The organism is Novosphingobium sp. ST904 (assembly GCF_001298105.1).
In the GTDB taxonomy this organism is placed as follows: domain Bacteria; phylum Pseudomonadota; class Alphaproteobacteria; order Sphingomonadales; family Sphingomonadaceae; genus Novosphingobium.
On record NZ_LGJH01000131.1, the window covers coordinates 1 to 57,671 of the forward strand.

At 60.9% G+C, this 57,671-nt stretch carries 52 protein-coding genes and 6 pseudogenes (1 of these 58 running past the window's edge); 30 read left to right on the plus strand and 28 right to left on the minus strand.

All coding sequences use genetic code 11. From position 1 onward, the window contains the following. The 3 genes from ADT71_RS08270 to ADT71_RS08280 form a co-directional block, all read left to right on the plus strand. On the plus strand, positions 1-2,669 hold a 2,669-nt coding region (locus ADT71_RS08270; protein WP_156336517.1), incomplete at its 5' end, for a TonB-dependent receptor. 116 nt (positions 2,670-2,785) lie between these two features. Continuing rightward, entirely contained in the window at positions 2,786-3,082 is a 297-nt protein-coding gene (locus tag ADT71_RS08275; protein WP_054436183.1) for a hypothetical protein, read from the plus strand. 197 nt (positions 3,083-3,279) lie between these two features. Then, complete coding sequence (locus ADT71_RS08280) at positions 3,280-4,038, plus strand: GntR family transcriptional regulator (protein WP_054436184.1); 759 nt, start codon at positions 3,280-3,282, stop codon at positions 4,036-4,038. Positions 4,039-4,139: 101 nt separating this feature from the next. Here ADT71_RS08280 and ADT71_RS08285 read toward each other — a convergent pair whose 3' ends face one another. Next, complete coding sequence (locus tag ADT71_RS08285) at positions 4,140-4,514, minus strand: VOC family protein (RefSeq protein WP_054436187.1); 375 nt, start codon at positions 4,512-4,514, stop codon at positions 4,140-4,142. Between the two features lie 304 nt (positions 4,515-4,818). Here ADT71_RS08285 and ADT71_RS08290 point away from each other — a divergent pair, with 304 nt between their 5' ends. The 4 genes from ADT71_RS08290 (at position 4,819) to ADT71_RS08300 (ending at position 8,665) form a co-directional block, all read left to right on the plus strand. Then, positions 4,819-5,934 (plus strand): MaoC family dehydratase N-terminal domain-containing protein, encoded by a 1,116-nt coding sequence (locus ADT71_RS08290; protein WP_231635728.1) that lies wholly within the window; start codon positions 4,819-4,821, stop codon positions 5,932-5,934. A gap of 83 nt (positions 5,935-6,017) precedes the next feature. Then, positions 6,018-6,653: an AMP-binding protein gene (locus ADT71_RS35520; protein ID WP_369818202.1), complete on the plus strand. Its 636-nt coding sequence runs from the start codon at positions 6,018-6,020 to the stop codon at positions 6,651-6,653. Between the two features lie 132 nt (positions 6,654-6,785). After that, positions 6,786-7,724, plus strand: a complete 939-nt coding sequence (locus tag ADT71_RS35525) for a class I adenylate-forming enzyme family protein (RefSeq protein WP_369818203.1) — start codon at positions 6,786-6,788, stop codon at positions 7,722-7,724. 104 nt (positions 7,725-7,828) lie between these two features. Continuing rightward, the gene (locus ADT71_RS08300) at positions 7,829-8,665 is read left to right on the plus strand and encodes an MBL fold metallo-hydrolase (RefSeq protein WP_231635738.1); all 837 of its coding nucleotides are present in this window, start codon (positions 7,829-7,831) and stop codon (positions 8,663-8,665) included. A gap of 68 nt (positions 8,666-8,733) precedes the next feature. On the opposite strand, the gene ADT71_RS08305 is transcribed toward ADT71_RS08300, so the two are convergent. Both ADT71_RS08305 and ADT71_RS08310 read right to left on the minus strand, forming a co-directional pair. Then, positions 8,734-9,483 (minus strand): SDR family NAD(P)-dependent oxidoreductase, encoded by a 750-nt coding sequence (locus tag ADT71_RS08305; RefSeq protein ID WP_054436190.1) that lies wholly within the window; start codon positions 9,481-9,483, stop codon positions 8,734-8,736. Positions 9,484-9,581: 98 nt separating this feature from the next. After that, positions 9,582-12,128, minus strand: coding sequence for a TonB-dependent receptor domain-containing protein (locus tag ADT71_RS08310; protein WP_054436192.1), 2,547 nt, complete (start codon positions 12,126-12,128; stop codon positions 9,582-9,584). Positions 12,129-12,800: 672 nt separating this feature from the next. On the opposite strand from ADT71_RS08310, the gene ADT71_RS31230 reads away from it, so the two are divergent. The 8 genes and pseudogenes from ADT71_RS31230 to ADT71_RS30195 all read left to right on the plus strand — a co-directional run bounded on the left by ADT71_RS31230 (position 12,801) and on the right by ADT71_RS30195 (position 20,664). After that, the gene (locus ADT71_RS31230; protein WP_156336519.1) at positions 12,801-13,751 is read left to right on the plus strand and encodes a TonB-dependent receptor; all 951 of its coding nucleotides are present in this window, start codon (positions 12,801-12,803) and stop codon (positions 13,749-13,751) included. Beyond that, on the plus strand, positions 13,685-15,139 hold the full coding sequence (locus tag ADT71_RS08315; protein WP_369818208.1) for a TonB-dependent receptor: 1,455 nt from the start codon (positions 13,685-13,687) through the stop codon (positions 15,137-15,139). The genes ADT71_RS31230 and ADT71_RS08315 overlap by 67 nt, the downstream gene beginning before the upstream one ends. Further along, positions 15,136-16,149 (plus strand): NAD(P)-dependent alcohol dehydrogenase, encoded by a 1,014-nt coding sequence (locus ADT71_RS08320; protein ID WP_054436194.1) that lies wholly within the window; start codon positions 15,136-15,138, stop codon positions 16,147-16,149. The genes ADT71_RS08315 and ADT71_RS08320 overlap by 4 nt, the downstream gene beginning before the upstream one ends. Before the next feature lie 12 nt (positions 16,150-16,161). After that, the gene (locus ADT71_RS08325) at positions 16,162-17,145 is read left to right on the plus strand and encodes a phosphotriesterase (protein ID WP_054436196.1); all 984 of its coding nucleotides are present in this window, start codon (positions 16,162-16,164) and stop codon (positions 17,143-17,145) included. Positions 17,146-17,268: 123 nt separating this feature from the next. Then, on the plus strand, positions 17,269-17,811 hold the full coding sequence (locus ADT71_RS08330; RefSeq protein ID WP_054436198.1) for a nuclear transport factor 2 family protein: 543 nt from the start codon (positions 17,269-17,271) through the stop codon (positions 17,809-17,811). Then, on the plus strand, positions 17,808-18,701 hold the full coding sequence (locus ADT71_RS08335; RefSeq protein ID WP_054436200.1) for an SDR family NAD(P)-dependent oxidoreductase: 894 nt from the start codon (positions 17,808-17,810) through the stop codon (positions 18,699-18,701). Before ADT71_RS08330 ends, ADT71_RS08335 begins: the two co-directional genes overlap by 4 nt. Before the next feature lie 25 nt (positions 18,702-18,726). Continuing rightward, a pseudogene (locus ADT71_RS35280) lies at positions 18,727-19,612 on the plus strand (SDR family NAD(P)-dependent oxidoreductase). Then, positions 19,609-20,664, plus strand: a complete 1,056-nt coding sequence (locus ADT71_RS30195) for an SDR family NAD(P)-dependent oxidoreductase (protein WP_156336523.1) — start codon at positions 19,609-19,611, stop codon at positions 20,662-20,664. Before ADT71_RS35280 ends, ADT71_RS30195 begins: the two are co-directional and overlap by 4 nt. A gap of 32 nt (positions 20,665-20,696) precedes the next feature. Here the strand turns inward: ADT71_RS30195 and ADT71_RS33305 are convergent. From ADT71_RS33305 to ADT71_RS35540, 10 genes and pseudogenes are all read right to left on the minus strand, one after another. Further along, positions 20,697-21,479: pseudogene (locus ADT71_RS33305) on the minus strand (alpha/beta hydrolase); the annotation flags it as partial. Positions 21,480-21,568: 89 nt separating this feature from the next. Next, positions 21,569-21,952: an NAD-binding protein gene (locus tag ADT71_RS35530; protein ID WP_369818209.1), complete on the minus strand. Its 384-nt coding sequence runs from the start codon at positions 21,950-21,952 to the stop codon at positions 21,569-21,571. Between the two features lie 24 nt (positions 21,953-21,976). Continuing rightward, a pseudogene (locus ADT71_RS35535) lies at positions 21,977-22,410 on the minus strand (NAD(P)-dependent oxidoreductase); the annotation flags it as partial. Continuing rightward, positions 22,403-23,188, minus strand: coding sequence for a carboxymuconolactone decarboxylase family protein (locus ADT71_RS08355; protein ID WP_054436202.1), 786 nt, complete (start codon positions 23,186-23,188; stop codon positions 22,403-22,405). The gene ADT71_RS08355 and the pseudogene ADT71_RS35535, both read right to left, overlap by 8 nt. Before the next feature lie 28 nt (positions 23,189-23,216). Next, a pseudogene (locus ADT71_RS08360) lies at positions 23,217-24,109 on the minus strand (SDR family NAD(P)-dependent oxidoreductase). A 59-nt stretch (positions 24,110-24,168) separates the two neighbouring features. Further along, positions 24,169-24,879 (minus strand): sugar phosphate isomerase/epimerase, encoded by a 711-nt coding sequence (locus ADT71_RS08370; protein WP_231635731.1) that lies wholly within the window; start codon positions 24,877-24,879, stop codon positions 24,169-24,171. Positions 24,880-24,959: 80 nt separating this feature from the next. After that, positions 24,960-26,210: an MBL fold metallo-hydrolase gene (locus tag ADT71_RS08375; protein WP_054436235.1), complete on the minus strand. Its 1,251-nt coding sequence runs from the start codon at positions 26,208-26,210 to the stop codon at positions 24,960-24,962. 92 nt (positions 26,211-26,302) lie between these two features. Then, positions 26,303-27,592 (minus strand): sulfotransferase, encoded by a 1,290-nt coding sequence (locus tag ADT71_RS08380; RefSeq protein ID WP_054436210.1) that lies wholly within the window; start codon positions 27,590-27,592, stop codon positions 26,303-26,305. Next, on the minus strand, positions 27,589-27,924 hold the full coding sequence (locus ADT71_RS33310) for an SDR family NAD(P)-dependent oxidoreductase (RefSeq protein ID WP_369818204.1): 336 nt from the start codon (positions 27,922-27,924) through the stop codon (positions 27,589-27,591). The genes ADT71_RS08380 and ADT71_RS33310 overlap by 4 nt, the downstream gene beginning before the upstream one ends. Before the next feature lie 125 nt (positions 27,925-28,049). Continuing rightward, a pseudogene (locus ADT71_RS35540) lies at positions 28,050-28,406 on the minus strand (SDR family NAD(P)-dependent oxidoreductase); the annotation flags it as partial. Between the two features lie 176 nt (positions 28,407-28,582). Between ADT71_RS35540 and ADT71_RS08390 the strand changes: the two are divergent. Then, positions 28,583-29,323, plus strand: a complete 741-nt coding sequence (locus ADT71_RS08390; protein WP_054436211.1) for a FadR/GntR family transcriptional regulator — start codon at positions 28,583-28,585, stop codon at positions 29,321-29,323. On the opposite strand, the gene ADT71_RS08395 is transcribed toward ADT71_RS08390, so the two are convergent. From ADT71_RS08395 to ADT71_RS31235, 4 genes are all read right to left on the minus strand, one after another. Further along, positions 29,324-30,163, minus strand: a complete 840-nt coding sequence (locus ADT71_RS08395) for an SDR family oxidoreductase (RefSeq protein ID WP_132470040.1) — start codon at positions 30,161-30,163, stop codon at positions 29,324-29,326. It abuts the gene before it with no gap. A 24-nt stretch (positions 30,164-30,187) separates the two neighbouring features. Continuing rightward, the gene (locus ADT71_RS08400) at positions 30,188-30,727 is read right to left on the minus strand and encodes an MFS transporter (protein ID WP_054436213.1); all 540 of its coding nucleotides are present in this window, start codon (positions 30,725-30,727) and stop codon (positions 30,188-30,190) included. After that, on the minus strand, positions 30,721-31,446 hold the full coding sequence (locus tag ADT71_RS08405; protein ID WP_197282955.1) for an MFS transporter: 726 nt from the start codon (positions 31,444-31,446) through the stop codon (positions 30,721-30,723). The genes ADT71_RS08400 and ADT71_RS08405 overlap by 7 nt, the downstream gene beginning before the upstream one ends. 270 nt (positions 31,447-31,716) lie before the next feature. After that, complete coding sequence (locus ADT71_RS31235) at positions 31,717-32,073, minus strand: hypothetical protein (protein WP_156336525.1); 357 nt, start codon at positions 32,071-32,073, stop codon at positions 31,717-31,719. A gap of 174 nt (positions 32,074-32,247) precedes the next feature. Here ADT71_RS31235 and ADT71_RS08415 point away from each other — a divergent pair, with 174 nt between their 5' ends. The 3 genes from ADT71_RS08415 (at position 32,248) to ADT71_RS08425 (ending at position 35,737) form a co-directional block, all read left to right on the plus strand. Next, the gene (locus ADT71_RS08415) at positions 32,248-33,933 is read left to right on the plus strand and encodes a TonB-dependent siderophore receptor (RefSeq protein WP_054436216.1); all 1,686 of its coding nucleotides are present in this window, start codon (positions 32,248-32,250) and stop codon (positions 33,931-33,933) included. Continuing rightward, on the plus strand, positions 33,845-34,492 hold the full coding sequence (locus ADT71_RS08420; RefSeq protein ID WP_054436217.1) for a TonB-dependent receptor domain-containing protein: 648 nt from the start codon (positions 33,845-33,847) through the stop codon (positions 34,490-34,492). Before ADT71_RS08415 ends, ADT71_RS08420 begins: the two co-directional genes overlap by 89 nt. A gap of 171 nt (positions 34,493-34,663) precedes the next feature. Then, positions 34,664-35,737 (plus strand): AraC family transcriptional regulator ligand-binding domain-containing protein, encoded by a 1,074-nt coding sequence (locus ADT71_RS08425; protein WP_054436218.1) that lies wholly within the window; start codon positions 34,664-34,666, stop codon positions 35,735-35,737. Between the two features lie 70 nt (positions 35,738-35,807). On the opposite strand, the gene ADT71_RS33320 is transcribed toward ADT71_RS08425, so the two are convergent. Both ADT71_RS33320 and ADT71_RS33325 read right to left on the minus strand, forming a co-directional pair. Next, entirely contained in the window at positions 35,808-36,161 is a 354-nt protein-coding gene (locus ADT71_RS33320; protein WP_231635734.1) for a hypothetical protein, read from the minus strand. Further along, on the minus strand, positions 36,158-36,619 hold the full coding sequence (locus ADT71_RS33325) for a helix-turn-helix domain-containing protein (RefSeq protein WP_231635735.1): 462 nt from the start codon (positions 36,617-36,619) through the stop codon (positions 36,158-36,160). Before ADT71_RS33325 ends, ADT71_RS33320 begins: the two co-directional genes overlap by 4 nt. Positions 36,620-36,948: 329 nt before the next feature. Between ADT71_RS33325 and ADT71_RS35545 the strand changes: the two are divergent. Both ADT71_RS35545 and ADT71_RS32005 read left to right on the plus strand, forming a co-directional pair. Next, positions 36,949-37,269 (plus strand): annotated as a pseudogene (locus ADT71_RS35545) (hypothetical protein); the annotation flags it as partial. Then, positions 37,269-38,303: a PHB depolymerase family esterase gene (locus ADT71_RS32005; protein ID WP_231635736.1), complete on the plus strand. Its 1,035-nt coding sequence runs from the start codon at positions 37,269-37,271 to the stop codon at positions 38,301-38,303. The pseudogene ADT71_RS35545 and the gene ADT71_RS32005, both read left to right, overlap by 1 nt. A 47-nt stretch (positions 38,304-38,350) precedes the next feature. Here the strand turns inward: ADT71_RS32005 and ADT71_RS08440 are convergent, their stop codons facing one another. Next, positions 38,351-39,340, minus strand: coding sequence for a helix-turn-helix domain-containing protein (locus ADT71_RS08440; protein ID WP_165913352.1), 990 nt, complete (start codon positions 39,338-39,340; stop codon positions 38,351-38,353). Positions 39,341-39,552: 212 nt separating this feature from the next. Here ADT71_RS08440 and ADT71_RS08445 point away from each other — a divergent pair, with 212 nt between their 5' ends. The 3 genes from ADT71_RS08445 (at position 39,553) to ADT71_RS08455 (ending at position 41,608) form a co-directional block, all read left to right on the plus strand. Beyond that, a complete protein-coding gene (locus tag ADT71_RS08445) occupies positions 39,553-39,888 on the plus strand; it encodes a nuclear transport factor 2 family protein (protein WP_054436220.1) in 336 nt (111 codons plus the stop codon). 8 nt (positions 39,889-39,896) lie between these two features. Then, the gene (locus ADT71_RS08450; protein ID WP_054436221.1) at positions 39,897-40,703 is read left to right on the plus strand and encodes an SDR family NAD(P)-dependent oxidoreductase; all 807 of its coding nucleotides are present in this window, start codon (positions 39,897-39,899) and stop codon (positions 40,701-40,703) included. A gap of 119 nt (positions 40,704-40,822) precedes the next feature. After that, on the plus strand, positions 40,823-41,608 hold the full coding sequence (locus ADT71_RS08455) for an enoyl-CoA hydratase/isomerase family protein (RefSeq protein ID WP_054436222.1): 786 nt from the start codon (positions 40,823-40,825) through the stop codon (positions 41,606-41,608). Positions 41,609-41,713: 105 nt separating this feature from the next. On the opposite strand, the gene ADT71_RS08460 is transcribed toward ADT71_RS08455, so the two are convergent. Both ADT71_RS08460 and ADT71_RS08465 read right to left on the minus strand, forming a co-directional pair. After that, positions 41,714-43,114, minus strand: coding sequence for an SRPBCC family protein (locus ADT71_RS08460; protein ID WP_054436223.1), 1,401 nt, complete (start codon positions 43,112-43,114; stop codon positions 41,714-41,716). A 20-nt stretch (positions 43,115-43,134) separates the two neighbouring features. Further along, entirely contained in the window at positions 43,135-45,585 is a 2,451-nt protein-coding gene (locus ADT71_RS08465) for a TonB-dependent receptor (protein ID WP_231635737.1), read from the minus strand. Between the two features lie 158 nt (positions 45,586-45,743). Here ADT71_RS08465 and ADT71_RS08470 point away from each other — a divergent pair, with 158 nt between their 5' ends. The 3 genes from ADT71_RS08470 to ADT71_RS08475 all read left to right on the plus strand — a co-directional run bounded on the left by ADT71_RS08470 (position 45,744) and on the right by ADT71_RS08475 (position 47,928). Continuing rightward, on the plus strand, positions 45,744-46,430 hold the full coding sequence (locus ADT71_RS08470) for a TetR/AcrR family transcriptional regulator (protein WP_132470050.1): 687 nt from the start codon (positions 45,744-45,746) through the stop codon (positions 46,428-46,430). Positions 46,431-46,702: 272 nt separating this feature from the next. Then, complete coding sequence (locus ADT71_RS35550) at positions 46,703-46,891, plus strand: CoA transferase (protein ID WP_369818205.1); 189 nt, start codon at positions 46,703-46,705, stop codon at positions 46,889-46,891. After that, a complete protein-coding gene (locus tag ADT71_RS08475; protein WP_369818206.1) occupies positions 46,891-47,928 on the plus strand; it encodes a CaiB/BaiF CoA transferase family protein in 1,038 nt (345 codons plus the stop codon). Before ADT71_RS35550 ends, ADT71_RS08475 begins: the two co-directional genes overlap by 1 nt. A 132-nt stretch (positions 47,929-48,060) precedes the next feature. Here the strand turns inward: ADT71_RS08475 and ADT71_RS08480 are convergent, their stop codons facing one another. The 3 genes from ADT71_RS08480 to ADT71_RS35555 form a co-directional block, all read right to left on the minus strand. Continuing rightward, a complete protein-coding gene (locus ADT71_RS08480; protein WP_054436226.1) occupies positions 48,061-49,461 on the minus strand; it encodes a nucleotidyltransferase domain-containing protein in 1,401 nt (466 codons plus the stop codon). Positions 49,462-49,581: 120 nt separating this feature from the next. After that, complete coding sequence (locus ADT71_RS08485; protein ID WP_054436227.1) at positions 49,582-52,947, minus strand: error-prone DNA polymerase; 3,366 nt, start codon at positions 52,945-52,947, stop codon at positions 49,582-49,584. Then, on the minus strand, positions 52,944-53,387 hold the full coding sequence (locus tag ADT71_RS35555; protein ID WP_054436228.1) for a DUF6504 family protein: 444 nt from the start codon (positions 53,385-53,387) through the stop codon (positions 52,944-52,946). The genes ADT71_RS08485 and ADT71_RS35555 overlap by 4 nt, the downstream gene beginning before the upstream one ends. On the opposite strand from ADT71_RS35555, the gene ADT71_RS33335 reads away from it, so the two are divergent. Together ADT71_RS33335 and ADT71_RS35560 are read left to right on the plus strand one after the other, a co-directional pair. After that, positions 53,373-53,537, plus strand: coding sequence for a DUF3363 domain-containing protein (locus tag ADT71_RS33335; protein ID WP_369818207.1), 165 nt, complete (start codon positions 53,373-53,375; stop codon positions 53,535-53,537). The genes ADT71_RS35555 and ADT71_RS33335 overlap by 15 nt on opposite strands. Positions 53,538-53,725: 188 nt before the next feature. After that, positions 53,726-53,806 carry a lipoprotein gene (locus ADT71_RS35560; RefSeq protein ID WP_369818210.1) on the plus strand — a complete coding sequence of 27 codons (81 nt, stop codon included), beginning with the start codon at positions 53,726-53,728 and terminating at the stop codon, positions 53,804-53,806. A gap of 255 nt (positions 53,807-54,061) precedes the next feature. Here ADT71_RS35560 and ADT71_RS30205 read toward each other — a convergent pair whose 3' ends face one another. From ADT71_RS30205 to ADT71_RS08500, 3 genes are read right to left on the minus strand one after another with little or no spacing between them, the layout of a single operon-like run. Beyond that, positions 54,062-55,138 carry an MBL fold metallo-hydrolase gene (locus ADT71_RS30205; RefSeq protein ID WP_165913353.1) on the minus strand — a complete coding sequence of 359 codons (1,077 nt, stop codon included), beginning with the start codon at positions 55,136-55,138 and terminating at the stop codon, positions 54,062-54,064. A gap of 7 nt (positions 55,139-55,145) precedes the next feature. Then, positions 55,146-55,733 carry a hypothetical protein gene (locus ADT71_RS31240; protein ID WP_132470054.1) on the minus strand — a complete coding sequence of 196 codons (588 nt, stop codon included), beginning with the start codon at positions 55,731-55,733 and terminating at the stop codon, positions 55,146-55,148. After that, on the minus strand, positions 55,730-56,506 hold the full coding sequence (locus ADT71_RS08500) for a hypothetical protein (RefSeq protein WP_054436230.1): 777 nt from the start codon (positions 56,504-56,506) through the stop codon (positions 55,730-55,732). The genes ADT71_RS31240 and ADT71_RS08500 overlap by 4 nt, the downstream gene beginning before the upstream one ends. 317 nt (positions 56,507-56,823) lie before the next feature. On the opposite strand from ADT71_RS08500, the gene ADT71_RS08505 reads away from it, so the two are divergent. Beyond that, positions 56,824-57,671, plus strand: the 5' portion of a protein-coding gene (locus tag ADT71_RS08505; RefSeq protein WP_054436231.1) for a HEPN domain-containing protein. 100 nt of this gene lie beyond the right edge of the window; only the first 848 of its 948 coding nucleotides appear in the window; the start codon lies at positions 56,824-56,826; its stop codon lies beyond the right edge, outside the window.

Sequence of the window (57,671 nt, forward strand, 5' to 3'; positions counted from 1 at the left end):
CCCGCTCGCGGACTTCAGGTGAAAATTTGTTGGTTGTCTTGCTCATAACGGATGCTCCTTCTCACAAGTTGGAGCCTCCTGGAAACCCGGGGCGCTTCAGAACCATGGTCGTGCCGGCTTATGCTCAGGCCCAGGATCAGGCGAGTACCAAGGGTCAACCTCAAAGCCAGGCTCAGGCCGCAAGGGCTGCGCGCGAGGGTGCGCGCGAAGAGGATATCAAGGAGAATATCCAGGAAATCATCGTTACGGCCCGGCGCAAGGAAGAGCTCATCCAGGACGTGCCGCAGGCAATCCAGGCCGTGACCGGGGCATCATTGGAGAAACTGAACCTCTTCAGTTTCGACGATCTCAGCAAAGTCGCGGCCGGCGTGAGCCTCAATCGAGCTGGCAACCTCACGACCATTCGCGGCGTAAGCTTCAACCCGACCGCGCAGACAAATCCGACCGTCGCGATGTATATCAACGATGCTCCGGTTCAACCGACCATCGTGTTCCAGTCGGTCTTCGACGTCGAGCAGTTCGAGATCCTGCGCGGTCCGCAGGGGACCATGCGCGGGCAATCCGCGCCGACGGGCGCGATCACGATCACGACCCGTAAGCCGAATCTCTATCGCCACGGTGCTACGGCCATGGCCACCTTCACCGATCGCGACGGCCGCACGCTTCAGGGCGCAGCAAATATCCCGATTGTCGAGGGCGTGCTGGGTATCCGCTTTGCCGGCATTCTCGATCATTCCAACAATGGCGGGATCAAGAGCGTCAACAATCCGGAGGATCCTTACGCCAATAACAATGCGTTCCGTGCAAGCGTCCGGTTCGAGCCGACCGACAACCTCAGCGTCAACTTCATGTACCAAAAGCGCTGGGTGAAGAGTCTGTCTTACGGCAGCGCCGTGTACGGCGACGGCGCACCGGGCGGAACGTTCAGGGCGTCAGGCTATGCGCTACCGTACGTTCAGCCGGTCGGCGTGAACGGCCCTGCTCTCGAAATCGGCGATCGCCGTGCAGTCGCCGAAAATGGTGATTTCGGGCGCAGCACTCAGGAGGTCGCAACTGGCCAGATCGAATATGTGCTGGCCGGCCAGAAGCTTTCCTATGTGGGTGCCTGGTCGAACAACGACACCCAGGTCAGCCGCAACTACGCCGACACCGCCAACCTCGTCGTCGGTGACTGGCCGGGACGCAGTCTCGATGCGACGCTGACCCGCTGGACCCACGAACTGCGCCTTTCCTCGGATGAGCGGTTGCTTGGCGGACACCTCGAATATGTGATCGGCGTGTTCCATGAGAACGAGAAGACGGTCAATGTCGGCAACAACGGCGTGACCTTCCAGTCCGGCGCCTTCGGTTCGCCCCTGGGGGCACCGATCGCCCAATCGCCCAATCTCGATTTCTCGACGACGAGCCTCTACAACTCCAACACGAAGCTGAAGGAATGGTCGTATTTCGGCACGTTGACGCTTCATATCGACGACAAGACCGAGCTTTCGGGCGGTATCCGCTTCATCAACGAGAGCAAGGACGGCTTGCGGACCAACTCCCAGAGCGCAGGGTATCGCGCTGAAGCTTCATGCGTCACTCCGGGAGGCATTCGCGGCCGGACGTACGCCAACGTCTGCGACGTTCCGGTCGCCTCCCGTGTAACCGGCACCATCCCCGACGTCTGGAAAAAGACGCCAACGGTCTACAGCGCCTCGCTCTCGCGTCACTGGACGAACGACGTCGTCACTTACTTCAACTATGGCAGTTCCTGGCGTCCGGGACCGACGCAAGGTAACCTGATCAATGGCGCGAATGATCCGACCCTCTCGGCATTGACGAACCTGAAAGACGAGAAGACCAATTCCTATGAATTGGGCCTGAAGACTTCCTGGCTCGATCGGCGCCTCAATCTCAATCTTGCCGTCTATCACCAGGATTACACGAACTACGTCTATTCGGTCCTCACCGGCATCCCGTATCTAGCGGATACCGGAGTTCCAGGCACGACACCCGCCGTCACGCTCGCCGTACCGATGAATTCTAACATCGATGCAAAAGTCGACGGCGTCGATTTCGATTTCAACTTCGCGGCTACCAAGAACTGGACGATCAGCGGCGGTGCCAGCTGGGCGAATGGCCGCTTCAAGAACCAGCTCATTCCCTGCTGGGACGGCAATTTCGATGGCGTGCCGGACAACGACACGAGCATGCTCTTGCCTGCATTCCTCTTGCCGCCCGGCGTCCAGACCGGTGTCCAACGCTTCCAGAGCCGCGGGATTTCGATCGCTGAGTGCAAGGTCAGCGGCAGGTCGGCGCTGCAGCCGAAGTGGAATGCGACGCTTCGTACCGAGTACTCGCACCCCATTTCGAACGGCACAGACGCGTTCATCAGCGGACTGCTGACCTACACACCCAAGAACCCCTACGCGAACGCGACTTACACGGTGCCTGACTATGCGCTCGCCAATCTCAACATCGGTGTTCGCAATTATGAGGCCGGCTGGGAACTCCAGGTCTTTGCCCGCAACCTCTTCGACACGCGCACCGTGACGGACAAGGGCGTATCGGCGGTGACCGACACGCCTGATGTAAGCAGCACGTTCGGCGTCTCCGGATATCGCAGCTACGCCGCTCTCGCGCCTCGGGAGCTGGGGATCACCTTCCGTTACTCGTTCGGCTCAAGGTGACGCGCGCCGATGATTAAGCAATTTCCAATCCAGTATCTGATCGGAGCACGGATCATGAAAAATCTCTAAATTCCCTCTCGTCCCTTGCTTTGCTGGCATGCGCCTGCGGAGCTGCGATGCCGGCCGTCGCATCGGCAGCCGAAACGCCCGCGCCGGCTCAGTCCACGCCCGTCAAGCCTGCCTATTCGACGGGCAAGACGCAGCTCGCAACGCTTCTGGCCGACCCGGCTGCCAAGGCGGTCCTTCAGAAACACATCCCCGAATTGCTGAATGGCCAGAACATGGACCAGGCGTCGGGCATGACGCTGCGGGAAATTCAGGACGCGGTAAAGGCTTACGCACCCGACGTGCTGTCGGACAAGGTCCTTGCCGAAATCGACAAGGATCTTGCCGCACTGCCGCCAAAGCAGTGAGCAGCCTTAACATGCTGACAAGCGCGACTGACCGGCATCGTTGAGATGTCGGTGCTTCGCCCCGAGGAAGATGCAATGCGGATCGCGGCCGAATTCGGCTGTGGTCCGCTTGCGGAAAGGATCGGGCTTTCGGAATTCGAAAGCTTTGATGCGCCTCACGATGACTTCCCGGGAAAGTCCGGCTTATTGCAGGAGCCATGAGCTCCAAACCGTCATCGTCCCAGATCGATATTGCTGCTGCCCGGCTCCGTTCGCTTGCGATGGCGACGCCAGACGGTGAACTTCTCGGCAGTGAGGACGATGTGATCGGATCTCTCGGGGTTTCGCGGATCACTGCTCGCCAGGCCGCCCGCCTACTCGAGCGTGAGGGTGTGCTCACGGTCAAGCGCGGAAAGCATGGCGGCTACTTTGCCGCACGACCTAGCGGCGACATGATCGAAACCGTCGTGTGCTCTTACATGAACACGCTCGGTCTCAGCACCAAGCATACCGGAATGGTTGCGACCTCGCTTTGGATCGAAGCCTTGCGGGAGGCTGCGGGCGCCGAGAGGGCGGCGGCTTTGGCCATGGTTGATGAGCTATCGCCGCTTTTTGAAGATCTCGATCCCGAGGCAACTCTGGAGGAGGTGTCAAAGCTTGAACAGCGGATGCGAGCTGCTGTTTTCAAGCTGATTGATGGTGCTTACATCGACCTCATCTTTCGCATCAACGCCGCCTTTGCGCGCCAGCGCTTGACGGGTTGGACCGAGCAGCTCGATGCCGATCTTCACAGGCGCTTCGTCCGCAAATGGAAAGCTGCAAAGCTGATGGAGCTTGAAGGCATCGCGGATGGCAATGTTCTTCAGGCAGTGACCGCAGCCATGCATGAGCGCAGTCTCTGGGTTGGCCGTGGCGGCGGGAAATGGAAAGACGAGCCAGCTGTTGAACGTGTAATAGCCGAAAACAGCCTGCGCTAAGCGGAGCAACTTCCATACGGGCGTGTCACCGCGCGTATGTCCAGGACATTGAGCATCTGGTCAGGCCGAGCAGGGGGAAGGGGGCAGGCGAGATCGTTGCTCTATTCGGGTTCGATGAAGGTCAATTCCAGCGGTACGCCGTGCGGATCGAGAAGAAATATCTGCGCTAAGCCTGGGGTGATATGGTCGGCCTCAGCATACTTGATACCGGCATTGTCCAAGCGGGTTTTCATTGCCGGCCGGTTGCTGCAACGCAGCGCCACATGATCGACACTGCCGGTCGTCGTGCCCTCAGGCTGCTTCAGTCTGAGATGGATGATGGGATTTCCTTCGTCATCGTACAGCCAATGAGCCTGATTTCCCATGACGACAGGCCCTGGCCGGTAGGTAAGGCCCAGCGCACGCTCATAGAACTGGGCAGTTCGCTCGGGATCCATTGTCCTGATATTCACGTGATCGATACCGGCAACGGCCATTGCTAATGCCCTTCTGAATGATTTTTTGATGTCTGATCCGTCGCGTCAGAGCACACAGCGCTCGGGCGCAAAAATGGCCTGGATCATCAGCGTTCCGACCAGACTGACGCTCTGAGATTGGCACTCGTAGGAAGATATGTCCTGCTGGATTGGGGTGCGGGATCTTCGATATCGCCAGAGCGCATTGCTGATCGTCGCGATCCGTCAAGTCAGAGCAGCGAATCCTCGCGATTGTGTCTCGAAAGGCAGATGACCTGCGGAGATCCGTGGGCGGCTCGCCAAGAGGACAATTGGGAGAAGTGGCGTGACGGATAGTGACACCCAGGTGAAGATGGATATCAGCGACGTCGAATGGCGTCTTGGCCACAAGGTGGGCGGCGGGGAGCTGTGGGAACCCTGCAACAAGACCGATATCCGCCGCTGGGTCATGGCCATGGACTATGTGAACCCGCTGCACTGGGACCAGCGTTTCGCGCAGGAAACCAAGTTCGGCGACATCATCGCGCCGCAGTCGATCTGCGTCGCGCTCGATTATGGGCATGGCAACAATCAGGCCTGCGTCGGCCGGATCGAGGGCCAGCACATGATCTTCGGGGGCGAGGAGTGGTGGTGGTACGGCACCCATGTCCGCCCCGGCGACCATCTCAGCCATGAGCGGATCTTCACCGGCTACAAGCTGACCGATACACGCTTCGCGGGCCCCACCCTGTTCCAGCGCGGCGATACGATTCACCGCAACCAGCGCGGCGATCTGATTGCCAAATCGTGCCCCACGGTGATCCGCTATCTGGCGAAGGAGGCGGAAAAGCGGGGAATGTACGCCTCCAGCGCCGGTGCACCGCGCAAGTGGACGTCGGCCGAACTGGCAGAAATCGATCAGGTGCGCCGCGACTGGTTTCTCTCCAACCGCGAAGGCAAGTCGCCGCATTTCGAGGAAGTCTCGGTGGGGCAAAAACTGCCGCGCCGGGTGATCGGGCCGCACTCGATCGCCAGCTTCACCACCGAATACCGGGCCTTCATCTTCAACATCTGGGGCAGCTTCTATTGGCAGGGGATCGAGGGCGTTCCCGATTGCTGGGTCAATCAGGACATGGGCTGGATCGAAGGCTTCTCCTTCGACGAAGTGGGCGCAATGACCGATCCGCGTCTGCGTGACGGGCTCTACCTCGGCCCCTCGCGCGGGCATATCGACGACGGCCGTGCCAGCGAGATCGGGATGCACCGTGCCTATGGCTATGGCGCCACGATGGCGGCGTGGAATACCGACTACCTTGCGTTCTGGGCCGGGCATGACGGCATGGTCCGCCACGCCAAGAGCGAGTTCCGCGGCCGGCCTTCGAAGGCGACGTCACCTATATCGAGGGAGAGGTCGTGGAGAAGATCGAAAAGTCCGAATGGGGCTTCCCCGTCGTGCGCGTAGAAGTGCGGATGACCGATCAGGACGGCAAGATCGTCGTCACTTCCGTCAACGAAGTCCAGTTGCCGTACTGAGGAGGGCGGACATTGTCTTCGCACGATTTCGTCGTCGATCGCTCCGTCTCCATCGCGCGCGGGCTTCCGCTCAGCGAGGAGGTGGGGTTAGGAGAACTGACACTTGCCGGCTTCCTGCGGGAGGTAACGTCCCGCTTCGGCGGCCGTGAAGCGCTGGTCCACCGTCTCGACGACGGGTCGCGCGAGCGATGGAGCTATTGCGACCTGTGGGACCGATCGCGGGAAGTCGCCAAGGCGCTGATTGCGACCGGGCTGGGCAAGGGGGAGCGTGTCGGCGTCCTCATGACCAACCGCGCCGAATTTCTCTCGGCCATGTTCGGGGCGGCGCTGGCGGGCGGTGTCGCCACACCGCTCAGCACGTTTTCGACCCCGGCCGAGCTTGAATATCTGATCGGGCACTCGGCGGTATCGTATCTTCTTTTTGAGGAGAGCGTGCTCAAGAAGGAATTCCTTGAGATCCTTTGCGATCTCGATCCGCAGATCGCGGTGAGCACGGCTGGCCATTATGCCTCCAGCCGCTTTCCGTTCCTGAGGGAACTGGCCGTGGTTGGCGGGGAAGGGAGGGGCGCTGCCCGTTCCTGGCGCGCCTTTCTGGATCTTGGGCAGGCGGTGCCGGATGACAGGCTGGACGCGCGCGCGAAAGCGTAGTTCCGGCCGATCCGGGTGCGCTGTTCTTTTCCTCCGGCTCGACCGCGCAGCCGAAGGGCATCCTCTCCGCCCATCAGGGCGTATCGCTGCAAATGTGGCGCATGGGGGCGCCAGCAGGGGCTGAGTGACGCCGTGCGCAGTTGGACGGCCAACGGCTTCTTCTGGTCGGGCAATTTCTCGATGATTATCGGCGGCACCCTGTCGATGGGCAGATCGCTGATCCTTCAGCGCACCTTCCACCCCGCAGAGGCGCTGGATCTGCTCCAGTCGGAGCGGGTGACCTTTCCCTTCGCATGGCCGCATCAGTGGGAGCAGCTCACGGCGGCTCCAAACTGGCAAGCGGTCGATCTTTCCTCGCTGACGTTCGTGGATACGGCATGCCCGATTGCCGCTCATCCAACGGTCACGACCGCATGGATCGAGCCCAAGCACTGCTACGGCAATACCGAGACTTTCACGCTGAGCGCAGCGTTTCCGGCGATGACCAACGCTGAAGACGCCGCCGAGAGCCACGGCGTGCCGTTGCCGGGAAATCTGATCAAGATCGTCGATCCGCTTACAGGCCACGCGGTCCCACTGGGCGAGAACGGAGAGATCGCAGTCAAGGGGCCGACGCTGATGCTGGGATATCTCGGCACACCGTTGTTCGAGACTTTGGACGAGGAAGGCTACTTCCGCACTGGAGATGGAGGACGGCTCGACGAGCAGGGCCGCCTGCACTGGCAGGGCAGACTGAACGACATCATCAAGACCGGCGGCGCGAATGTCTCCCCGCTCGAAATCGACGAGGCCATTCGCGCACTGCCCGGCATCAAGATGAGCCAGACCGTCGGCGTGCCGCATGAAACGCTCGGTGAAATCGTCGTCTCCTGCGTGGTGTTCCATGCCGACGGCGAAATGAGCGAGGATGCGGTTCGCGAACGGCTGCGTACGGTACTGGCCAGCTACAAGGTGCCGCGCCGGGTCATCGGCCTCGACGAGCAGCAGTTGGGATTGACCGGATCGGCAAAGATCAAGACATCCGAACTCCGCTCGCTTGCGGTGAAGTGGCTGGCGAGCGAAACGGCCTGAACAGAATGACCTACTGCCTTCCCCAGATCGACAGGCAGACAGGACAAGGGAGCGAAATGACGAACTTCCGGATAGGCAATGCTCAGGTGGGTTCCGTGTTGGAAATGGAGCTCACCGGCCGGCCGATTGCCTCTCTCGGGGCTTCGGACGAGCTCGTGGATCGCCATCGCTCATGGCTGGAGCCCCATTTTCTTCAGGCGGGAAACACCTGGAGCCTGAACTTTCGCAGCTGGGTGGTACGCGTCGATGATCTCGTCATCGTCATAGACCCGTGCAACGGCAACGGGCGGCCTAATATCATGCCGATGTTCGACATGCTCGACATTCCATATCTGGAGCGGTTCGAGGCGACGGGTATCCGCGTGGAGGACGTCGATTACGTCTTCTGCACCCATTTCCACCACGATCACTGCGGATGGAATACGCAGCTTCGCGGCGGCAAATGGGTGCCGACTTTCCCCAATGCGCGCTACCTTTTCGTGCAGCGGGAGTACGATCGCTGGCATCCCGACAACGCCGCCCGCTTCGCGTCCTTGCCCTACAACGACGGCGTGTACGAGCGGTCGATCGCCCCGGTCGTGGAAGCGGGCCTCGCCGATTTGGTCATGGAGCCGCACCGGGTTTCGCCCAGTCTCGCCATAGAGCCGGGGCACGGACACACGGCAGGCCATTGCATGATGCGCCTGTGCTCCAGCGACGAGGAGGCGGTCTTCGCGGGCGATGCGATCCATCACCCGCTTCAACTGATCGATCCGACCATAAAGTTCGGCGACCATGACGATTGGGGAGCGGTCATGGAGACGCGGCGCCGTTTGGCGGCCGACAGCCTTGAGCGTTCGACGCTGATTATTCCCGCCCATCTGCCATTCCCCCATGCCGGTTACGTGCGGACGGCGGATATGGGGATGTGGTTCGAGGCCTACGCGCCAATGCAGGCTTAGCACTTAACAGGAGGTCTCCCTATCGCCGCCAACCTCCATTTGGTGGCGATAGGGAGCACAGGGCCTGCTCAGGAGGGAATGCGACCGCCATTCACGCCGATTGTCTGGCCCGTGACATAGCCTGTCGCCTCAAGGCACAGCCAGGAACAGGCGTTGGCGATGTCGTCAGGCTCGCCCGTGCGGCGCACAGGGATCATGCTGCGGACGGTTTCCAGCGGGATCGGGAACTTTTCCTTGTTCGCCTCCGACATCACCGTGTTCATGACCACTCCGGGCGGAATGTTGTTCACGGTAATGCCGAGGGGCCCCAATTCAGCCGCGAGGGTGCGGGTCAAGGTGATGATCGCCCCTTTGGATGAAGAGTAAGGCGCCATGAGGGCCGATCCGGTCTGCGCGCTGGATGATGACATGTTGACGATGCGCCCCCAACCGGCAGCGATCATGTCGGGAAGGACCACCTGGGTCATGATGAAAGTGCCCTTGACGTTCACTTCGTAGATCCGCTCCCAAAGTTCGTCGGTGACGTCCAGGAACGGTGTCGTATCCGTGATGCCCGCATTGTTGACGAGGACAGTGATCGGCCCGAATTCTTTCCGGATCCTACTGACGGCCGCCGCCACCTGTCCGCGGTCGGCGATGCTGGCCTGAACGGCGATGGCGCGTCCGCCTTCGGCGTTGATCTCGTCTGCCGTTCTCTGGGCATCGTCGAGAAGAATATCCACGACGCCTACCGCCATGCCGTCTCGGGCGAGCCGCTTCGCGCAGGCCTTCCCGATCCCGGATGCAGCGCCAGTCACCAATGCCGTCTTGTTGGTCATCGCCTTCTTTCCTTTCCCATGGACAGTGCTCCCAGAGAAAAGACCCGGCCGGCGATAATCGCCGACCGGGCAAGGAGGGAGCGCAAATTGCGGTGAACTCAGAATTCTTTCTGGATGCCGATCTGGAAGATGCGGCCAAGGGTGAAAGCGACGCTGGGGTCGTATCCTGCCTGACCGACATTCTTGTAGACCGGAGGGTCCTGATCGAAGACGTTGTTGACGTTGAAAGTCACGGCCAGCCCATCGGTCAGGCCGCTTCCCTTGAACGCGTACTTGAAGAACAGATCGACCGTGTCGAAAGACTTGATCCGGGTCTGACCAAACGCCGATGGCTGTCCCGCATCGCCGCGCTTGTAGCCGGCCGAATGATACCATGTGGCCTGCGCGCGGAACCCGTGGATCGTGGTTCCAAGGGTGGACATGATCCGGGCCTTGGGGGTGCCGAATGCCAGTTCGTCGACGACAGCTGCCGTCGGGCTCATCTGGGAGTCCTGCGTGAGGCGAATGTTCCCGGCTACCCTTGCGTCGAACGATGCGAAACTCGTGTCGAGCACATAGCTGACATCGAAATCGATGCCGGTCAGCGTGGATGTGCCGAGATTGCGCACAAGGGTGTCGAGAACGACGCCGACCGGAATACCTGCCCCGCCGGCAGAACTCACAAGGGCCTGAGCCGCCGAAGTGGGATTGAGGATCGTGAAACCGGCATTGGCGGGGTTTTGCAGGCCGGCAACGATGGCCGCCAGTTGCTGTCCGCTTGGACGGAAGATCCAGAGATTGGGGAAGTTGTTGTAGAAATCGGTGAGACCGGTTCCGGTTACGGGTCGGCCGATCGTCCCTTTGAGGTCGATGTGATAATAGCTCGCATCGAGCGTAAGCCCGGGAATGAACGGAGGCTCGATCGTGGCCCCGACGGCCCAGCTCTTGGCGGTTTGCGGGGTCAGGCCGGTGACCGAGCCATTGCCCAGAAACACGCCGGTCTCTCCTGGGGCGAAGCTGTATCCGGGCGGCGGAGCAAGGAACTGGCCTGGCACGAGATTAGCCGAGGCAGTAAGCGGGCCTAGCTGATCGACGGGCGAGGGGGCCGTGAACGACTTGCCCCAGTTCGCGCGAATGGAAAGCCAGTCGATCGGCTTGTATGTCACGGCGAACTTCGGATTGAAGGTGTCGCCGAAGTCATTGTACTTGTCATATCGCGCCGAAGCGGAAAGCAGAAGGCTTTCAAGTCCAGGGCCGACATCGTTGAAGATTGGCGCCTGCACCTCTCCGAACAGCGATTTTACGGTCTGGGTGTACCTGACTATCGGCAGGAGCCTGAGGCTGGCGTCCGTCGTTTGCCGCGCGAAGTTGTCGCGCATGTATTCGCCGCCCAGCGCGACCCGGACGTCGCCTCCAGGAAGCTTGAACACCGGACCGTCCGCGATGAACCTGTAGTCGTAGAGTTCGTTGCGTCCAAATCCGCGCTCGTGCCCGTCTAGGATATTGGCAAGCACCGAGGGCGAGGTCGAGGCGATGTCGTAGGGATTGAGCGTCCCCGCGGCCAGCGCCGAGGCTTGGGCAAGCGGGTCGAGGACGTTGTTGTCGTAAGTGACCTTGCTGCGGCCATAGCTGAATAGCGCGCGGGCCTGCCAATCACTGCCTAGCTTTGCCGTAAGCGTCGGCGTGACGCTCCAGGACTGGAGTTCGGTGTCCTGACGGTTGGAACGCTCGCCGTCGACGGGGCCATAGTTGAAGCGGACCGTTTGGGTACGGCCGCTGTTGGCATCGCCCGTGTTGCGGTAGAACGGGTTTGCCGAGGTTACCGTGACGGTGCCGGTCGTGCTGCCCACAGCGCCCAGTGTGCCGCCGAAGCCCGTCGTCTTGCGATCGGCGTAGTTCGCGGAGACGTCAGCGCTCAACCAATCACCAAGGTCCTGCGTCAAACGGGCAAAAACGGTATTGAGTTCGTTGCGCGGATAGATCGCCTGGTCCTGAGATGGGTCGCAGGTGTTGGGTCCGCCGGCCACAAGGCCGCTTCCGGAATTTACGTAGGTGGTCGTTCCGATGGTAGTCGTGGGATCGGCGCAATTGCGGCCGACGGGCACGCCGGTGTTCCAGTCGATACGCTTCACGTAGTCACGATCCGATCCGAAAATCGCATCGTGCCGCGAGTAGTTGTAAGCCACATAGATTCCGCCGCCCGTCCATTTCTTGCCGACAAGCAGGCCTGCGTCCCATGAGGTGTAGTCATCGCCGATGCCGACGCGGCCTTCGACTTTGACGCCATCATAAGTCTTGCGGGTCATGAAGTTGAGCACGCCCCCGAGGGCATCCGAACCATAGACCGCCGAGCCTCCGTCGAGCATCGCCTCGACCCGCTCGATGGCGATGGGCGGGATGATATCCGGATCGACAGCGATCTGCTGGGTTCCTGCGCCCACAACGCGGTGGCCGTCGATCAGAACCAGTGTCTGCGCGCCGCCGCTGGTATTCGCAGCGGGCAATGCGCGCAGGTTGGGTCGGGAAATCGGGTTGCTGCCGTTCGAGCCGGACACGGACGATACACCGGCTGGAACCAGCCCGAAGAAGTTGCTGACCTGGGGAATGCTTGCAAGGATCTCGTTGGTGCTGGTGCCGCCCGTAGCTTCGGCCTGTTGCTCATTCATGCCGACGACGTTGGAGCCGGCCGGAGCGATCCCGCGGATTAGTGTGCCGGTGACAACGATTTCGGAATCCGCCGTCGCTTGAGCCTGGGATGTCCGTCCTGGATCGCTCTGAGCGTGCGCAGTTCCTGTAGCTATCGCGCAAATTGCAGCGCCGGTGGCAAGCCGGCACGAGTAAGCCTTTAAGCTCGAAAGCCTCATAGTCCTCACCCCATCATTGCTTTTTATAATTAGGACACTGTATTATCGATTCTCGAATGTTGCAATGACGATATCGGCTTCTGCAACATGGATGGGAATGGGTGGAAGTAAGGCGTGGATGGCCGAATATATCGCCTGCAAAATCAACTTGGGCCTTGCTGTTGAAGGATTCTAAGGCGCTTGGGCAGGGGAATGAGCGATCTTGGTTTCATGTCGCTCGTGTCATAGATGATACTAAATGATGAGTGCTCTGGCAGGGGGAGGCGAGTGCCTATCTGATTTCAGGGCCTGAAATCCGACCACCATCGCTGCGGCGAATTTCGTTCACCCAAGTGGAGTGTCGCGATCTGTCAAGTTCGAGAGGTGCGTTCCGTTTCATCTGTTTGGCGACGCCGAAGGCGCTTCGGCTGACAGGCGAACCGGCACACGAAGAGATGGCGAGCGGCAACCGCGACGCATCCAGGGGAGGATTTCATGATTGGCCTGAACACCGCGCGATCTGCGTCCATTTTCGCAATCGCCTGCGCGTCGGCGAGCTGGCCAGTAATGGCGCTGGCACAGCAGTCCGCGGGCGACAAAGACGCACCGACGCCGACAGAAATCGTCGTGACGGCCCAGCGCCGCTCGGAAGCGTCGCGCGATGTGCCGATCAGCGTGACCTCGCTCGGGCCCCAGCAGCTTACCACTGCCAATGTGGAGAGGCTGTCCGACACGGCCAGGATCACCCCCGGCCTGCGGTTCGATACGCAAGGCCCGGCCGTGCAGCCCACCATTCGCGGCGTCGGCACGGCCATCACGACATCTGGCGGCGGCCCCAACGTTGGCATCTACATTGATGGGTTCTTCCAGGCCAACACCTACATGTCGGACTTCAACCTGCTCAACGTGCGCAGCATCCAGGTTCTGAAGGGCCCACAAGGCACGCTGTTCGGTCGCAACACCACGGGCGGCGCGATCCTCGTCACCACCGCCGACCCCAGCACCGAGACGAGCGGCGAGGCAAAGGTCAGCTACGGCCGCTTCAACGCGGTGAACGCGCAGGCTTACGCCACCTTCGGCATCAGCGACCGGGTCGCGATCGATGTCGAGGGGCTCTATCGGCGCGGTGACGGCTACTTCACGGACCTTTCGAACGGCAACGACAACATCGGCAAGTACGAGGATTGGTCTCTTCGCGTCGGTATGAAGGCCGACTTGACCGACGATGTTTCGCTACTGTTGCGCTGGGTCCACGCGGAGACCAACGATCCCACCACCCAGTTGGTCAACGCCGATGTCGACAACACCGGCGGCGCGGCTTCTTCGACAAGGTTTCGGCGGCCGGTCAGGCGATCTATGGAACCTCCAGTTCCAAGGGACTGCCGCTCGTCTACTTCTACGCGCCGTCGGGCACGTATGCGACCAAGCCGGGCGATGTGCTGCTGAATACGCCGGTCAGCTTCCGCACGAATTCCGATGCGCTTCAGGCGACGCTGAAGGCAGATCTGGGCTTTGCGGACTTCACCTCGTACACGCAGTACCGCAAGGACCTGTCGCCCTATTACGGCGATCTCGATGCCACCGCGATCCCGATGTTCAACATCTACGTGGGCGTCAATGACGAGACCTGGAGCCAGGAGTTCCTGGTGAATTCCAAGCCGGGCTCGCGGCTGCAATGGACGGCGGGGCTCAACTACTTCCAGATCCGCGACACCTGGGATATCGGCGCCAGCTTCGGCGGATCACCCTATGGGCCATTCGGCGGCTCCAGCACCACAACGAAGTCCTACGCGGCGTTCCTCGATGCGACTTATGAGGTGAACGACAAGCTGTTCCTGACGCTGGGCGGCCGTTACAGCCACGATACGGTTGGGGATGCCTACTTCATCACCAATTTCACCACCACCGGCTACACCGGCCCCAATGGCGAGGTTGTGCCCTGGACAGGCGGCGCGGGCGTGCCAATCCCGGTCCAGACCCTGAAGAACGACAGCTTCACGCCCCGCGCGGTGATCCGCTTCAAGCCCAGCGAGGAATCGAGCGTCTATGCGTCCTATACCAAGGGCTACAAGGCGGGCATCCTCAACGTGGGCGGCTATTCGCAGCAGCCGGTGAAGCCCGAGAAGATCGATGCCTTCGAAGTGGGCTACAAGTACGATGACCGGGTGTTCTCCGCCGATCTCGCGGGTTTCTATTACAATTACAAGAACTTGCAGGTTTCCAGCTATCAGAACGGCACCGCGCAGATCCGCAATGCCGCATCCTCGGAAATCTACGGTCTTGAGGCACAGCTGCGCTACAAGGTGAGCAGCGCGTTCTCGGTGCAGGCTGGCGCGTCATGGACCCACGCCCGCTACAAGTCGTTCAGCAACGCGCCCTACTACAGCTATTGCGATCCGGCGGTTACCGACCTCAGAAACCCGATGGCCTGCATCCCGATTTCGCTCGGCGGTACCGGCCCCGGCGCGCTGACACAGACGTCGACCGATGCCTCGGGCTTCAAGATGCAGCGGGCACCCGAGTTCACCGGCAATATCGGGGCGAGCTATGGCCTTGATCTCGGCGGCGGCAAGCTCGCGCTGTCCGGCAACCTCTACTATACGTCCAGCTTCTACTTCGATCCCTCCGAGCAATTCCGCCAAAAGGGATACGAAGTCCTCGCATTGCGGGCAGAGTGGACCGATCCCTCTGATCGCTACACGGTCGCAGTGTTCGGGGACAATGTCACCAACCGGCGGTATCGCACGCAAGTGCTCTTCAACACGCTGGGCACGGGTGCCGTCTGGAATTCGCCGGTCACGTACGGCATCGAACTGGGCGCGAAGTTCCGATGAAGGCGCTGTGTCTCATCGCGCAATCGGGTGAGGGGGGCGATCGGCTCCAGCTTGACCAACGCCCCTCGCTTCCGGTCGGCCCCGGCGAAGTCCGGGTTCGCATGCGCGCAGCTTCGCTGAACTTCAGGGATGGCCTCGTTATTGGGGGCGTTTCCCCCGCGCCGGACGGCTTGATCCCATTGTCCGATGGCGCGGGGGAAGTCATCGAACTGGGAGAGGGCGTTACGCAGTTCGAGCAGGGCGACCGGGTGATCAGCCTGTTCCATCCCAACTGGATCGACGGTCATATCGATCGCGCTGAGCTGAACAATTCGCCCGGCGGACCGGCCGATGGCTTCGCGTGCGAGGAAGTCGTCCGGCCAGCCCGGCATTTCACGCGGGCACCCCGGAACCTCTCGTTCCTTGAAGCCGCGACGCTTCCCTGCGCCGGCGTGACGGCATGGCGTGCGGTCGTTGCAGACGGCGGCGTGAGGCCCGGTTCGCGTGTGCTTATCCTGGGAACCGGCGGAGTGTCGCTATTTGCGCTGCAATTCGCCAAGGCGGCGGGAGCAACCGTCATCGCCATCACGTCCTCGCGGGAAAAGGCGGATCGCTTGCGCCTCCTTGGCGCGGATCACGTGATCGACCGCACCGTCACGCCGGAATGGAGCGCAGCGGTGCTTGATCTGAGCGACGGCCTGGGCGTGGAGCATGTGATCGAGGTGGGAGGTCCCAACACGCTGGCGCAAAGCTTCCGGGCAGCGCGAACCGGGGCGCATATCGCCATCATCGGGGCTACGGCGGGCTTTGAAACAGACACCATGCCTTTCGCGATCGTGCAGGCAAAGCGGCTGCGCTTGCAGGCCGTGACCGTGGGCAGTCGACGCGATCAGCTCGACATGGTCCGCGCGATTGAGGCGCATGACATGCATCCCGTGATCGACCGGGCCTTTCCTCTCGAGGGATTTGCAGACGCGGTGGCGCATATGCGCTCGGGCAGTCAGTTCGGCAAAGTCTGCCTGGAAATCTGAAGGGATTGAGGCGTGCCCACAATTCAAACGGCAAACGGGACGATTTCCGAGAAGGACCTCGGCCGGGTCCTGATCCACGAACATATCTTCCTCATGGATATGGAATACACCTTCAATTATCGGCCCGATTTCCTGTCGCCCAAGACGATCGACGACGCGGTCTCGCGGCTTGATGACCTGAAGGCGGCCGGCTTCGATACGATCATCGACCTGACGGTTCTGGGCCTGGGGCGTCACATGCCCAGCATCGCCAAGGTTGCGGCCCGAACCGGCATAAACATCATCGTTTCGACGGGCGCTTATACGTTCGAGGCGGTTCCGGCTCCCTTTCAGTACTGGGGCCCCGGACTGCTCCACGATACCGGCGTGGAGCCGATGGTCGGGCACTTCGTGGCCGATATCGTCGAGGGTATAGCGGACACCGGCATCAGGGCCGGAATGCTGAAATGCGCGATCGATGCTCCGGGCCTGACGGGGGGCGTCGAACGCATCATGCGGGCCGTCGGGCGCGCCCACGTGCTGACCGGGGCACCGGTTACCGTTCACACTTCGGCGAGGCACGAAACCGGCCTCATCGCGCAGAAGGTCCTGTCCGAGGAAGGCGTCGACCTTGAGAACGTGGTGATTGGCCACTGCGGCGATACCACGGACCTCGATTACCTGATGCGGATTGCCGACCGGGGCTCGATGCTGGGAATGGACCGGTTCGGCGTGGAGTTCGAGATCTCGATGGAACAGCGCGTGGCCACGATCGCCGAGATGGTCAGTCGCGGTTACGCATCGCAGATGGTTCTGAGCCACGATTGCTGCTGCTGGTCGGACTTCTTTCCCGAAGTCGACGATTATAACCAGGCCATGCCGCGCCATCACTACCTGCATATTCACGACGACGTGCTTCCGGCGCTTCGCAATGCCGGTGTGTCTCAGTTCGACATCGAGCGCATGCTGATCGCCAACCCTCGCCGCGTACTCGTGAAGGAACGCGTGCCGCACTGACCGAAGGCCACGGGTGTCGATGGCTGAGAGGCCCAAGCTGTCGCAATCCGTCAAGAGTTCAGGGTCCGCCGCGCGCTAATCAAGAAACGGCCAGGCGCCGCAAGCCTGTCAAGGAGAGGAACAATGAGCCCTGATTTCACTCTGCTCGCCGATCGCGAGGCAATTCGCGATTGCATTGCCCGGCTGGCACGCGGCGAGGATCGTCGCAGCGCCGAGCTGATCCGCTCCTGCTGGTGGCCCGAAGCGCATTTCGACTACGGCGTCTATTCCGGCGACTTCGAAGCCTATCTCGCCTGGGTCGTCCCCGGCGCGGATGCGATCAAGGATACGCAGCACCTGATCGGACAATCGTACATCGAACTCGACGGAGATCGGGCATCGGTGGAAAGCCACGTCTTCTCCTACCACCGCGTCGACATGGGCGAGGGTGCCATGGGAGGAGAGCGCGATACCTGCATCGGCGGCCGCTATCTTGATCGCTTCGAGAAACGCGGCAGCGAGTGGCGCATCATCGATCGCATCATGCTCTACGACTGGGAGCAGGACTGGGGCGCCGCTGCCGACTGGTCGAAAGGGGTGATGGGCTACCCCTTCACGGCCGACCATTTCCCCGGCCGCGCCAAGGGCGATTTCAGCGAACGCTGGTTCGCCGGGTCGGACGCATGAGCGCGCCGCTCACCGGAAAAGTCGCGCTCGTCACCGGCGCCAGTCGCGGCATCGGCAAGGGCATCGCACTCGTTCTCGCCGAACAGGGGGCGACCGTCTACGTCACCGGACGCACGGTGAGGGAGGGCGACTATTACCTGCCCGGCACCGTCGGCGGCACGGCTGCCGAATGCGATGCGCGCGGAAAGGCGAGCGGCGGACGCGGCATCGCCGTCGCCTGCGACCATGGCGACGATGCGGCGGTGGCAGCTCTGTTCGAACGGATCGGGGCAGAGCAGGGCCGTCTCGACATTCTCGTCAACAATGCCTTCTCGTTATCGGACGACCTGCTGGAGCCCAAGGGGTTCTGGGAAAAGCCGCTCTCCAACCTGGAGATGTGGGATGTGGGCGTAAAATCCAACTACGTCGCGGCGTGGCATGCCGCCGGGCTGATGGTTCCGCAGAAATCCGGGCTGATCGTCGCCATCTCCGGCTTTGCCGCCGTCACCTACACGTATGGCGTGATCTTCGGGACGTCGAAGTCCGCCGTGGACCGCATGGCCCGCGATATGGCGATCGAACTCGAGCCGCACGGCGTTGCTTCGCTCACGCTCTGGCAGGGGCTGACGCTTACCGAAAAGGCGAAGGACAATCTGGAGAAGATGGGCGACCAGATGACCACTTCGATCACGCAGATGCATGGCAGCAGCGTAGAGCATCCGGGACGGGTCATCGCCGCACTGGCCGCCGATCCGGAGATCATGAAGCGCTCCGGCGGCGAGTTCGTCACTGCCGAATTGGCGCAGGAATATGGCCTCACCGATATCGACGGACAGGTGATCCAGTCGGCCCGCGCCACGCGCGGATCGCCGGTGTGGAAACCGATCGCGGCGACCACCGATGCCGGATGAGGCTTTTGTAGAAGGCAGGAAAACCATGGGTAGCCTATCGAATGGACTGGCGGGCCGCGTCGCCGTCGTGACCGGCGCCAGTCGCGGCATCGGCAAAGGCATCGCCTGTGCCCTCGCCGAGCACGGTGCGACGGTCTATGTGACCGGCCGGACCGTCAATCCCGGTCAGCACGCCTTGCCGGGAACGGTCAACCAGACCGTGGAAGAGGTGAACGCGCGCGGAGGCAGAGGGGTCGCCGTTCCACTCGACCTTGCCGACGATGCCCAGATAGCGGCGCTGTTCGAGCAGGTTCGCCGCGATGAGGGGCGCCTCGATATTCTGGTCAACAATGCGATGGCCATTCCCGATGCGATGACCCGGCGCGACGCTTTTGGGAAAAGCCGCTCGACGAGTGGGAGATCTGGGACACCGGGATGCGCGCGGCCTATATCGCTGCCTGGCATGCAGCACAGATCATGGTCCCGCAAGGATCGGGGCTGATCGCGGCTTTGTCCGGCTACGTGGGCGTGACGTACACGTACGACGTGATCTTCGGCACCACGAAGACCGCCACCGACCGCATGATGCGGGACATGGGCCATGAACTGCGCGGGACAGGCGTTTCGGCAGTCTCGCTGTGGCAAGGTTTCACCTATACCGAACGCGCGACGGAAAACCTGAAGACGGTGCCGGGCATGGCGAACCAGCTCAACAGCGCGGTCGGCTCCTCTCCCGAATTTCCGGGCCGGGTGTCGCGGCGCTCGCAATGGACCCGCAAGTCGGATCGCGCTCGGGCGGCACGTTCATCAACGCAGAACTGGCCGCCGAGTACGGGCTGACCGACCGCGACGGACGAACGATCCCATCCCTTAGAGAAACACGCGGCGCGCCTCTTTGGGCGGCTGGCGATACAACGTGGAGAGCATCATGAGTGAACGTCGTTTCGATGGCCGGGTCGCCGTCATCACCGGCGGCGCGCGCGGGCTGGGGCGGACTTATGCCGAACTGCTGGGCTCGCTCGGCGCCAAAGTCGTCATCAACGACAATGGCAGCGCCTTGTCGGGGAGCGGATCGGATGCCGGGCCTGCCGAAGAGGCGGCCCAAGCCCTGCGCGATGCCGGATATGAAGCAGTCGCCTCGACCGACAGCGTCGCAACGCCCGAAGGCGGGAAGGCCATCGTCGAGGCCTCGCTGGATGCTTTCGGCCGGATCGACGTGCTGATCCACAACGCCGGCAACAACCGTTTCGCGATGCTGGACGAAATCAGCTACGAAGACTTCCGCGCGGTGGTCGATGTCCACCTGCTCGGCGCCTTTCACGTCGTTCGCCCGGCGTTCGAACGCATGACCAAGGACGGTTATGGACGCGTCGTCCTGACGGGGTCGATCGGCGGGCTCTATTCGATGCCCAGCGTGGTGAACTACGCGGTTTCGAAGTCCGGGATGATCGGCCTCAACAACATCGTCGCGATCGAGGGCGCGGCGCGGGGGGTGAAGTCCAACATCATCCTGCCCGGTGCGGTGACGCGCATGGCCGAGGGCCTCGATATCTCGCAGTATCCACCGATGGGGCCCGAACTAGTGGCCCCCGTCGTCGGATGGCTGGCGCATGAGAGCTGCTCGGTTACAGGCGAGATGTACGTCTCGATGGGCGGACGCGTCGCCCGTGCCTTCATTACCGAGACGGAGGGGCTCTATCGGCCGGACTGGAGCATCGATGCCGTTGGCGACAACATCGATGCGATCCGCGACAGCGACCGCTTGTGGACGTTCCATCCCGCTGAGGACGGCTTTTTCGCAGCACATGGCGAAAAGTTTCGAGTTGGTGCGCGCCGGATAACGGCGCGCACTCGCGCCGGTCAGGGGGCGGCTTTGCGGGTCAGGAAACCCTGCATCGAAAGCCACGCAGTGAATTCGTCAAGCACGAGCGTTGTGGTCGTGTTCGGTTTCCCCAGCCCGAATCCATGGCTGCCCTGCTGGTAGCCATGAATTTCGACGGGCCGCTTTGCCGCCAGCCAGGCCTGCGCAATCGGAAAGCCCATCGAGGGGAACAGGGGATCGTCGAGCGCAATCGCGTCAAACATCGGCGATGCGTCTGCCGGAACGTCGATCTTTGCCTGCGGGCCATAGATATACCCGAAGAAAGCAGGCCGCTCGCCCGGCTTCGCGGCAAGGACGGTCTGGAGCGATGTCATGGCGCCCGCGGAAAAGCCGATCATGCCGACGCGGGCGGGATCGATGCCCCATTTGACGGCGTTTTCACGCACCATCTTCAGCGCGGCAAGGCCGTCCTCGGTTGCCTGCGGATTGGTCAGTACCGGCTGCCTGGTCGGATCGGGAATGCCCGCCATCATCTTGGCCCAGACATATTTCCCAGCTTCTGCCTCGTCCTTGGGCGTAGGCAACAGGCGATACTTCAGCACGAACGCGGCAATACCGCGATCTGCAAGGGCCTGCGCGACGTTCCAGCCCTCATGCGACATGGAAAGCGCCATGAAAGCGCCGCCGGGCGCCACGATCACGGCGGCACCTGTCGCCTTGGCCGGATCGGGTAGCACCGGAGTCAAGGTGGGCCGGGTGACATTGCGGACTGCATAGTCTTTGCCGAAGTATTGGGCCCAATTCTCGCTATCGGCAGATCCGGGCGTCTTGGCGCCATAGAGCGGGATGGCACCCGTCTCGACCGGCGCGCTTGCCGGAGCGGGCACAGGATAGTCGGCGGGTTGCGCCGCCGCACTACCTGCTGCAGCCATGCAGGCCATTGCCAAGGCAACATGTGCCAACTTGCCCGTCATCATTCAGCGTCTCCCCTGTTTTGTGGGAGGGGGATGACATGTTCGAACACATAGGGTCAAATAGGCTTTCTTGGCAGTGCCATAGCCATTTTCTATGCTTCCGACCCGACCAATACGGACGAGCAGGCCTCCATAAGAAATGGGCCGGCTGCTGCTGCCAGAGACCGGGTTCCAGGGGCTTGCGGTAGGATTGCCTGCAGAAGATCGACGTCTTTGCGCAGCAGCGCGGCGCCGTGGGCAAATGCACTGGGGGTCGGCAAACGGGCATAAACTTCGAAGCCAAAGCTTCGACCGCTGCTCGCCTTGATGAGCGCGGCCAATGCATCGGGCGCTATGCCAAGCAGGGCCCCGGCTTCCATTGCGGCATGGGCAAGGCCCATATTGGCGGCCATCAATGCATTGTTGACGATCTTGGCCCGCTGGCCCGAGCCGGCAGCGCCAAGGTGTACCAGGGCGCCGGCAAAGCTTTCGAACACCGGCTTTGCCTGTTCGAATGCTGCGGCAGTGCCCCCGCACATGACCGTAAGCGTTCCGGCAGCAGCCGCGCCGCCACCTCCGCTCACCGGGGCATCGACAAACGCGATTCCGCGGGCTTCGCAAATCGCGGCGAGAGCCTCGCAGCTTTCCGGCAGGATCGTCGAGTGGACGGCTAGCAGGCTACCTGCACGCATCGAAGGAATGAGCGTGTCACAGATTTGCGCGACCCCGGCGTCATCCACCACGCAGATGCCGATATGGTCGGCATCGCGTGCGAGGGTGACAATGTCGCGGCCGCCGCTGCTCCTTTGTCGACATAGGATTGGAGAGCCTCGGGGCGCCGCGCCCAGACGGTCAGGGAATAGCCGGCCGTCAACATGCGTTCCGCCATCGGGCCGCCCTGGCTGCCGAGGCCGATGAAAGCAGTCTTCAGCATTTTCCGATTTCCCTCATGCATCCCAGGCTAGCCCTGCCTTGAAGTTCTTGATCATTGCCAAGACTGCGCCCTGGATCACCGAGGCTTTGGGCCATCCGGCATGGACGGCATATTGCAGCACGAACTCCTGAAGCTCCTCGGGCTCGCAATTGCCGCTCGCCATCGCCGCGTAGAAATGGGTCTTGATCGGTGTGGTCGCGCAGCTCTCCGATACGCCGACGAGGGTGACCCAGCGCCGCGAGCGTTGGTCGAGGCCTGCGCGCTTCCACATCTCGCCGAACACGAAATTGTCGATGCCGGCCTCGAAGTAGGGTGTAACCGGCGGCGGCCCAGGAAAGCCCATGACAGCGTCGAACTCGTCGATCCCTTGCTGGATGCGTTCGGCGGGGTTCCACGGCTCGATCCGGATCGGCGCGAACGGGCAGGGGGGAAGGTCGAGTTCTTGGGCTACCCGCGTGACGGCTCTGTCGAGCTCGATGCCGCGCGACCAGCCTGTATATACGGCGAGGTGCAACGCGGCCTCGCGCAGTTCGATCTGGCTGAGTTCGCTGCCCGAAAGAGCTCCACGAATGTAATCGTCGAGGACATCGACGGGGCCGTTACTGGCTGCGGCGCTGGCGATGGCAATGAGATAGCGAGTCCGCCTGTCGAGGCCCGGTCGGCTCCAGATTTCAGCGAAGATGAAGTCTCGCCAACTGGCTTCGATCGGGCTTGCAGGAGTAGGCAGTTCGCGGCCGATCACGGCTTTCCCGACGACTTGGCCGCACTCGGTGCGTTCCTTGGGATCAAGCAATTCCATGAGATCATGCTCCTCGGTCGAGTTGGGCTCAGGCCTTGATGGAATCGATGACGTCCTGCGTGATGCCGGGGCGCCCCGGATCGCCTGCAAGGAACTCCCGGTGCTTCTTCTCGACGAAGGCATCGGGATCTGCGGCGACTTCGACCAGCGTTTCCCAGGCCTCGTCATGTGTCGGGATGAGGATGCGACCGGCTTCCATTCCATCCGACAGGACTTTTGCCGTCTGCTGCTGCGTCATGACGCTCAGATGGCTACCGGGCGCGCGCATCACGTAGTTCTCGCTGAAATGCTTCATGGCATCGGGCGAGCTCGTCATGACGGGACCGGGGCAAAGGCAGCTTACCCGAATGCCGAATTGCTTCAGGTAGAGCGCGAGATTCTGCGACATCGAAACGACCGCTGCTTTGGAGGCTGCATAGTGAACTCGGCTAGCCGCGAAAGGATAGAGCCCGGCGAAGCTGCCGGTATTGACGATATGGCCAGATCCGCGCTCCAGCATGCGCGGCATAATCACGTTGTTGGCGCGGACCATGCCGAAGAGATTGACGTCGAACATCCGCTGCCATTCCGCCATCGGAATGTCCTGAGGATTGCCCCCCGAGAGGATGCCGGCATTGTTCATGTGGATGTCGAGAGGGCCGAGCGCCTTTTCCGCCGCATCGATGGTTGCGCGACCGAGGCATCCTCTAGCACATTGCAGTGAAGTCCCACCGCCTCCGTGCCGGCGTCTCTGAGGATCTGGGCGGTCTCTTCGGCCCCTTCGCGGCTGATATCGGCAACGGCGACGCGTGCTCCGCGAGCAGCCCATTCCTGAGCGATCCGCCGACCGATATTCTGCCCGGCGCCGATAATGAGTGCGGATTTACCCGCGAAAGTCTCGGACATGTCAACCTCTCCCATTCTGTTTTCAAGGCGCTGCATTTTTCGCGCCGATCTAGTGCGGGCCTTTTTTCGGCCCGTTCGCCCGGTTCTAGAGGTCCTTAGATCTTCATCGCGTAGAGTAGATCGGAGGCGGCTCTGATGCCTTCGCGAAGTTCATCTTCGTTCGTTTCAGCGGTGTAGTCCGCCGGTACGACCTCAAGGTCGAAGACGCCTTCGTAACCGGCATCGAGGATGTCGCCGAGCATGCGCTCGAGCGGCAGATCCCCTTTGCCGATGTGCGAGCGCCCACCAGCCGATGAAATCGCGATGTCGCCAATCTGCGCGAGCGCAAGGTGGGGCATCGCCCGCTTAACCGTCTCGCGCAGGCCGCGTTCGGCCCAGTTGTTTCCGAAGTCCGATACGATGCCAAGGCCGGTCACCTCGGCAATTTCGATTGCGTCGGAGAGGCTACCGCAGAAGGACACGTTGGTCCGCAGGGTCGGCTCGAACGCAGCAATGACGCCGCGCTCCTGGCCATATTTGACGGTTGGAGCAACGGCTTCGGCGAACAGGGCGAGATCTTCGTCCCAATCGCAGCTGACGGTGCGTCCGGTCGTGAAGTAGATCGAGTGGCCCTTGCGGCTCGCTACAAGATCGATCATCGCGCGGTGCACGGCGCGCGTCGCGCTCCAGGACGCAGGATCTCCGAGCTGGAAGCCTGCAGTGATCAGCGTACTGATGTGAATGCCGGCATCATCGAGAGCGTCAAGGTGACGCTCGGGATCGTCCGCCACCTTGTTCATGAGAAGTCCGGCATGCTGCACGCCCATGTCCTTCCAGAGCGCCAGTTCGCGCTCGAACGGCCACTGGAACGAGCACATCGCATCGACGGAAAGACGAGGGTGCATCATCAATTGTCTCCCGCCAGCGCTGCTTCGAGGCGCCGGATTTCACTTTCAAGCCAACGGACTTCGCTGAAGTTTTCCCGGCCCGCCGCGTCGAGGATGAGCCTCTGGGCATAGAGCTGGATTTCAAGGGCGCGGTGGTAGTGCGGCGATGCAGGGGCAATTGCCTCGGCAATGTGGAGCGCCTTTAGAGGGGCATTGTCACCGAAGTACTTGGCGGCGAGATCGAGGGCTGTCGCATCGCCGCCTGCAAGCGCAATGAGGTCAGGCAGCACCGACTGGGTCGGTACCGAATAAAGCTCGGTCGAGGATTCGTAACGGAACCACCCGAGGTGCTCCTCCCATATTGCGCGAACGATCCAAGGCACCTTGCCGTGCCCTTGCGGGATCGCCAGTTCCGCCGGGAGTTTGATCGTCTCCATCAGCTCCCAAAGCGACTTGCCGGCGTTCATCCCCTTGAACGTCTCGTCGCGCAGATACTGAGTGGCATCGCGCATCCTAGTGAGGCGACTCCGGATCTCGGCCGCCCCGCGCACTGGTTCCCCATGACCGGTGACAAGCACATTGGGATTGAGGTCGATCACCCGCTGGACGCTGTCAATGTACCACTGGACGTAACGATACCGCTCGCCGCGGACGGTATAAAGGTTCGGCACATGTCCGAAGATCGGGCCGGTCATGTTGCCGGTGAAGACGATCCTTTCTTCGGGCAGCCAGACGACCAGGGAGTCTACGGTTTCCCCGCCAGGAACCGAATAGAGTTCGAAGCGCCGGCCGCCGAGTTCGAACGCATGTCTGTCGTGGAACGTGGTCGTAAGGACCGGTTCCGGCCGTTCGGTTAATTCCTGCTTCTGGTCACGGCTCCACAGGCGGCGAGAGCGCGCGCCCATGGCCTTGCCGAGATCGCGGTACTGGGTGCGCACGAAGGGCAGGTTGGCCTGTCCGATAGTTTCGATGTCGGGCGTGTTGAATGTCGGCCAACCACCGATGTGGTCTTCGTGACTCTGGGTGAAGACGATCTTGCGGATCGGCTTGTCGGTCACCGCATCGAAGCGCCGCTTGTTCTCGGCAGCGCTGTAGATGATGCCGGTGTTTATAAGGACGCTGCCGGCAGGCGTCGTCACCAGATAGAGGTTCGAGACATCCTTCGACATGAAGATGCCGCTGCCCAGATCGACGGCATCCTGCTTGCCGGCGCCGTCGTTGATGATCTGGGCATTGAGGGGTTGATTGGCATCGCGAGTGATCGGTTGCATTTTCTTGGCTCCCGCAGTGGAAGGCATGGACAGCAGCGCGATGAAGGCGAACTCGCATCGCAAGTCCTCATGCCACCGGCTGTTCGATCGCATCATTTCACTTCCTGCTTCACCTGAAAGCGGTCGGTGTAGAATGCGAAGCGCTGGCGCAGGGCCGGGATGTCCAGATTGAAGTCGCCGGCCAAATCGTAGACCACCCGTCCGTCTTTCCCACGGGGATGGCTGTCCATGTATGCCCGCATGTCGGCAATGCTCTCGTCGTTCGACTCCAGACCGGCGAACTCAAGAACGCGCTGAGCCGTGCCGACGTCGTCGGCGATGACATCGCCGAACAGGATGTCGAGCCGCTGGCCGGCAGGGACTGTATCCATGTCGCGCAGATACGCCTTCAGCATCCGCTCGATACGATCGACCCAGTAAGCGACATGGGCCTGGATATCGGGCTGTTTCTGGTGTGCGAGCACCGAAAGCCCGCGCATCGTCAGCACCGATTGCAGCAGCGCCAGCGGATCGCGGTGGATCTGGACGATATAGGCATCCGGGTAGTTGGCAACGAGCGCCGGGATCTGCTCGCTGTGCTGATTGCCCTTGAGGATCCAGCGCCGTTCGGATGGGAACTGGAGGGCGATCGCCTTCAGCATGCGCTTGCCATAGGCGTAGTGCGGGGTCTGGTCGTGGCCGAGCAGATAGTTGCGCCACGCCGGCACTTCGGCCATCCACTCCCACTGATAGGTGGTGAAATCGGGCATTTGCAGCTCGTTCTCACCGCAGGCGTGGTCGGGCGAATGCTCGTGCATGGCCGCCATGATCGCGTTCTGCTTCATCCGGTCCCAATGGGCTGTCGAGCGGACCCAGCGCGGATCAAGGCCGTCGGGGCCGGGCGCTTCGCCGGGTGCCAGCACCGCTTCCGATCCGAGGTAGACTGGAAGATGGCGCAGGCGCCGGTCTGCGGCGATCAGGTTCTCCAGGTGCGTCGTTCCCGAGCGCGGAAGCCCGACGATGATGATCGGACGGTCGATCACCTCGGCATCGACTTCCGGATGACTGTCGAGGAACGCCTTGTTCTTGAGCCGATTGGCCGCCTGCTTGACGCACGAGGTGCGGAACTGTGCCTTGGCGAAGCGCCACAGGTTCTCGTTGGCAGCGACTTCGCCGGCAAGCATGCCGAGGCGCTCGGTGAAATCCATCGGTCCGAAGTCGCTGAGCCCGGTCTGCACTTCGGCATCGGCAAGGATACCCTCGACGCTCATGTCGAGGGGCTCGGCTTCGGCGGCTTCGAGTTCGGCGCGGCGTTCCGGTGCGAGCTTGGGATCGCGGAACTGCTCGACCCGGAAAACCTTGGTCTGGACCTGTTCGGCGTCCCTGGTGGGTGCAACGCTCATGCCCGGCGCTCCGCAGAGGTGTTGAGTTTGCCGGCATTGGCCATCCAGCCGCCGTCTACGCGGACGAGGTCGCCCGTGTGGTAGCGTGAGGCATCGCTCATGAAGTAGACGCCGATGCCTTCGAAATCGGAAGGATTGCCGAAGCGCGGGATCGGGCAGCGTTCGCGGACCTGACTGCCCAGCGGGGAATCGGGGCCCTGATCCTTGACGGTCTCGCTCTCGGTATAACCCGGGCAAACCGTGTTTGCGCGGATGCCGTACTTGCCGAGATCGACGGCGATGCCGCGAGCAAGCGCTGCCATTGCGCCCTTGGACGCGTTGTAATGCTGCATGCCAATCGATCCGGTAACGGCCGAAAGACTGGCGCAGAACAGGATCGATCCGCCCGGATGCCGGCTTCGGCGCGCGTGCGCATGTGGCGTGCCGCCTCGCGGGCGAGATAGAAGGCACCGTGCTGATTGACCGAAAGCAGGTCGTGCCATGCCTCACCGGTCATGTTGGTGAAGCAGCCCTGATTCTTCATGAGGCCGGCGTTGGCGATGGCGCCGTCGACGCGGCCCATCTCCTCGACCGCCTCTGCGAAGGCTTCGATCACGCGGGCCTCGTTGGCAACGTCCACCACTTGCGTGAAGACATGGCCGCCGAATTCGGCGAGTTCGCGGGCGGCCTCTTCGTTTCGATCCTGACGGCGGCCCCAAATGACGACATCTCCGCCGGCTCGCGCAATACCGCGCGCAAAGCCGAGGCCGATGCCTGCATTGCCGCCGGAAATCACGACGACACGGCCGCTCATGTCCCAAGGAAGACGTGACATGTCTCTCTCCAAAATGAGTCCTGATTGGTTATCGAGCACGCGATGCGCTCCGACTCTTGTCGAAATCTGTCTTAAAAAGGATACTCAAAGGCTGTCAAGCGTGGCATAGGGCTGCCGGCATCGCCCAGACGAACAGACTGGACGAAGTGACCGGTTTCGTGTTTTGAGAGTGCGGGATGAACAAGCGCAAAAGCAGAACGGCACTCGACGCCGCAGCGGACAAGTTGAGAGAGATAGTCCTTGCTCGAGAGCCAGGGACTTACATTGGCCGGGAAGAGGCCCTGATTGCCGAGCTTGGCTTTGCACGCGCAACGGTTCGGCAAGCTGCAAGGCTGGTGGAGCGCGAGGGATTCCTTACGGTTCGTCGCGGCAATTCGGGCGGCTATTTCGCCTCCCGGCCGGACTCGACGACCATAGAGTCCATTGTCAGCATGTACTTGTCGATGATGGAGGTGCCGCCGGAGGATATTACCGTCATCGCCACCGCGTTGTGGGTTGAAGCCATGCGCAAGGCGGCGCGTGCTCCCCACGATGTGATCGTGGAGAGAACGTCGGACCTTGTGGAGCGGACCCGTGCCGTTTCTGACGATGCAGGGTTCGACGAAGTCCGGGAGCTCGAGCGCGAGACGCAAGACGTCGTGTTCGGCCTTGCCGACAGCTCCTACATCAAGCTGATTTTCGATATTAACGTCGCGTTTTCGCGCAGGACTTATCAGGGCCCCGCCGCGGATGACGTCTCCAAGGAACACCGCCGGTTCGTCCGGAGCTGGCGCAATGCCCGGCTGATGGAATTCGGTGCACTGTTTCAGGGAGACCCTGAACTCGCCTCTATCGCCAGTCAGTACAGTCGCAAGGTATGGGCGCGCCGTATCCGAGCCCGCTTCCATATGAAGTCTGAGCAGGAAGAGCTCGACTGATCAGGGGTGGGTGAGTGCGGCGCTCAGCCCACCGTCAACCAGAAGGTCGGTCCCGCTGATGAACGCGGCGCGGTCCGACACGAGGAATTCCACGGCGTCTGCAATCTCGTGCATCGATCCCTCCCTTTTGAGAGGGCTTCGGGCGAACATCCGCGCCTTGTTTGGGCTTTCCGCATAGGCGCCTTTGCCCATGGGGGTGGCGATCATGCCGGGCGAAAGCGAAACGATGCGAGCCCCCCGGCGTCCCCAGTCGGCAGCAGAGGTGCGGGCGTGCGTGAGCAATCCGATCTTCGAAAGCGCGTAGGCCGCCGATGGGGTGGCGCCCTGATCGCCAAGATGCGCGGCAAGGCGAAGGGCCAGATTTGGGTTCGTCGGATCTGAAAGGATGTCGGCCGTCACACTGTCGGCGCTCGAAAGATGGGCGGCCATCGAAGCGATGAGAACCGCACAGGCACCCGGTAGCGCAAGTGGAAGGAGCTCGCGTGCGACAAGTGCCGGGCCACGCAGATTGACGTTGACGATCGCCGTAAAGTCGCCAGCAGCAATCGATAGGCCGGCGACATGGACGAGGGATCTGAAGCCACCTCGCTCGCGGATCAGATTGCCAAGTTCTGCAACCGAGGTCTCCGCCGTCACGTCGCAGTCGAGCGGCGTGGCCTCGCCGCCTTCCTCGATAAGCGCGGCCGCCTGGCGGGCGGCCAATGCCGCGTTGATGTCCGCAAGGACAATGTGATGGTTTTGCGCCAGGCGCCGCGCAACGGCCATCCCAAGGCCGCCTGCTCCCACAACGATGGCGAGCGGTAACTCACTGCGCGTTCCTGCATACTCCGAAGACATCATGCGATCCTTACCCTGAAGCACACCTCAAGCCGCAACCGGAACCTGCGCGTTCCAATCCGGATAGCCGCGCAAGCTGAAGACCAGGCCGCCGGAAATGAGGGAAATAGCGACACCAACCAACAGAAGGGGTGTGTAGCTGCCGAAGTGATCGTACGATGCACCCGCGGCCAGCGGGCCGATGGCCGATGCAAGCGCAATGACGCTGGTCATGAAGCCGAAGATCGTCCCGTAATTACGCATGCCGGCATATCTCGCCGTGAGGTAGCTGCAGAGCTGGATCTTGGTGCCCGCCGCATATCCGCTGATCATGATGCCGATCACGATGGTCACCGGCGTTGCGATCCCCGACATCAGCAGGGGCCAGCCCACGGCGGTGGAGGCAAGTGTGACACCGCCTACGACCCGGGCATGATACCGGTCGATCAATGTCCCCGAGATTAGCTTACCCATGACGCCCGCGACGCCGGAAAGGCTTACCAGCCAGGCAGCCTGGGTCCGGCTCATGCCCGCTTCGACGAGGATCGGAAACTGGTGCACAACCACGGCTATCGTGACGGTCAGCACCAGGAATGTCGCAGCTGCGACCTTCCAGAGGGAAACGTCTCGCCAGGCTTCGCTGATGCCAAGGCAGGTAGGCTGACGGGAGCGGAGCTGGCGGAGGCGGCTTGAACCATCCGCTGACGGGCCCGGTCCCGCAGGTCGAATAGAAACAGTACGGAAAGCAAAAGAGCAAATCCGCCCCATCCGAGACCGAGAACCACGTAGGCGGTACGCCATCCGAACATTTCAATGAGATAGTTGGAAAGCGGCGGTGCCACGACTTGCGCGAGAGCCGTGCCGGACATCGTCACTCCGAGGGCCAGCCCCTTGCCAACTCTGAACACGCTGGCAATCGCAGTGGACCACAGGGTCGATTGAACCAGAAGCGCTACGACGCCCCAGACAATCCAGAGACCCAGCCACTGGGTTAGAGAGCCGTTGGCCTGCGAAAAGGCCGCGATCGCTATGCTGGTCAGGACAAGCCCGGGCAAGGCCAGCCGACGTGATCCGTGACGGTCGATCAGAATGCCGATGAATGGCGAGCACAAGATCGACAGCATCGAGGCAATAGCCATGCCCAGTGAAAGTTCGGTGCGGCCCCAGTGGAACTCGCTGCCGAGAGGATCCATGAAGACCCCGGCGGCTGCAGTCATGAATGACATGAACGAAAAACCGATGCAGGCCGCAAGCACCATCGGCCAATAGCGACGCCATTCCGCGCGCGCTGTTTCAAGCTGCTCCAAGTCCAGCTCTCCCATTTTTAAGCGCCGCTTCGTGCGGTCGTCTGTCCGCAAGGTTGTGCGGCATAGATGGGGCGGAGTCTACTGCAAAAGGGCACTGTTTTAGATGGAAGTGCTGCTCTTCGCTCGGGCGTTACGGCAGCGCTTTGTCGGACAGGTATGGCGCCGAGGCGTGCAAAAGCAACGATGTGGGTTGAGATTCATCGCAGACTCGATCAGTTTGCCGGTTGCGTCATCGAGGCTTCCTGTCGACTACTTTGCGGAGTTATCGATTTAGAGTGTCCTAAATAAATCGAGACGCAGGGAGAGAGAGTTGATGTTGCCTACCAGTTTGCGCGCGCGCAGGTTTACCCTCGCGGCAGGTGTCGCGGCGGTATCGCTGCTGCCGGCATGCGCCTTCGCCCAGGAAGACGATGCGCAGCCAAAGGCCTCCGGCGACAATGAGATCGTCGTGACCGGTACTCTGATTCGCGGAATCGCGCCGGCTGGCTCGAACGTCGTCGGAATTACGGAAGAACAGTCGAAGGTATCCGGCGGTACGTCGACGAACGAGGTGCTCGCCAGCCTGCCGCAAGTCTCGAACTTCTTCGGCATCGTGCCGGCCGGCGTCTCTCCGGTTTCAGGCGCCAATGCTAGCAATCCCATTGCGCGCCCGAACCTTCGCGCACTTCCCGCTGCGAACACCAGCGGCGGTGCCCAGACCCTGGTGCTGATCGACGGCCATCGCGTGGTAGTGCCGGCACCCAGCAACTCGCGGTCGATCCGGACATCATTCCGCCTGCAGCGGTCGAGCGCGTCGAAGCGATGCTCGACGGGGGATCGGCGGTCTATGGTTCGGATGCTCTTGGCGGCGTGCTCAACTTCATGACCCGCAAGACCTATGATGGCATCAAGATCGACGCCCGCGTCGGCATCGGCGACGATTACACCTCCTACGACACCGGCTTTATCGCGGGCAAGAAGTGGGACGGAGGTGGGCTCTACGTGGCCTACAATTTCTCCAAGCACGACGCGATCTTCGGATCCGATCGCAAGTGGGTGAAGCGGATCGACTGGAACACCGGCGTGCCCGTCGGGCGCAACTGCGCCAATCCGACAGTTTCGGTCGGAAGCAACACGTATCTGGTCTCGGGCAACAGCCTTGTCGCCGGCGGTCCCAATACCTGCGACCCCTCGGATGACACCGCGATCTATCCCGCGGCGGAACTGCATAGCGCGATGGCGCGCTTCACTCAGGACCTGGGCAGCTCGCTCAGCGTCGACATCACCGCGCTCTACGCCAATCGGCAGACTCGTGGGAACGGCGGTGCTCTGGGAACCCTGGGCAACACGACCGGTACGGTCACGATCAGCCCGTCCAATCCCAACTATATCAGCACTGGCGGTGCCGATGCGGGCAAGACGCAGACGGTGCGCTTCAACTATGCCTCGGTCGATGGCGATCGCTCGCAGACCCAGAAGACCGATCTGGAGACCTGGAGCATCTCGCCCTCGCTGACTTATGACATGGGTTCGGGGTGGCAGTCGCGCGCGCTGTTCAGCTATGGCAACAGCCGCGTTTCCTACCGGAACAACCTGATCGACCCGGTCGCACAAGCGGCAGCGCTCGCAAACGGCACGCTCAATCCGTACGATCTGGCAGCGACCGATCCCGCCGTACTCTCGAACATCCTCGACGGATACGAGCAGGGCTACGGCCGAAACGAGCTGTTCAACTATCGCTTCATCGTCGACGGCCCGCTCTTCAAGCTTCCCGGCGGCGATCTGCGAGCCGCGCTCGGCGCTGAATACATGCGCGACATCTTCCAGCGCCAGACCACCGACGCAAGCCTGAGGTGGCTGCCGCGCGACGATTACACACAAACGGTGAAATCGCTGTTCGGTGAGCTTCAGGCACCGATCGTGACGGGAGGCGGGGCGGGCCTTACCGAGCTCATTCTCTCGACCTCGGCGCGCTACGACAAGTACAACGACTTCGGCGACACCTTCAATCCGAAGTTCGCGCTGACCTACAAGCCCATCGACTGGATCTCGATCCGTGCAAACTGGGGCAAGTCGTTTACGGCGCCGTCGCCGGTCGATCAGCTCGGTCCGCAGTCCGCGACGGCCACACTCATTCCCGGCCAATATCTGGCGCCGCCGCCGGGATATTCGTTCGCGACCGGCGAAACCGGCGTCTATCTCGGTAACGGTTCGGTCACCGGCCTTACGCCGCAGAAGGCCAAGAGCTGGTCAATTGGCGCGACAATCGAGCCGCCCGTGGTCGATGGCCTGACGCTCAGCGCGTCCTACTACGTCATCAATCTCAACGGGACGATCGGCCGGCCGGTGACGAACGGGGCTCACCGACTTCTACAACAATTTCCCGAACCTGTGGACCTACAGGCCCACGGGCCAGCAGTTGGCCCAGATCCTCGCCGGCCTTGCCAATCCGAACAACATCGGGTTCACGCTGCTCAATCCGACATCGACGGATCAGGCTCTGGTTAGTGTCGGGGGTAGCGGCGCGACGCCGGTCGGCGTTGCGCTGGATACTCTGGTCCGGAACCTCGGCAAGACCGACCTCAGCGGCATAGACTTCGACGCCAGCTACGTTCTCGACACCAGCTTTGCCTCATTCGATGCGCGCATTGCCGGCAATATCCGCCTCAAGCAGGACACCAAGGCCAGCCCGATCGCGGCTCTCGTAGACGATCTGATGTACGGCCAGCCCAAGACCAAGTTTACAGCTTCGGTCGGCGCGACGATCGACAAGCTGCGAGCGCAGGCCACGCTCTACCATGTCTCGGGCTTCGAACGGGCTGACCAAGGTCAGGCATCAGCGTTCGGTCAGACCCGCATCGGCGCTTTCGATACGGTCGATCTCTACTTCCGCTACACTTTCTCGGGAACGGGGATCACCGACGGGCTAGCGCTTTCGCTGAACGTCAAGAACGTGCTCAATGCCGTTCCGCCGGTCTACAAGAACGTTGGGCAGAACGGCTACGATCCGAGTAACGCGTTCACGCTCGGGCGCGTCTTCCAGCTCGGTGTTGAAAAAGCCTTCTAAACAGTGGGTGCTCCCCGGCAAAGCGGCGAACCCCGCCGCTTTGCCGGGGCTCCTTTTGCAATCGCAGTCGCGGTTTGGAGCAGGAGTTGAGTTGCCGGAAAACAGAGGGTGTTCAATCCGACCTGCACTCATGAGAAGGTGCCCTCTTGAGCAAGCGGACGCTAGCAGCACATGAACCATCAGGCTCAAGATACGGTCGCGCAATGGATGGCGGAATCGGCCTCGCAGATGATCCAGGCGCGAATATTGCGGCATTTGCCCGAGCTGATCCGGGAACTCGGCGGCCATCCGGATGCCGCCCTGAAGGCTTTCGATCTGGATTGTGAAATCTGCGAGATCGAGGGTGCAGTGAGCTGCCGGCAGTGGGTCGGGGTTCTCGACCGAGCTGCAGCCCAGCTCAAGATTGATGACCTCGGAATGCGGCTCGCCGAGCGCCAAGGCGGTACGGCCCTGTTTGGGCCCCTCGGGAACGTCATGCGAAACTGCCGTAATTTCGGCGAGTCGCTGACTTACGCTGCGACCCACAATGCAGCGCACAGCCTCGGTACCCGCGTCTGGATGGGGCGAACCATGTCCGGACAATCGGTATTTATGGGACACGAACTTCTCGCAGAGGCCATTTCAAGCAGAAGTCAGGCGATTGAGCATGCCCTCCTCGCGGGCCATCTGGCCGCGCGCTCGATGACGGGCGGACATGTCGGCGCCCGCCGTGTGCATTTTCGCCACAAGGCGATATCACGGCCGTCGGTCTATCGACGATACTTCCAGTGCGATGTTCGGTTCTGTTGCAATGAAGACGGGGTCGCGTTCGCCGCCGAAGACCTGCTGAGACCGATCTTCGATCCTGACAAAGTTTCGCTGACCGAACTCATCGAACGCATCGAAAGGGAATATGGCACACAGAGACCTGCTTTCCAGGCACTGGTCCGCAGCGTTGTCATGCAGCTCCTCTGGACGGGCAACAGTGCCGTCGAGGACGTTTCGCATGTGCTCGACCTCCACAGCCGGGCGCTCCATAGGCGGCTCCAGGCGGAGCATTGCACCTTTCAGACCATCAAGGATGAGGTTCGTCGCGACGTCCTCATGTACTACCTGCGATATACAGCGCTCCCCCTTGGCCGTATCTCGGAGAAGTTGGGGTTCTCCGAACAGTCCGCGATGTCGCGCTTTGCAAGAACCCACCTAAACGCTACGCCGAGGCAATTGCGCCAGAGCAGCGGTCAGCCCGACGCATTTTTGTCCTGAAACTCAGACGCGCGAAGTCAGCTCCGGCTTCAAGTCCACCATTGCGGTTGTGCAGCAATAGGCGCTCAATTCACGCGGCGCAGGAGAGGATGTCGAGGAATATCGGCGGTTCCGGGTCCGGCAGGCACGTACGCATTGCCTTGCTCACCATTTCGAAAAGGGCAGGGGTACTGACGAAATCGTCCTTCCCATAAACCAGGCTGATTGCCATGGGTCTTCCGTTGGGCTGACGAGGGACGAGTACGGAAAACCCCCTCGTGTCGGTGTTGAAGCCGACCGGCCCGATCACATACCGCGTGTCGCGGCATTCGGTTATGCGGTTCATCAATTCGGCAACCTGGAACTTTCCGGTATCTGGCGCCTCGGCGTTCAGCCGACGCAACATGGCTTCCACCCTGCGCGGCTCGAAGGTCGAGAGCATCATCCAGCCGGCGGCGCTGTGATGAATGGGATCTTTGATCCGCCCGACAATTCCCGGGTGCATGCAAGGCCGGTCGGGCCGTGACGCCATTGGACAATCTGACTGTCGAGCCCGACCATGGAGGTAAGGGCCACCGAATATCCGGTCTGTTCGCTCAGAACGTCGATGAGGCGCACGATTCTGCCGTCCCGCACGAATGGGGGCTGACCGAACGTGCCAATCATGGCAGCGCGAGGTGTAGGGTGATAAGTTCGTGACGCATGGTCCTTTCGCAACAGGCCGAGCTCGACCATTGAGACAAGGAGTTCCGATGTGCTTGATTGAGGGCGGTCATAGCGACGGGCGATATCCATGACAGTCGCCTGCTGATGATTGTCATCGAAGTATTCAAGCACTTCGATCAGCCTGCGAGCGATCTTGGATTTGTTCGATATGTGCGTTGACGATGCTTTCTCGGGCACGGAACTCTCCTCTCGATCGGCTTTGGGCGCCATCCCGCTTTTGGGGGCGTGGCGACTACCCGTGCCGACTCATTTCTCGCGAAACGTATCATTCTCCGGCGATCACCAGCAAGCTAAATAGTGCCCTATTATGGGGCTCAGACTTAGTAACCTGATTGCCAAGGGGCGAGTGCCTGAAGCATCGGCAGGCATACGGAAAACGTCGAAATCTGCGGGCAATCCTGGGGTGCTGATAAGGTGGGCCGTCGCGTTCCGAGGTTACGCGTTTCGCATGATCCTTGAAAGCAATTGCAGACTGCTCGATTTAGGTCCCTGAAAGGAAATGCGTCATGACCTGCCGTCGCTCATTCATTTCCAGTGCCGCAGGAGCGACAGTCCTGATCTCGGCCAAGGGGCTGTCCTTGGCAGCAAGTGGGTCGATACCAATCGTCACTGCCATCACACGTGTCTATGGTGATGGCGTCCGGCTGATCGCGCTCGCTGTACGTTATGGCGTCCCGATCGTCGGGAAGGGCCTTACTACCGGGTCGTTCAAGGTCGAAGGCAGGACTGTAGTCGACGTTTTTCCGAGCCCTTCTGCAGATCCCGATCAACGCTCCGAGACGGGGCCATTTTTGATTATCGCCCTTTCGGCCGACGACCCTGGCGCGTGCTTGCGCAAAAAGTCGGCAGCACAAACGATGGCTCCAACGGCCAAACGGGATCGGGTGGCGGTCCCGGCGGGAAGGGCGGACCAGGAAAAGCGGGCGATATCCCTCCATACGACACGATCTACAGCGCTCCCAGCGCCGCACTTGAGCAGGTCGGGGAAGTGCACTTGGCTGATGGTCGCTCGGTAGCGCCTTCAACCGTCCCGATCGCCGTTTCCAAGGTCGCGAACCTCGTTGTCGACAGCTTCCGGCAACTCACATTCGAAGACAGGAAAACCGGCAGAACTCTGCCCTACAACCTGTTCGTGCCCCGCGACTATGACGGCACCAAGGCCTATCCACTGGTTCTTTTCATGCACGATGCGGGGGCGACCAGCGATGTCGTGCGAACAACGCTGCTTCAGGGTCTGGGCGCTGTCTGCTGGGCGGAATCCGCAGATCAGGCGAAACGGCCGTGTTTCGTTCTCGCACCCCAATTTCCAGAAATCATCGCCGACGATGATTCCCATACCTCCAATGCGCTCGATACAACGATCGACCTCATCAAGTCGCTGGCGCGGGAATACAGGATCGATCAAGCCCGGCTTTACGCGACCGGACAGTCGGGCGGGTGCATGATGTCCATCGCCATGAATATCAAGTATCCGGACTTCTTTGCGGCATCGTTCCTGGTGGCCGGACAATGGGATGCTTCGCTCGTCGCTCCCCTGGCGTCCAAGAAGTTATGGATTCTTGTTTCGCAGGACGACGACAAGGCATTTCCGGGGCAGAATGCGATCGTCAAAGCCCTTGAGAACCATGGTGCTCGGGCGAGTTTGGCAACTTGGGACGGGAGGTGGACTGCTGCGGAATTCCGGGAGGCGTTCGATTCGATCGACTCTGAGCGCAACCCCATCAACTACATCTCTTTCACCAAAGGCACCGTGATACCGAAAGGAGAGACGACCGCAGGCGCGAGCGGGCACCGAAATACGTGGAGAATTGCCTATTCGATCGAACCGATCCGTGAGTGGATCTTTCGACAGAGGCTTTGAACTGCGCCGACCTCCCGGGCGAGGCGGCTGGTCGGCAAGCGATGGGCTCAATGTTTGCCTTGGCCGTTTCCAAACCCTCGGGGATCCCGGTGGCTGACCTGCGAACCAACGGAGATGTTCCGTCCGCGCATTCGGAAACTTCGAGGCGAGAGCCCACATTGGCGGCGAAACGCGGTTGAGAATGCGGCCGGATTTGAAAAGCCTATACTTCGAGCGATCTCGGCAATCGGAGCGCAAGAAGAGATCAGCATTTCCTTGGCGCGATCCAGGCTGACTTGCTGGACGTAGTCACCGATCGTGCGACCGGTTTCAGCGTGGAAGGCACGAACCAGATGACGGGGGCTCAACTGACAAAGGGTCGCCAGTTCGGATAGCGAAGGAGCGGCGTCCCCCAAATGCACCCGTTCTTCGATTATTCTGAGATTGCGTGACGAGAGCCCGCCTTTGCGAAGCGCAGGCGATGTGGCGAGACGCAGGGCTCTGGCCGTTTCCACGATGAGGCTGAGGCACAGGCTGTCCAGGAGGACAGCCGAAGCGAAGCCGGGAGAGAGTACCTCGCGTTCAATGCGAGCCAAGAGGCCGCGCAGGCTTTCGCCCTCGAGGTTGGTGCAATGGGATAGTCCGCCAGAAAGGGCGATATCAATATCGGCATCATTGACGAGCCTTGCCTCAACGACCACGCACAGCGACTTCTGCCTTCCGCATCCTCCCTCTCCGGCATAGTGGTGCCCTGCGGGTGCGAACAGTATCGGCCCGACTGACCGTTGCTCGCCGCCGTCTTCGATGAACCCGCCTAATGCTCCTTTGGGCCTCCGGTTAAGCGTCATGTCGAAGTAATGCAGGGATGAGGAATGCCATGTGCCGCTGACCGGCGCGGCCCGCTCGTAATCCACGATCAGCGCCGCACTCGCAGAACCCACAAGTTGCCTCTCCTCGAACACGTTCCCCGACGGATAGACCGCCCCGATCAGACCGAGGGAAGCGCGCACATGTGCGGCTTTGTTGATCTGAGACGGGTTGAATATACGTTCAGCCAAGGCTCTAGCCTGCCACTCTGCGCCAAACATTCGTCGTTTTGACGGGCAGCCCGGGCGCTCGGGCAAATCCGGACGGTTCGGTTTTGCCGTCTGGCCAAAAGTTTCGCCATCTCGCCTTCAAATCGTCAAGTGCGCCGCTGCTCGTAGCGCCGGAGTGATGCCGATGGCAGGCGGCAGGTAACGCTGCAACAGCCAGCCTGGAGAGACATTTCATGAGACTTACCGCGCTAGCCGACCGATATTTCGAGATCATTCGCGATCGCGATATCGATCGGCTCGTTTCCCTCTATGCCGACGATGCCGTCCTCACCCTCCCAAACGGAACGAAGTTCGAAGGAATCGCGGCTATCGTTGCTTTCCAAAGGGACGTCTTCGAGCGCGGCGCGCCCTATCCTACACCGGTTTCATGCATTGCGGGCGAGAGTGAGATAGCCGTCGAAGTCAGCGCTCGGCTCCCGGACGGTTCGGTCCGCAGCACTGCGAACTTCTTCTACACGAACGAGGACGGGCGAATTTCGCGCCTTTCCATCTATGGCCAGGGGAGCTGAGGGCAACGATGACCAATATCGAAAACATCCTCGATCTCCAGGGACAGAACGCATTTGTTACGGGAGCGGGGCAGGGCGCGGGCAGAGGCATCGCCCTGATGCTCGCGCATCACAATGCAGGCGGCGTGGCCGTCAACGACTATGTCACGGAGCGAGCGGAAGCCGTTGCGGCGGAAATCGAGGCTGCCGGTTTCAAGGCAGTCGCGGTGCAGGCCGATGTCGGCGATTATGCATCGGTCAAAGCAGCGCATCACAAAGCAAGCTCGGCACTTGGACCGATTACACTCCTCGTCAATAACGCCGGAAACGCGGGGCCCGACGCACAGATGCGGCACTCTCCGCTGTTTTGGGAAACAGACCCGTCCGATTGGCCGCGCTATTTCAGGACCAACCTGGACGGCGTTATGAACTGTTGCCACGTCGCGCTTCCGGGGATGGTTAAGGAGAAGCGCGGGCGAATTGTGACGGTAGTATCGGATTCCGGCCGCGTGGGAGAAGCGCGTCTGGCTGCCTATGCAGCCGCGAAAGCAGGTGCGGCAGGCTTTGTCCGGTCGTTAGCAAAGGAAGCCGGGCGTTTCGGGATCACCTCCAACGCCATATCCCTTTCCACACTTGAACCGCCCATGCCTGCTGAGGACCTGGAAGCATTCCTGGCGAGCGATCGCACCAAGGCCCAGTTGGCCCAGTACACGATCCGTCGTTTCGGAAAAGCGGACGATGTCGCCGCCATGGCTCTGTTCCTTTGTTCCGAAGCGGCGAGCTGGATCACCGGACAGACCTATCCCGTGAATGGCGGATACAGCTTTGCCGTTTGAACGGCATGGCTGGCAAATTCGCCGGCCAATGGATTTGGCAGCGGCGGATGTGGCGTGGGCGATAGGGCACGGCTTGGCATGCGCCGACGCCTTCGCAACCGAGTTGAGAGAGGGTTTTCATGGATAGCTGGAATCTTGGGACGGGTGGCCTTCGGATAGAGCGAGAGGGTCCCCTTGCCTGGTGCATTATCGATCGCCCCGAAGCACGCAACGCGATGACGCCGGCGATGTACCTTGGCCTCAAGCGGGCCGTCCGCCTGGTCAATGCCGACAACGATGCGCGAGCGCTCATTATCACCGGCACCGGCGACGTTTTTGCGCCAGGCGGTGACCTGGGCGGTCGAAAGGTCGAAGGCGATGAACCCGTACCATCAGGTCTGACCTACGAGACGTTGCCCTTTATCGCGATCCGCGAAAGCACCGCTCCGATCATCTCGGCAGTAAACGGGATATGCCAGGCTGGCGGCCTCCTGACCGCCATGATGTCGGATATCGCGGTCGTCAGCGAGCGCGCGACATTTCGCGTACCGGAACTCCTGAGGGGGCTGATCGATGCGACATACGCAGCCACGCTACCCTTACACGTCGGCATGGCAGTCGCCCGAGATCTCCTGCTCAGCGCCAGGACCATTGATGCCGAGGAGGCGCTGCGCATCGGCCTGATTTCACGCGTGGTGCCGCACGAGCGGCTGCATGACGAGGCCCGCAAGGCCGCCAAGGAAATTCTGCGGACTGCGCCGGAAGCCCGGATGCATACTAAACGGCTGCTCAACGAGCATTACCGGCCGATCGATTATCAGACGATGTTCTGGTCGTTGCAGAACTCGCAGGAACCTCGTGAAGGCATGCGCGCTTTTCTCGAAAAGCGGCCGCCGAACTGGGTCCCGGATGGTCTTGATGATTAATCTGTCGGGCCATTACCAGGAATGATGGGGCGGCGGTGGAGGGGGCTGTCCTGTTCCTTCCGCCGCCGGCCAGCTCGGGGAGGCTAGCCCCCCCGTTTTGTCTGCCTAGTTCAGCCGGTGGGGGGCAGCGCGCTTCATGTAATGCGCCAGATTGCGATGAAAGTTCGTGACTTTCCGTTCCTGGTGCGGGTTGGGCAAGGTTCCGCGAAATCCTCGGGATTTCATCCCCTTCTGGACCGCGGCCATGTTGGAAAAATCCTGGGCAAGTACCAGACCCCAGTGCTCTTCGCTCGCGGCCGCCTCCACCCACGATGTCTTGGGCTCCTGGCCTGCCGGAAAGCGCTCGATCGCATAGGCTTCAAAAACGCATTTGTCGGGATCGTTGCCGTATGGCCGCGCCCGGTAGCAAAGTGCGAACGTGATGCCTTGCAGCACGGCCATGTTCGGGAAGATATGCCATGCGAGCCCGGCTTGCCCCATCTGGGCAGGCGTGATTTCCGGCCATTCCACGCCGCGCGCCGCATCGTCAGCCTTCGCCGATGCAAGCCAGTGGGCAATCACCTGATCGGTCGGCGTTCCCTCGGGCAGCTCGTCCACGAGCCGACCGGCCGCCGTCACCAGCGTGGCGGTCGTGCTGGCCTGATTGACCGTCGCGTAGAGTTCCTCCTGGAGTTCGTATGTCGAGACACGTGGATCGATGCCTGATTTTCCTGCCCGTGTGACCGTGCTGCCCTCGCTTATTCGCATATCGGCGTCACGCTGGTCGAACCCGCTTACGCCGTGGAGACCGTGGGCCGCGCTGTAGGAATAGTAATCGCCATGCTCGAGGAGCTGGGTGTGCGTGCCGGCCACGTGATAGGGCTCCATGAACGCCTCGAGTGCAGTCTTCCAGTTGCAGTCGAAGACAACCCATTGACGCCATTTGTAGCGCATCCGTTCAAGCTCGAACTGATCGAGCATGGATGCGGCGGGCTCGAGATAGTCGCGCAGGGACGGGGCTTTGGGGTCCATGCTGACGAACAGCCATCCGCCCCAGGTGTCGACCTTCACTTCGGAAAGCTCGGTCCGTTCGGGATTGTCGAGACAGCCCTTCCAGTCCTGCCTGTCGAGAATGAAGGTATTTCGGCCTTCGAGATCGAAGCTCCAGCCGTGAAAGCCGCAGGTGATCGAGCGGCGGTTACCCGAAGCCGAATGCTCGCCGGCCGGCACGTCGATCAGGCGGCGACCGCGGTGCGGGCAGACGTTGAAGTAGGCGCGGATCGCATCCGGGCCCGTCCGGGCAATGATGATGCTTTCCTCGCCCACTTCGTAGGAGATGAAATCGCCGACCTCGGGTATCTCCTCGACGCGTCCGGCCTGTTGCCAGACCTTTGGCCAGAGCAGATCGTGTTCGGCCTGCGCATAATCGCGTGAGAGAAAGGCCTCAACGCCGTAGGTGAGGGGCTCGGTGAGATCCTCTTCGCTGAGTGAAGGCCGCAAGGCGGCATGGTCTGGGTGATGGGTCATGACATCCTCCTGATTTTCTTTCAGTGGCCGAGCAGCGAACTGCGCAGCGTCAGTTGCAGCAGCACGGAGCGCGGCGAGCCGGGCACACCAAGAAGGTCTGCGGCGGTTGTCACATTGGTCCCGGTGCCAGTTCCGGTGAAGGCGAGGGTGCCGCCGGTCGCGGTATAAAGCTTGTTGGTGAGGTTGCGGCCGATGAGGCTTAGCTCCCAGGCGCGATCGGCACCGCCATAGAGGCCCAGGCTGCCATTCAGCAGCCAGTAGGCGGACTGGACTGCCTTGGGGTTGGCTTCGGTCTGATAGGCGTAGGCGCTGGTGTAGAGGGCATCGAAGGAGACGGTGCCGCTCATGCTGCCGGCTATCTCGTGATCGTAGGTAAAGCCGCTGCTCAGCGCCCATTTAGGCGCGCGGGCGAGACGCTGACCGGTCTGGTCCTGAGCGGTGTAGGGGTTGGCGGCCGTGCCGAAGGTCGAGGGATCGAGGCCCGGATAGCGCGGGTCGAGATTGCAGCCTGCTGCGATCGATTGGCCGCCGTAGCAGCCGCCGATGAAATCGGTGTACTTGGCATCGTTGAAGCTCGCTGCGCCGCGCCATTCGAAGCCCGGCAAGGCGTCGGGCCGCGCAGTTGCGCTGAACTCGATGCCGCGCACGCGCGCGGCGCCCGCATTCTGCACGGTCTGGCTGAACGCGACCGGATCCCAGCGCGAGAGCTGGAGGCCTTTGTACTTGTACCAATAGCCGATGAGATCGAAGCCGATCTGGCGTCCCGCGATGAACCCCTTGATACCGCCTTCGCCGCCGCGCGCGGTCATCTGGTCGAACGACAGGTCACGTGCCGGCAGGCTCGGGAATGCCGGCGAGCGCAGCGGCGTCGGCAAGGTGTTGAAGCCGCCGGAAGTGAAGCCTTCCCGGTACGCGCCGTAAATCGTGAGGTTGGTTGCCGGCTTGTAGGTGAGCGTCACTTCAGGCGAGAAGTCGTGGTAGTTACGACTGGGATTGAGGATCGTGAAGGGCGTCTCATTGACGGTTCCCTTGAGCGACTTGTCCTCCCACGATTGCCGGGCGCCTGCCGCCAGTTCCAGCTGATCGGTGATGTCCACGCGGACCTGGCCGAACATGGAATAGGCGAGGGTCTTCTGGTCGTAGGCGGTCGCCGCAATGAGCGCGGGAGCGGCTGTGAAAGTGTAGAACGCCTGATCGACCGTGAAGCGGGCGTCCTGAACGAAGCCGCCGACAAGGAAGTTCACGGGGCCATCGTAGTTCGAGGCAAGCCGGACTTCCTCGCTGAAGGCTTTCGCAACCAGATCGTTGGAGGCACCGGTTGCCGGATTGTTGACCGAGGTGAAGGAATCGAGCGATTCCTCCTGCAAGCGGTAGTAGCCGGTCACCATGCTGAGCGTCAGGGCATCGGTGAGATCGAGATCGCCGGTCAGCGATCCCAGAAACTGGCGGGATTTCGAGTAAGGGATGCCATCCCCGAACGAGGGATGAAGCGCAGCGACGCTGGCGGGCAGCGCGACATCGGTGAAGTACCGATCGAGCTTGCAGTCGGTAGTCACGCCAAGGCCGATCTGCGCGGCACCATAAGGGCAATAGACAGGCTGGCCGGCGGCGGCCGGGCCGATGCCATCCCGGTCCCGCTTGCCGTAGTTCACCTTGACTTTGAGGTGAAGGCGATCATCGGAGGAGCGGAAAGTGAGGGTGCCGCGAAGGAATAATTCCTCGGCATTGTTGCTGCTTGCAGCGGCGCCCGGTGTGCGGCCGGCGACAGGCACGCCGATATTGCGGAACCACCCGTCTTCCTTCGAATAATAGGCAACGACGCGGGCACCGATCTGATCGGTGAGGGGGCCGGAAACGATCCCTTCCACGAAACGCTGATCGGCCTCGAACTCATAGCCGGTGCGGAGGCGCGCCTCGAAGCTCTGGCCGGGATCTGCCGAGATCAGCGAGATGATCCCTCCAGGGCTGTTCTTGCCGTAGAACAGCGCCTGCGGGCCTTTGAGGACTTCGACGCGCTGGAGATCGTATTGGCCGAGGCGCACGGCATTGCCATAGCTGATCGGGATACCGTCCAGATTGAGGGTCACGGCCTGCTCGGTGGAGGGATTGGCGATGCCCGCGCCGATCCCGCGCAGATTGATAGATCCGCCTGTCTGGTTGGTGGATTCGCCGATGATCAGCTGCGGTATGCGTTCGCTGATCGCGGTGAGCGAGTTCGTCGCATAGCGCTGCAGGGACTCTCCCGAGAGCGCTGAGATCGCCACCGGCACATCCATGGCGCGTTCGTCGCGCTTGCGTGCCGTGACGATGATTTCGCCCGGTGCCGCTTCCAGATGCTGGGTTTGCGCGACTTGTTTGTCTTGTGGAGCCTGAGCCTGCGCAGGTGCGCCCTCGCTCTCCTGGGCATAGCCGGTCTGCGCGATCAAACTTCCCGCAGCTGCAGCAAGCAGCATCGCCTTCCTGTGCGCCATGTTCCTCATCCTCCTCCGGGACCTTCGCGCTTTTGCGCGGAGCTTTCTTGGGGGCGGTGGGATCCAGCGATGACGCTCGAGTCGTCCGCCGCCTGGAAGGAAGCGTATCATGAAAAGAATGAATGACCATTCTTTAAAAATGAAGTAAAGGAGTATGCGTGATCGAGCCCCTTGGCAGGACTTTGAATTCGGATATCACGCAAGGATCAAGCGCCCTTCGTTCAAGAACGTCGGGCCGGAAATGTCGGGAAAATATGGTTCGTCACGCAGAAGCTCTGGCTCGCCAACAGGAACGGACGGAGCAGCGCCGCGACCAGGTGCTCGATGCGGCGGAGCAATGCTTCAGGGGAGAGGGCTTCCACGGCGCCAGCATGGTGCGGATCGCGCAGGTTGCCGGCATGAGCCCGGGCCACATTTACCGCTATTTCGAGAGCAAGGATGCCATCATCATCGCCTTGTGCGAGCGAAGGTTCTCTGGCTTCGAACAACTCCTGGCCGGCGTCGAGGCGGGCGCTACGGCGATCGACGACTGGATCTCGCAATTCTCCTGGTGGATCGACCCGATCCGGGCGCCGCTTACCCTTGAGATCATGTCCGAGGCCGGGCGCAATTCCCGGGTGTCGGATGTGGTGGTCGGGATCGACCGCCGGTTTCGAGACATCATGCGCCGCAGTCTCCTGCCGCTGTCAGGTGTCATTCCCAAGGATGAGGTCGAGGACAGGCTGGAGGCACTCATCATGTTGGCCCATGGCATGACCAGTCGGATTACCGCAGATCCCGGAGCGAGTCCCGAGCGTTTGATGGCAGCGTTTCGCCTCGCCGTTCATGGGCTCATGGATCGCTGACGGCTGTTTTAAACAAACGCCGGAGGCGACTCCCCCACCTCTGCCGAGGGCGTCGCAAGTACTCGATCGCAGCCGAAATCGTCATGGCGAACCACTATCCGTAGGCCGCGTTAGGCGGTGCCGATACAGCTGTCCACATGTGCACGTCGGTACTTACGGGCCGACGAAATGAGCGCGTGTGTTCGGCAATGCGGCCTATGTGCGATCCCCCAAACGCTTTGCATTGGCAGTGTTTCCCGAGCCCGCGACTGTGACGGAGAGGATACCGGAAAATGACGAAGGTGATGCAGGGAATTCGCGTCCTGGAAGTGGCTCAGCATACGTTCGTTCCCTCGGCGGGCGGAATTCTTGCCGATTGGGGTGCTGACGTCGTCAAGATCGAGCACCCTGTGCGCGGCGATGCGATGCGAGGGATCGTCAATCTCGCGGACAGAGAGTTGATCCTCGACGCAACACGCTGATGGAGCATCCCAACCGTGGCAAGCGAAGCGTCGGCATCGATATCTCGACCGCCGAGGGGCAGGAACTCATCTATCGGATCGCGGCAACCGCCGACGTATTCCTCACCAATTACCTCCCGCAGCATCGACGCAAGCTCAACATCGATGTCGAGCACATTCGGGCCGCCAATCACAAAATAATCTATGCGCGCGGCAGCGCTTACGGGGACAAGGGGCCGGAGAGGGAAGTCGGCGGTTTCGATGGCACGGCCTTCTGGGCGCGCAGCGGCGTCGGCTATTCGATGAGCCCTGACGGCCTGGACGGACCGCTGTCGCAGGGCATCCCGGCATTCGGGGACTCGTCAGGCGGTATGAACATCGCCGGCGGTATTTCTGCGGCGCTCTTTCATCGAGACCGAACTGGAGAAGCGCTGGAGGTCGACGTGTCACTGATCAGCACGGCCTGGTGGGCCGCCGGTGCAGCAGTCGACCAGTTCATCGAGCACAATGAGGTGATGCGGGTTCCCATGCCGGCGTCAGGCGGAAAGGCCGGCAATCCCTTCATGGGCAACTTCCGCACGTCGGATGGCGGTACCATCAACCTTTGCACGCTTACGCCAGGCCCTCATATTCGCAGCATGTTCGAGCACGTTGGGGCGCCAGAGGCCGCCGACGACCCTCGTTTTGCCGATGTTCAAGGTCTGATGGAGAACTGGAAAGAGGCGAGCGACATTCTCACGCGCAAATTCGCCGAGCGGCCCTTCCAATACTGGCGTCAGCACCTCAAGACCTTCACGGGCCAATGGGCACCGTTCCAAAGCCTCCTCGACCTGGCAAACGACGAGCAGGCGCTGGCCAATGACATGCTCATCGAGGTGGAGGCAGCCGATGGCGGTGCGCCGCTGAAACTGGTTCGCGGGCCGGTCCAGTTCAATCACCAGCCCGTTGAGACCACGCGCGCGCCTCAGGCTTCGGAGCATACGGAGATGTTCCTGATGGAACTGGGCGTCGAATGGGATGAGATCGAGGCGCTCAAAGCGCAAGGGGCGATTGCCTAAAGCATGTCGCCGCCGCGTCGCGCTGTCGGTAGCGCGACACGGTGGCTGCCTCGTCCTGCAAGCGGTTGGTTCTCCGGCTCTGCCCCATCCGGCAGCTGCGTGCCGCATACCCGTGCCGGAACTCAGGCAATGCTAGAAAGGGGCATTGGCCGGTTCATCGTCCGCTGCCGAATGGCCCTGATTGGTGACCAGTCGTACGCGCGAATTCCAACCATCGGGTTCGATCGCGACGGCTCGCGCTGCCAGCTTGTCTTCGATGAAATCGATGATCAGGCACCCGATGTCCGGGTGGGAGCCGTCATCGGTGATCTGGATGGAAACCTGAGGATTGAGTCCCATTTCCTGAGCGCGCCTGATCATTCTCTCGCAGTCCGCGGCCAGGATCACGGAAATGGAACTGACGATCGCAAGCGTGTGTTCGAACGCAATCCGCTTGCGACCTCGGCTTATTTCGAGGTCCGCCAAGTTTGCGCAAAGCGTCCAGTGATCCTCATCTGTCGTTTCGATCGTTCGTTCCAGGACCACGCTGATGCCGGACTGCGCAGTAGCGTCCACCAGAAGCAGCCGCCTACGACCGTCGAGACCGGGTCGCTTCAAGCGCTTGGGCGTCCAGGGGAACGAGGTCAGAATGTCCCCGTCCACGCAGATCCTAAGATTTTGCGGATATTGCCCGAAAGCTTGGTGAGCTTCGTCAGTCCAGCCTCGGAAGAGATCGTAGGGAGAGACGTAACCCATCGTATATCCTGAAATCCATCGGCCATCCATTGGGCGCAAAGGACCAGGCGAAAGATCTGGAAGGCTTGCCGGGGGTTCGAGGTCCTGGTGCCTTCCGGTCGACTCGGGATGGCGGTCAAGCGTCGGATTTTGGACCCGTCCTCCCCGTGTGCGATCGAAGATGAGGCGACATGGAACGGCAAGGGAGGCGAGATCCGAAGTGCCGTCTTGCACTCCTGCGAGCAGGGGATGGCGTGAGCGGCCGTACAATGCATTTCGCCTCAGCCAACTTTCCCGCTCCCAGGGGAATGGGCAATATTGCGGAGCAAAGGGAATTTTTTCGACCTGGCTGCGCGCATGGGATTCTCGCTCCGCATGGTTTTCGGCGAACCTTGGCTTTCGCGAGGTCACCATAGCCAGGTCTATATCGCCGACGGTTTCCTCTTCGCGCAGGACGCTCCCGAACAACCAGATTTCGTCGACGTTGGAGATTTGATTGTCGTCTGCATTCATGAGCATCGCACGCGCCAGTAAGTCGTCGAGAACCGCTTTTGCGCGTTGCAGAGGCGTCCTCGCGGATGCCTTGGCACGAAGAACGACTTCACCAGCTTTGGTGAGCGCCATCGTTTCGGGATCTATCAGACCGCGATCGAGGCATTCTTCAAATACGATTGCACCGTCGCGCCGGTAGGGAAAGATCGTCTTCACATCGATCAGCCGACCAGGATCTCGGGTGCGCATGAACGCCTTCAGCGCATTCGTGAACACGCTGGGTCGATATCCGGCAATGCGCGTGTTGCGGTCGAGGCTAACGCCCAAGGTCAATTCCCATTTATATCGCGATTTCGGTAGGTTACCGTTCCCGGTGGCATAAGTAAGTAGCTCGCTTGCTTCGAGAAGCAATCGGGTTCTTCACGTCGATTGGTTGTTCGGTTGCCTCTACCGGAAATCCCTCGATTTCACCTTGATGCCTTCTGTTGGCTGACCGGGAATAATTCCGGACCCAAGTCTCAGATCGGGGTCGTAAAGGTTCCGGGGACTTCTCCCGAGATGGTGCACTGACGGATCGCGCGGATCGGGTGCCATCGGGCTCCTGACGATATCGGCGCGGCTGACCTGATATACGTGGGAAACATCCTTGCGCTGCCCCACGCTGGCAAGAAGGGGCGAGAGATCTTCGAGGCGCTGGGCAATCACATGGATCACATCGCCTTCTTTCTGGACCTGCCCGCGAACGCCCAGCATCGATGCGCCCAGAACCGTACTTCTGCACTTTTCAAAGAGGTTGGGCCAGACCACCAGATTGGCCACGTCGGTTTCATCCTCCAGCGTAATGAACATGACGCCTTTGGCCGAACCCGGCTTTTGACGCAGCAGAACAAGGCCGGCGAGGTTGATCCAGCGTCCGTCCCGGATCTCGCGCAGAGTCGCACAGGTAATCATTTTGCGGGACGATAGATCGTCCCGGAGGAAAGCAAGCGGGTGGGAGCGCAATGAGAGCCCGGCGGAGCGGTAGTCTTCGACAACCTCCTCGCCATCGCTCATCGCAGGAAGAACGACTTCCGGCTCCACGGCCTCCGGCCTCAGCTTGCCCGCGCGCTCATCAGCGGCCGCAAAGAGAGGCAGTGCTTCGGCGCCGAGACCTTTTACCTCCCATAGCCCCGAACGGCGAGAGAGGCTGAGTGAGCCGAAGCCGCCCGCTTGCCCGATGCGGTCGAGCGCCCGCCCGCTGACGCCTGCGCGGCGCTGGATTTCCTCGACACTGTCGTAGGGCTCCTCGCCTCGAGCGAGTACGATGGCTGCACCATCCTCGTTTCTGAGTTCCTTGGCATACCGAAGGCCCAAGCGGACGGCGAGATAGCGGCCGTCGGTCGGCTCCAAAGAGCAATCCCAGCGGCTATGGTTCACGTCGATCGGACGGATATCGACGCCATGCTTGCGGGCATCGGTCACGATCTGCGCGGGCGCATAGAAACCCATGGGCTGGGCATTGAGTAGCGCTGCGCAGAAGACGTCGGGATGGTGGCACTTCATCCAAGAGGATGCATAGGCGATCAGCGCGAAGGAGGCAGCGTGGCTCTCGGGAAAGCCGTAGCTCCCGAACCCCTCGATCTGCTTGAAAGTCTGTTCGGCGAAATCCCGCTGGTAACCCCGCCCGATCATTCCATTGATGAGCTTGTCGCGGAAATGGGAGACGCCGCCGGTCAGCTTGAAGGTCGCCATCGCCCGGCGCAGCAAGTCGGCTTCGGATGGCGTGAAGCCCGCACACTCGATGGCAACCCGCATGGCCTGCTCCTGGAAGAGCGGGACGCCGAGCGTCTTGTCGAGCACTCGCTTCAGTTCTTCGGTCGGGAAGGTGACGGGCTCCTTGCCCTCGCGCCGACGCAGATAGGGATGGACCATGTCGCCCTGGATCGGGCCGGGGCGCACGATCGCGACCTGGACGACGAGATCGTAGAATTCCTTCGGCTTGATGCGCGGCAGCATCGCCATCTGCGCGCGCGATTCGATCTGGAAGACGCCCAGCGTGTCGGCCTTGCGGATCATCGCGTACGTGGCCGGATCGTCGTGCGGGATCGCCGCCAGGTCCATGGTGATGCCCTTGTCTGCCTCCAGCAGCGAGAAGGCGCGCCGCATGCAGCCCAGCATGCCCAGACCCAGGACATCGACTTTCATGAAGCCGAGGGCATCAATGTCGTCCTTGTCCCATTCGATGATCTGCCGGTTTGCCATGGCCGCCGGTTCGATAGGCACGAGCTCGTCGAGGCGGCCTAGCGTCAGCACGAACCCGCCGGGATGCTGCGAGGTATGCCGCGGGGTGTTGATGAGCAGGCGGGCGAGTTCGAGCGTCAGTGTCAGGCGCCGGTCACCGGTATCGAGATTGAGTTCTTCGGCATGGCGCTCCTCGACGCCCTCCCGGCTCCAGCCCCATACTTGTCCGGCGAGGCTCGCCACGACATCCTGGGTCAGCCCCAGTGCCTTGCCGACCTCGCGCACAGCGCCGCGGGCGCGGAATCGGCTGACGACTGCGGTCAGGGCCGAGCGCTCGCGGCCATAAGTCTCGTAGATCCACTGAATCACCTCTTCGCGCCGTTCGTGCTCGAAATCGACGTCAATGTCGGGTGGCTCGCGCCGCTCTGCTGAAACGAAACGTTCGAACAGCAGCTCGGATTTCACGGGGTCGATCGAGGTGATCCCGAGGACGAAGCAGACTGCCGAGTTCGCTGCGCTCCCTCGTCCTTGGCAGAGGATGCCTTTCGAGCGTGCGAAGGCGACGATCGAATGGACGGTGAGGAAGTACGGGGCATAGGCCAGTTCAACGATCAGCCGAAGTTCGTGGTTGAGCTGGTTACGGACCTTCTCCGTCAGGCCGCCGGGATAGCGCTCAGGCGCCTTGGCCCAGGTCAGGCGCTCCAGTTCCTGCTGCGGCGTGAGCCCGCTTTCGCCGATCTCGTTGGGGTACGTGTAGGTGAGCTGGCCGAGGTCGAAGGTGCAGGCCCGGGCGATCTCGACGCTGCGTGCCACCGGCGCGGTATCGCCGAGATAGCGGGCGAACAGCCGCTCCATTTCTGCCGTGCCCTTGATGTGGCGGTCGGCGAAGCGCTCGCGCCTGCGGCCGAGCGTATCGACCGTGCATTTCTCGCGGATGCAGCTCACCACGTCCTGCAGCATCCGGCGATCGGGCGCGTGATAGAGGACGTCACCGGTCGCGACTGTAGGTATTCCGGCAGCCGCAGCCATCGCGGCAAGATCGCGAAGACGGATGGCGTCGCGCGGCCGCCGCCGGATAGAGAGCGCCATGTAGGAGCGGGGGCCGAACAGGCGGACGAGCCGCGCCAGTGCATCTTCGGTCGCGGCGTCGGCGCGATCAGGAACGAGGATCGCGATCAGTCCCTCGGCCCAATCTCCGAGGTCGCCCCAGTGAAGGTGGCATCCGCCCTTTCCGGCGCGGGCCTTGCCGATGCTGAGGAGACGGCAGAGCCGCGAGTAGGCCTCGCGGTCCGTCGGGTAGACGAGCAGCGAGGTGCCGCAAACGAGATCGAGGCGGCATCCAATGATCGAGCGCACGCCTGAGATCTTTTGGGCATCCCAGGCACGGACAGCGCCTCCCAGCGTATTGCGGTCGGCGATGCCAAGAGCCGGCAGCCCAAGCAATCGGGCGGTGGCAAACAGCTCCTCCGGGCTCGATGCGCCGCGCAGGAATGAGAAATGGGTGGTGACCTGCAGTTCGACATAGCGTGCACCCAGGAGCGGGTCGTCGTCCGCCGCCTCGGCGGTAGCGCTGGGATCGTGCTCCCGGGTCATGCGAAGGCGCCATGGATGAACCAGCGCATCGGGCCAGTGTCCGACCTCTCGCCGTCACCGAGCCGGAAGATCCAGTAGCGTCCGCCTGTGCTCGTCTCGACCTGAAAATAGTCACGCACCGTATATGGCGTATCTGCCTCGTGCCCGCCCTCGCGCCACCATTCGCCGTGCAGACGTTCGGGGCCATCCGCCCGAGCGACGCGGTGGCGCTTGCCGCGCCAGATGAACATGGCAGGCGGATGATCGGGCAGCATAGCCATGACTTCGACAGGCTCGGGCGGAACGATCATCCGGGACGGGCGCGGCAGGTCGTCCTGCCAGCCGGTGCCCGTCGCCCTGGAAAGCGCCGGCACATCCTCAACCTCGCGTTCGGGCATCGTGCTCTCGCGGGGCTGAACGCGGAATATCGTCGGTCCGTCGATCTGGTGAGCGGCAAGCACGCATTGATCGAGCGCAGTCGGGATTTCACGTTGGTTCCCTGGCGGCCGTCGCTGGAAAAGCAGGTCGGAAAGACTGTTTCCGGCTTGATGCGAACGGATGGCATCAATTGGACCATCGGGCGAGGGCGTGGAGGGCCGGGAATTTCATAACGGCCGATCGCTGCGGGGCGTGAGGGAAATTGGCAATTTGCGATCCAACGTCGCGAAGGCCGCAGCGCATCAAGATTCAATATTAAAGGAGATCGGCGATTTGACGTTTCGAATAAAATGAGTTCCAATCCTGATGCGACGAAATCGGCTAGGCTTTTGGCGTGGCTGCCGGCGGACAAGGTCAGGATATGAAGAAGCGTATTTTATTTCTAATCGGCGGTGCTCTTGCGCTCGCTGGCTGCGGTCAGAGTGGCGAGGAATTTCTTTGAACCTGGGTCAGCAGCAAGCAGGCCAAGAGATCCATGACCATTGAGCGAAATGCGGATGCCTTCATCGTTCGTCGTGTAGTGCCAACTTACATTGGCGCTCCCAGGACGTACTCGTATCCTGCGACGGTCGAAAACGGCATGCTTCATATGAACGTTGGTATCGGCGCGATTGATTTCGCGATCGACAAATCTTCGGGTCACCTGGTCGGTGGCGGTGGGGGCTTTGTAAGACAATAAATCTGATTGTTCGGATTTCTAGGCTGCAAGCAAATCTGCTAACGGCGCGGCCCCAACTCCGAAGCATGCGACGGCCCAGTCACCATCGCTATCAGTCGCTCCGCGTAAGCGGACCTGTCCAACATCTGCTATGTCTCGAAATATAACTATATTTTTACTGCGCAGAATCGAATCAACCGTGGACATGCGCTTAAGGGCTTTTCTTGAGATTGGCCTAGAAGCTGCAAAGCCATTGGGAGTAATTCCCATAATGCGCTTGACGTCCTCGTCAGTTGGGAGGCCTTGATTTTTGTTCCAAGGGGTCAGCACCGCGTGGACATCTTGAATACACATGTGGGCCCACATCGGATCGAAATGAGCGTTCTTGGAGCCATGGTGCGGAATTTTAACGAAATCTGCTTGGCCGCGATCATTCCAGGCGTCAGAATGGACGGCGTGCCATCCCGTATGGTCATGCCTGACTTCGAGGTCGGCTCCAAATAGTAGTATTCGGTTTCCCGTATGAATTACCGACGCTACAGATGCATCATTTCTTTCGGGACGGGGTAAGCGGCCGCCAACTGCGGCTATCTGAATCCATCTTTTGATCGAACCCAGGAATTCGGTCATGTCTGCATCAGAAGGTGCAAGCGCTTCAAACTCGTATGGAGCTCCTCCTCCGCCAGCGATCCGTCGCTGAGCTATGCTCCAGCGCGGCGGCTTTCTGCGGTCATCTAGCATCGCTAAGATTTTCCGGAGTTCTTCGACGCCGGATCCGAACTCTTCGGAACCGCCTTCTACGTGATCAACGAATGCAAGAAACTCGTCATTTTGGAGCGTCTGAGGAATTGCGACCGTTGCGTTGACACATCGCTCGACGATTTGCGCTGCGCCAGCAATGTGGTCGTCATGCCAATGCGTCAGTAAGACGGCTTCAACGCAATCTAGATCAACGCCGATATCTTCCAGATAATCTAGTGCGACAGGCGTTTTGGCGTCGCTTAGAAGGCTGTCGATCAGAATCCATTTGCCGTTGCCGACGTGAACGGCAATCGCTTCGCCGCTCCCCCTGCCGAAAACTGAGATCTCGACTTCGTTATTATCAGGTATGGACACTATTTTCTCAGCTTAATGCGTGCACCAATTCGGAGAACTTTTTTCTCTTTGGTTGAAGTGCTGGCATATATCGCCGGAAATAGATCACGTGGTCATTTATACGGTTACCATTTTCTGTAATAGCCAGTCCGATCACCATGCGGAAAATAGCGCCAAGTTTTAGGTGCTCGATTTCGTCTCCGTCTAAAAGCGATAGTGGAATTACCGCTCTTTCTTGTCCTCGCGAGCGATCGGTCAAATCCGCAAGAATGGCTTCGAAAGAGTCAGGAGTTATCGACGAGACATAGCCCTCCCACTCCTGGAGCGTATTCATGCTCTTTTTACCAATAACTTTCCGCTGGAAGGCGCCAGACACAGGCAGTACAACGTCGCCTTCAATGTGAGGCGAAACTGCCTCGGGCTTATTCGGCTTCACGAGGTAGCGATATTTACCGGGTGTGGTGTCGCATCCGTTGATATCGTAACGCTCTTTCTTGCGAGCAGCGATTCGATCGCCCTCGCCCTCGAAGTAGCTATTGCCATTTGGCAGGTCGCCGTCTTCAAAAGTGCCAGCGGATCGTGGGTTCGGTGCTTTTGCTACAGCGAGAGCGCTCATGACTTAACAGCCAATTCGACCAGTTCCGAGACTATTGCTCTTGAACGATCAATCGAAGCTTCAAAATTGTCAACGAATAAGGCGCCAAAATCGGCGCTACTCCGTTCGGGTTGGGCGGTTTCGGCGGCCTCCACCTTCTTCTCGCGCTTAGATTTTTTGTTGCCCTCCCGCGTTTGCAACGGGGCTTGTGTTTCTCTGCGCTCGATTTCGAAAGAGTCGTTAACCTGAATGAATATCCCCGTGTTTTCAGGAATTTTATTCGACGGTTGAAGCGTAACTCGAACGACGCCGGGAAGATCGTCAGGGCGGGGTGCCTGCATCGTTAAATCGATCATGCCGCCCGTCTGATCGGAATAATCATCGGCGAAACTCGCTGCGAACGAACCCCAAGGCTCCAAGGGAGCGATTGTCCGGCCAAAGCGCAGTCGCTTTTTCCAATCAGTGAGGTCAGCATGGACGAAATAATTTATCCCAACGGACTTAACAGGGATGTGCGGCATCTTTTCGATGAAAAGTTGTCCGATTATGTCGACCAACCGAACAAACGGCTCAGCTTCTGCGAACACCTGAAAGCGTTCCTGAACCATCTCAAACTTCATGCCGGGTAAAGCAAACCGGGCCAGATCTCTATGGACAATTTCGATTTCTGCGGCGTCAGCTTCAGAGCGTGAGATTAGCCCTTCGCGCTCCAGCCAATGAGGGGTGAAAATTGCCGGATTGAAGCTTCCGATAAAAACGACGTAGCAGCCCTGTTCCACCACTACTTCGTTCACGAGAATCTCCTCCAGCTTTCGACGCGCGCCATTTCTCGCGGGCGGTTACATGGTGGCTTGCGATCGTCAAGCCAATTCGCAGCCAAGGCTGTTTGAGTTCAGTGCTGCCTTGCCCTGCTAAGGGTGCCTTTGAAATGTCATTTTTCGGTCAACGCCTTGTTGCGATTTTTCCTTAAAGAGGGGTTAGCTCCCAGTCGCTGCGAGCGAAAGCGAACGTTCGACGGAGGGCGCCTGCAATCGAAAATTGGGCGCCGCCCACTTCGAAGGCACGTCTGAGGGCTTGCCAAACGTCCGTAGCAGGACGAGAATCCGGATTGATGCGTAAGGATATAGATCATCTCCCGCCCGTTCAGCAGGCTGAACTCGAGCGGGCAAAGCAAATCCTGATGGCTGAATTCGAGGTCGCGATTTCGCGTGCGACCCAGCCGTGGAAAAAGAACGGCCGCATCCAGAAGATCGTATTGTTCGGGAGCTATGCACGATCGGACTGGGTTGATCAGCCGCTCAATGGATACCAGTCCGATTTCGACTTGCTGATAATCGTGAGTCATCCCAAACTTACGGATATCGCCGAATATTGGCATGTCGCAGACGACAAGATTGACAGGGATCCATCGATTGAGCGTCAGGTGAATTTCATTGTCCACACCATGGATGAGGTAAATCAGAGCCTCAACAGGGGCGAGTATTTCTGGGTCGACATCGCCCGCGATGGGATCGCGTTGTATGAACTGCCGGGCAGCACGTTTGTCACTCCAAAGCCATTAACGCCGGCAGATGGTTACGAAATGGCGGCTCAATATTTTGCTGCCCAATCAAAGTCGGTTCAGCAATGGATCGATTTGGCTGAATTTTCGCTTCAAATGACGCGATCAGATGCTGATTGGGCCCGAAAGACGGCGTTTAATCTCCATCAAGCGGTGGAAACTTGCTACATCTGCTTTCTTCTCGTTCGCACACTCTATTTTCCGAGATCGCATAACATCAAGTTTTTGCGATCGTTCGCTGAGGGCAAAGAGCCCCGCCTGATCAGGGCTTGGCCGCGCGAAACCAAACTTGACCGTCGGCGCTTCGAATTGCTCAAGCGAGCCTACGTCGAGGCCCGGTACTCCACAAGTTACGAGATCAGTGTCGAAAATCTCGAGGCGATTACGGAGCGCGTCCA

Bases quoted from the DNA above. Each gene is read 5' to 3' on its own strand.
- ADT71_RS08275 (WP_054436183.1), top strand. From the start codon at position 2,786: ATGCCGGCCGTCGCATCGGCAGCCGAAACGCCCGCGCCGGCTCAGTCC.
- ADT71_RS08280 (WP_054436184.1), top strand. From the start codon at position 3,280: ATGAGCTCCAAACCGTCATCGTCCCAGATCGATATTGCTGCTGCCCGG.
- ADT71_RS08285 (WP_054436187.1), bottom strand. From the start codon at position 4,514: ATGGCCGTTGCCGGTATCGATCACGTGAATATCAGGACAATGGATCCC.
- ADT71_RS08300 (WP_231635738.1), top strand. From the start codon at position 7,829: ATGGAGCTCACCGGCCGGCCGATTGCCTCTCTCGGGGCTTCGGACGAG.
- ADT71_RS08305 (WP_054436190.1), bottom strand. From the start codon at position 9,483: ATGACCAACAAGACGGCATTGGTGACTGGCGCTGCATCCGGGATCGGG.
- ADT71_RS08310 (WP_054436192.1), bottom strand. From the start codon at position 12,128: ATGAATGAGCAACAGGCCGAAGCTACGGGCGGCACCAGCACCAACGAG.
- ADT71_RS31230 (WP_156336519.1), top strand. From the start codon at position 12,801: ATGATTGGCCTGAACACCGCGCGATCTGCGTCCATTTTCGCAATCGCC.
- ADT71_RS08320 (WP_054436194.1), top strand. From the start codon at position 15,136: ATGAAGGCGCTGTGTCTCATCGCGCAATCGGGTGAGGGGGGCGATCGG.
- ADT71_RS08330 (WP_054436198.1), top strand. From the start codon at position 17,269: ATGAGCCCTGATTTCACTCTGCTCGCCGATCGCGAGGCAATTCGCGAT.
- ADT71_RS08335 (WP_054436200.1), top strand. From the start codon at position 17,808: ATGAGCGCGCCGCTCACCGGAAAAGTCGCGCTCGTCACCGGCGCCAGT.
- ADT71_RS30195 (WP_156336523.1), top strand. From the start codon at position 19,609: ATGAGTGAACGTCGTTTCGATGGCCGGGTCGCCGTCATCACCGGCGGC.
- ADT71_RS08355 (WP_054436202.1), bottom strand. From the start codon at position 23,188: ATGGAATTGCTTGATCCCAAGGAACGCACCGAGTGCGGCCAAGTCGTC.
- ADT71_RS08370 (WP_231635731.1), bottom strand. From the start codon at position 24,879: ATGGGCGTGCAGCATGCCGGACTTCTCATGAACAAGGTGGCGGACGAT.
- ADT71_RS08375 (WP_054436235.1), bottom strand. From the start codon at position 26,210: ATGCAACCGATCACTCGCGATGCCAATCAACCCCTCAATGCCCAGATC.
- ADT71_RS08380 (WP_054436210.1), bottom strand. From the start codon at position 27,592: ATGAGCGTTGCACCCACCAGGGACGCCGAACAGGTCCAGACCAAGGTT.
- ADT71_RS33310 (WP_369818204.1), bottom strand. From the start codon at position 27,924: ATGCAGCATTACAACGCGTCCAAGGGCGCAATGGCAGCGCTTGCTCGC.
- ADT71_RS08390 (WP_054436211.1), top strand. From the start codon at position 28,583: ATGAACAAGCGCAAAAGCAGAACGGCACTCGACGCCGCAGCGGACAAG.
- ADT71_RS08395 (WP_132470040.1), bottom strand. From the start codon at position 30,163: ATGATGTCTTCGGAGTATGCAGGAACGCGCAGTGAGTTACCGCTCGCC.
- ADT71_RS08415 (WP_054436216.1), top strand. From the start codon at position 32,248: ATGCTCGACGGGGGATCGGCGGTCTATGGTTCGGATGCTCTTGGCGGC.
- ADT71_RS08425 (WP_054436218.1), top strand. From the start codon at position 34,664: ATGAACCATCAGGCTCAAGATACGGTCGCGCAATGGATGGCGGAATCG.
- ADT71_RS33320 (WP_231635734.1), bottom strand. From the start codon at position 36,161: ATGATGCTCTCGACCTTCGAGCCGCGCAGGGTGGAAGCCATGTTGCGT.
- ADT71_RS08445 (WP_054436220.1), top strand. From the start codon at position 39,553: ATGAGACTTACCGCGCTAGCCGACCGATATTTCGAGATCATTCGCGAT.
- ADT71_RS08450 (WP_054436221.1), top strand. From the start codon at position 39,897: ATGACCAATATCGAAAACATCCTCGATCTCCAGGGACAGAACGCATTT.
- ADT71_RS08455 (WP_054436222.1), top strand. From the start codon at position 40,823: ATGGATAGCTGGAATCTTGGGACGGGTGGCCTTCGGATAGAGCGAGAG.
- ADT71_RS08460 (WP_054436223.1), bottom strand. From the start codon at position 43,114: ATGACCCATCACCCAGACCATGCCGCCTTGCGGCCTTCACTCAGCGAA.
- ADT71_RS08465 (WP_231635737.1), bottom strand. From the start codon at position 45,585: ATGGCGCACAGGAAGGCGATGCTGCTTGCTGCAGCTGCGGGAAGTTTG.
- ADT71_RS35550 (WP_369818205.1), top strand. From the start codon at position 46,703: ATGACGAAGGTGATGCAGGGAATTCGCGTCCTGGAAGTGGCTCAGCAT.
- ADT71_RS08475 (WP_369818206.1), top strand. From the start codon at position 46,891: ATGGAGCATCCCAACCGTGGCAAGCGAAGCGTCGGCATCGATATCTCG.
- ADT71_RS08485 (WP_054436227.1), bottom strand. From the start codon at position 52,947: ATGACCCGGGAGCACGATCCCAGCGCTACCGCCGAGGCGGCGGACGAC.
- ADT71_RS35560 (WP_369818210.1), top strand. From the start codon at position 53,726: ATGAAGAAGCGTATTTTATTTCTAATCGGCGGTGCTCTTGCGCTCGCT.
- ADT71_RS31240 (WP_132470054.1), bottom strand. From the start codon at position 55,733: ATGAGCGCTCTCGCTGTAGCAAAAGCACCGAACCCACGATCCGCTGGC.